The sequence below is a fragment of the Staphylococcus ratti genome (genome assembly GCF_020883535.1).
Lineage (GTDB): Bacteria > Bacillota > Bacilli > Staphylococcales > Staphylococcaceae > Staphylococcus > Staphylococcus ratti.
In genome coordinates this window covers 2,249,188-2,306,858 of the sequence record NZ_CP086654.1, presented here as the reverse complement: position 1 = coordinate 2,306,858, position 57,671 = coordinate 2,249,188, and the positions used below count along the sequence as shown (strand labels likewise).

Below are 57,671 nucleotides of genomic sequence, written 5' to 3'. Positions count from 1 at the left end.
TAAAAGGTGCTCTAAATGCGATAGTCCTTCTCTCACTCGGCTTTTTAATTTTGAATCAATAATGCGTTTTAAAAGAATGAAGTGTCACTTACGTCTTAATATGGGCTACAAAAGGCTATAAAAAGAGGCTAACCACGGCTAGCCTCTTAAATATTAAACTTCAATATATGATGAATATCTGCATAAATTTTTAAAACCAAAGTGTATTATTCTTCGATTGCAAATTCTCCGTCTGCTTCGAATTTAACGTCTTTACCAATCAGTACGCCACCAGTTTCTAATTTTTGGTTGAAGTCAACACCGTATTTTTCACGGTTGATTTTACCTGAAACTGAGAATCCAGTTACTTTACCACCTGACATAGGATTGATACTAACACCATTGAATTCAAAATCGAATGTTTCTTCATGTGTTTGTCCTGCAATTGTTAAATCCCCAGTAACGCTATCTTCGGTTACTTTTTTCGTTTTAAAAACGATTTGTTTGTTTTCTTCAGAATTGAAGAAGTCCGCTGATTTTAAGTGGTTGTCACGATCTTTGTTACCAGTATCAATGGAATCAACGTCAATCGTTACTGTTGCTTCTACAGTTGATAAGTCATTGAAATCACCTGTAACGTCTACATCGTATTTTTCAAAAGTTCCCTTAACCTTTGATACCATTAAGTGTTTGATTGAGAAATCTAAAGTGCTGTGTACGGGGTCAAAAACATATTTTACCATTTCAAATGCCTCCTAAATGATGTGCTTTTTATCTTTGTAGTATAAATTTTATACCTAAATTCGACAAAATACAACTTAAATGCTCAAGAAATTGGAACAAAACTTACTTCTAGATTTTTTGATGTTGCTTCCTAGAGATTGACTTACGATGTTCCAAATCTTTTAAAATCGGATGCAATTGAGGAATAGATTTACTTTTGAATCAAAAATACGCCCTTGTACGAGTATTTTTACCTAAAATCTCCATGTTTATACCTTTTTTAAAAATGTCACGCTTAATAGGAGCTTTCAAATAGAAGTCCAACGTATGCTTAAACAAAAATGTGACCATATTGTGAATTGTAAGAAAATAGTGTACAATATTAGAAAGCGCTTTCAATGTTGTTTGTTTTTAAGGGGATTTAATAAGGGGGGACAAACATGATAACGTTTATTGTTTGTATCGTGTTGTTAATTGTAGGTTATTTTACTTATGGGAAGTATATCGATAAGATGTTTGGGCCGAAATATAATCGACCTACGCCTGCACATGATCAACGTGATAATGTTGATTATGTTCCGATGAAAACATCATCTAATTCTTTAATTCAATTATTGAATATTGCTGGTGTGGGTCCTATTTTTGGTCCAATTATGGGCGCTTTGTATGGACCTGTGGCATTTATTTGGATTGTTGTAGGGTGTATATTTGCAGGCGCTGTGCATGACTATTTAACTGGGATGATTTCGATTCGTAATCGTGGGGCACATTTACCCCAACTTGCCGGGAAATTTTTAGGACAGGCTATGAAACACGTCGTAAATATTTTCACGTTGTTACTTTTATTGCTAACAGGAACAGTATTTGTGACAAGTCCGGCCTTGCTTTTACATAATTTAATGGATGGGCGGATTGCCTTAGGTTTTATTATTTTTGTGATATTTGTGTATTATATTTTATCTACGATATTGCCTATCGATAAAATTATCGGCCGTATTTATCCTATTTTTGGTGCCTTACTTGTCATTAGTGCCTTAGGTGTTGGGATAAGACTGATTCAAACAGGCGCGCCTATTCCAGAATTAACATTACAAAATATGCATCCAGATCAAGCACCAATATTTCCATTGTTGTTTTTTACAATTACTTGCGGTGCATTATCTGGCTTTCATGCGACACAATCACCTATCATTTCGCGTACAACGAATAAAGAAAAGAATGCGCGTGTCATTTTTTATGGCATGATGATTGCAGAAGGGATTATTGCGATGATCTGGGCAGCGGCAGCGATGAGTTTATTTGGAAGTTACGGTGGATTACAAAACGTGCTTGCACAAGGTGAAGCGGCACTTGTGGTAAGTAAAGTATCTACATTGCTATTAGGATCTGTATTTGGAACGGTTGCTATTTTAGGTGTTATTATACTGCCTATTACAAGTGGTGATACCTCATTTAGAAGTGCACGGATGATTATTGCAGATTATATCAATTTAGGACAAAAAGCCATCAGCAAACGTTTTATCGTGGCAGTACCATTGTTTGTTGTCAGTTTCTTACTGACTCAAGTCGATTTTACAGTATTATGGCGTTATTTCTCATGGGCGAATCAAACAACAGCTGCAGTCGCATTATGGGTCGGCACGATGTACTTACTTATTGCTAAGAAAAACTATTGGGTTTCACTCATACCAGCGTTGTTTATCACATGGAATCTTTTCACATACATTTTAAGCCAACCTATTGGTTTTGGAATGGATTTGAACGTAAGCTACATTATAGCGATAGGATGTACGGTATTGTGGTTTGCCTATTTTATATATCAATATCGAAAAAATACAACAGGTGTTTCGTTCCAGTTAGATCATGCGGTGAAATTAAAAAATTAAGTTCATCCACACAATTTAATATGTTGTAAAAACTTTTGGAAAACAAGGTGGTATCTCATAGGTTGGTAACATCTTGTTTTTTTATTTTGAATTCATAATTAAGAAAATGAAATTACTATATTTAAAAAGTGTTTTTATTATCCAATCTACGCTTCAGGTGGTAAAATAAATCAAGTAGAAAAGGAGATGACCACATGATAGTAGAATCTATTCAAGGCAATATCGCAAATCTAACTCAAGAAGAAAAACAAATTCATATTGAAAAGGTATATCTTGAAAATTCAGATCTTGTTAAACGCATACAACGCGTCACATCAGATCATGGGACAGAAATCGGTATTCGTTTAAATCAACCGATTGATTTACAATATGGTGATATTTTATATCGTGATGACAAAAATATGATTATTATCGATGTTAATTCTGAAGATATTATCGCGATACAACCCCGAACACTTAAAGAAATGGGAGATATCGCGCATCAATTAGGGAATCGCCATTTACCCGCTCAATTTACAGAGACGGAAATGCTTGTGCAATATGACTACTTAGTAGAAGATTTATTGAAAGATTTAGCCATTCCATATCAACGTGAAGCTCGAAAAGTGAATAAAGCCTTTAAACATATAGGCCATTCTCATGATTAATCAAGCGCAATTAAAGCTGTTTCAATTTTGTGATTCACAATTTCCGACGGGTGCTTTTAGTCACTCGTTTGGTTTAGAAACATACATTCAACGCAATGATGTGCATGATGCGTCGTCATTTGAAGCGTGGTTAAAGGTATTTTTAACGGAACAACTTACATATACAGATGGCTTAGCTATGCGCATGACGTATGAAGCGATTGAAAATGAAGATATCTCAGCAATGAAACGTATAGACCAATTGTTATTCGTCCAAAACATTCCTAGAGAAACACGCGTAGGGACAAAACAAATGGGAAAACGTATGGCACATCTTGCGCATACACTTTATGAAAATGAGTGGTTAAATTGGTATTTTAATGAGGTGTCCGACTATCAACTGAATGGACATCCTGCTGTAGTGTTTACATTGCTTGGGCATTATCTTAAGAGTTCAATCGAACAAATCATTGATTATTACTTATATCAAAATATATCAAGTTTAACTCAAAATGCAGTACGGGCAATTCCGTTAGGCCAAACAGAAGGCCAACAAATTATCACACGTATGATGTCATTTATTACAAAAACACGTACATCTATTATGAATCAAGATAAGGCGAATTTTGGATTAACTGCGCCTGGCATAGAGTTAAACCAATTAGAACACGAAAATGTGAATGTGAGAATATTCATTTCTTAGGAGGATTATAATGAAACCTATAAAAATTGGTATTGGGGGGCCTGTTGGTGCAGGGAAAACCCAGCTTATTGAGAAGGTAGTTAAACGATTATCTAAGGAAAAAAGTATCGGTGTCATTACTAACGATATTTATACTAAAGAAGATGAAAAGATTTTAGTTGCTACAGGTGTTTTACCTGAAGATCGCATCATTGGTGTTGAGACGGGAGGCTGTCCACACACAGCTATACGTGAAGATGCTTCAATGAATTTTGCGGCAATTGATGAGTTAATGGAACGTCATCATGATATTGAGCTTCTTTTCATCGAATCAGGTGGCGACAACTTAGCTGCAACATTTAGCCCAGAACTGGTTGACTTCTCAATTTATATTATTGACGTTGCCCAAGGGGAAAAAATCCCACGTAAAGGGGGACAAGGGATGATTAAATCGGACTACTTCGTCATTAACAAAACAGACCTTGCGCCTCATGTAGGTGCCTCTTTAGCACAAATGGCTGAAGATACGAAAAAATTTAGAAATCAGCGTCCTTTTGCGTTTACGAACTTAAAAACTGATGAAGGTCTAGATGATGTCATCGAATGGATGCGTAAAGATGTTTTTCTTGAAGGACTAGCATAATGGCCATTTCAGGTTGGACAGGGGAACTTGACCTCACATTTAAACATGATGGAACGCGAACGATAAATGGAAAAACATATTTCCAAGGGGGACTTAAAGTGTTACGCCCGTCGTATTTAAATGCCAGCCCTCATCCAACAATGTTTTTGATTAACTTAGGTGGTGGATTTGTTGATGGTGACCGCTACCGTATGAACATTCATTATGAAAAACAAGCACATGCGGTTTTAACGAATCAAGGGGCGACCATTGTATTTAAAACGATGGAAGATTGCGTCAAGCAATACCAAACGTTTACATTAGACGCTGACAGTTTTATGGAGTATATCGGCGATCCAATCATTGGGTATACTCATGCAAAGTTCTTTCAATCTAACCAATTCAAGCTCGCGCGCACTGCGACGATGTTTTATACTGATATTTTAACACCGGGTTACGATAAAGAAGGGCGCATGTTCAAATATGATTACTTACATTTGTTGAATGAAATATATGTTGAAGACACACTCGTAGTATACGATAACTTACGTTTAGATACGCAGAAAAATGAAGTCGCACATATCGGCTATATGGAGGGTTTCACACATTTAGGGTCATGCTTTTATATTAGTCCGCATGTGAATCAAAAATGTGTTGAAGCGGTGCGAGAAGTTGTTGAAAAACATATTAGCGAAACGTGTCGTATTGGTGTGACGCTATTGCCAACTCATGGTTTAACCGTACGTATATTAGCGCATTCTACGGATGTTATTAATCGCATCATTCACGAGGTCCATCAATTTGTTATGGCTACTTATCATGAAGAAGATGCACAATTTTTAAGAAAATATTAGGAGGCGTTAAAACGCTAGGGTGCTTGCCCTAGCGTTTTAATGTTGGTGATTGTTTGAATGGATATGTACAGGATTTACGAAAGCAATTGAATAAGATTTTTCAAGATGAGTGCGGCAACGATAAGTATGATGACGCTAGAAACTTTGTTTAATATGAGAATTATTTTTCCTGAATGGTCAATGCGACCAACAGTTCTACCAAGAATGGCCAAGATGATAAACCATAGCCATGAGACAAAAATGACTGAAATCGTAAATAAAACTTTTTCAGTACCGGTATATAATGCGGCACTGGTTCCGATAACGCCAATAGTATCCATAATGGCGTGTGGATTTAACAAAGAAACAGACAGCGCAAAACCAATTTGCTTTTTAGCTGACATAGGTGTGTGTTCCTCTATTGATGCTGGTTTTTCACGCCAAAGAGACCAAGACATATAGCCTAAAAAGATGAGACCAATGATGTAAAGTGTAGTTTGTATGATTGGAAATGAGATTAAAATAAGTGAAACGCCTAATACCGCGAGTAAGATAAGCAAAGTATCACATAAGCCAGCTGTAATAACGACCGGAAGTACGTGTGACCACTTTTTATGATTGGCACCCTGGTTAAACACAAACACATTTTGTGCACCTAACGGGAGAATAAGCCCAAATGCGAGTAGCAAGCCGTGTAATATAGATTGAAACATAAATGCACCTACTTTTTTAATTTAAGAAAATAGGAAGAGATTGGCACCTGCTATTCTGTGTCCAGCGTAGCCATGCGTAGGCGCCAATCTCAACTTTCATATAGTGACGTCAATAACGAGTCTATGTTTTGAAATGGTGGCGGGACAACGAAATCAAATAGATTTCTGTCCCGCATTATAGATAGGGCGTTGAATATAAAAAGCCACAGTAGCTGTCTGGATTGAAACTTCGCTTAGCAGCTCTTTTCAATCCTAGTCAGCCTTGTGGGGGCGGGACGACGAAATCAAATAGATTTCTGTCCCGCTCCCTAACTCGCTCGTTTTTTTGTTTTTTGGGAAACTACTATATTGATAAGACACCAAATGATTTGTATCACGACAGGTATGATAAAAAAGGCTGCCCAAACGGTAATGGCAAAGAGTTTTAATTCAGGTGTTTGAACGGCACCTGTACCATCGACGGTTCTAAACCATAAAAAGAGCGCAACACTTATAAATAAGACAAACCAAAAGATGTTAGCAATTGTCCAAACTATCCAAGATGTGCGTAACATAGAAGAACCTCCTTAATTAAAGCGTTTTCAATATATTTGTTAGTATATATTTTAACATAAAAATAAAGAGATTAGGACATCTTTATCATTTATGATATTTTTCTAATTTTTCTCATTCTATACAAAGAACGATGAAGAAATTCAATAACATTCCTTCATCGTTCTTTTGTGAGTATAGATATTTAAAATATTAAGAAAGGGTAGTATTAGGGACAATCGCAAAACTTCTTACTGGAAAGCCGGGTGCTTTATCAGGTTTAGGTGGTATATGATAGATGACGGCACCCCGTTCGGGAAGTTGATCTAAATGGTTTAACAGCTCGATTTGATAAGTGTTTTGACCTAAAATGTACCGTTCTCCGATAATATCTCCATGCTTTCTAATATCAATAGAGGCATCTGTATCAAACGTTTCATGGCCGATCGCTTTAACATGACGTTCTTCAATCAGATATTTTAGTGCATCGAGCCCCCAACCTGGCAAATGTTGTTGGCCGTCGCTATCTTTATTCTCAAACTTTTCCACATTTGGCCAACGTTTAGACCAATCACTTCGAAAAGCGACGAAAGTGTCTGGTTCAATAGGACCGTTAAGGGCTTCCCACTTTTCAATATGGTGGCGTGTAAGAATAAAGTCCGGATCTTTTTCGACGGCTTCAGAAAAATTAAGAACAATAAGAGGTAAAACGAGTTCTTTTAAATTTAATTCATGTAAATAACGTGTATTGTCGACAAAATGAATCGGCGCATCTATATGGGTGCCGTATTGAGTCACAAAACGCCATTCTTGCACGAAAAATCCATCTTGTTTCACATTGAAAGGGGTCTCAACATGTGCACCTTCAAATGCACTAAAGTGAGGAGAATGTGCATTGAAGGTGTGCGTGAGATCAACCCATGTATGAGATTTCAATGTTTGTAATTGGTCCCATAATGGATAGGTCATTGGTATCATCCTCTCTGAATGCTTTTAAGCGACAGGGTTTGATGAATTTTGGCGCAGCTTCTTAGCACTATTTACAAGTACCGTTAATGCAGCTTTTACTTCATCTTCTTTACGTGTTTTAAGGCCACAGTCTGGGTTAACCCAGAAGAGTGAACGGTCGATTTGTTGTAAACCACGGTTAATAGCAGTTGTAATTTCATCTTCTGTTGGAATACGTGGACTATGGATGTCATACACGCCTAAACCAATACCTAAATCATAATGAATATCTTCAAAGTCTTTGATTAAATCACCATGACTACGGGATGTTTCGATTGAAATAACATCGGCATCTAAATCATGAATAGCATGAATGATTTGACCAAACTGAGAATAGCACATATGCGTGTGGATTTGCGTATGATCTTCCACTGAAGAAGTCGCAAGCTTAAAGCTATGAACGGCTTTTTGTAAATAGTCTTCATGGTAGGCTTTACGAAGCGGTAAGCCTTCGCGCAGTGCAGGCTCATCAACTTGAATCACTTTAATCCCTGCTTTTTCAAGAGCTAATACTTCTTCATTAATCGCAAGTGCGATTTGATCTTGTACTTCTGCACGTGGTAAATCAACGCGTTCAAATGACCAGTTTAAAATCGTAACAGGGCCTGTAAGCATACCCTTCACCGGCTTGTCTGTTAAGCTTTGCGCGTAAACTGTTTCATCGACAGTTAATGGTGTCGTCCATTTGACATCTCCATAAATGATAGGAGGTTTAACAGCACGTGAACCGTATGACTGAACCCAACCTAATTTTGTCACTAAGAAACCTTGGAGCTTTTCGCCAAAGAATTCTACCATGTCGTTACGTTCAAATTCTCCATGTACGAATACGTCTAAGCCGATGTCTTCTTGAATTTCAATCCAACGTTTGATTTCTTCTTTTAAGAATGTTTCATAAGCCTCGTCAGAGATGCGGTCGTTTTTCCAGTCGGCACGCTTTTTACGAACTTCTGGCGATTGTGGGAAAGAGCCGATAGTTGTTGTTGGTAAATCTGGTAAATGGAGACGTTCTTGTTGTAGCACTTTACGTGTTGCAAACGCCGATTTACGCTCAGATCTGACGCTATCGAAGTCGTAAGTTAAGTTTTTGAAATCTTGGTTTTGGAATCGTTCATATTGTGCCTGCAATACGTCTAATTTTTCAGTATTGTTATCGTTAATTGCACGTTTCAATGCATCTAATTCTTCTAATTTTTCTGTTGCAAAACTCAAGCCGTCACGAACAGTGTCGTCTAATGACGTTTCATCATCTAATGAAACTGGAACGTGTAGCAATGAAGATGACGGGTTAATATATAAATCGTCAGTGTAATCTGTTAACGTTTCGATAAGGCCTTTTTTCGCTTTTACGTCTGCTGCCCAAACGTTACGGCCGTCAATAATACCTGCGAATAAAGTTTTAGATTTATCAAAGTCTCCGTTTTTAATTTGTTCTAAGTTGTAACCGTTATCATGAACAAAGTCTAATCCGAGCCCTTTAACTGGTAGGCTGCTTAAAAATTTGACATTTGCACGTTCAAAATACGTTTGAATAATTAATTTGTCAGCTACTTCAGCTTCCGCAAAAGCTTCATAAGCTTCGCGTGTAATGTCTTCTAATGCTTCTCCTTCATCTGTAACGAGGACGGGTTCATCTATTTGAATCAATGTTGCGCCCGCTTTGATTAATGACGTTAAGGCTTCAATATAAAGTGGCAACAGTGTACGTACTTTTTCCTCGAAAGATCGATTACCGCCTTTTGATAACTTCACAAAAGTGATTGGGCCTACAAGTACAGGGTGTGCATTGATATTTAAAGATTTAGCGTAATTAAAACGTTCTAAAATGATGTTTCGACCTAATTTAGGTGTGACGTTATCCCACTCTGGCACGATGTAGTGGTAGTTCGTATTGAACCATTTAATTAAAGCACTTGCGACATGTTCTTTATTACCGCGTGCGATATCAAAAAGTAAATCATCATCAACGTCACGCCCTTGAAAGCGCTCAGGGATAATATTGAATAACAATGACGTATCTAGAATGTGATCGTAGAGTGAGAAATCACCAACAGGGACACTGTCTAAGTGATGGTTTTTTTGAAGGATTAAGTTCTCACGATGTAATTTTTGTAAGGCTTCGTCTAATTCAGTTTTTGAAATTTTATTATTCCAATAGCTTTCGATTGCTTTCTTCCATTCACGTTTACGTCCTAGTCTTGGGAATCCTAAGTTTGTTGTTTTAATTGTCATAATATAGCCTCCTGTTTGGTTGATGTAATTGATTTTGAATAAGCAGCAAGTTCTAAAGAATAGTCGACACGTTCGAAAGGGGTAATGAGATAAAGTCCATTAAAATATTCATGAATGGTATCAATTAAAGATTTACATATAGCAATGGATAAATCATAAGTCGCTTCTTTGTCGTTTGCTACAGCTTTAAAACGGTCTAAAATGTCATCGGTCATTTTAATACCAGGCACCTCATTGTGTAAGAAAAGGGCATTGTTGTAGCTTGTAATAGGCATGACGCCAATAAAAATAGGGACATTGAGATGTTGTGTTGCTTGATAAATTTCGATGATTTTTTCTTTGGTGAATACAGGTTGAGTAATGAAATAATGCATACCACTTTCAATTTTTGTTTCGAGTTTGCGTACAGCAGCATCAATATTTCTAACGTGTGGATCAAAGCCACCAGCGATGTTGAAGTTCGTTCTTTTCTTCAGCGCATCTCCATCTGTGTTAATCCCTTCATTAAAGCGAAGTGCAAGTTCGGTTAATCCTTTTGAATTCACGTCGTAAACATTTGTCGCACCTGGCAGGTGACCAACTTTCGAAGGGTCTCCCGTAATGGCGAGTATTTCATTAATGCCTAATAGCGATAACCCGAGAAGATGGGATTGTAAACCGATTAAGTTTCGGTCACGACACGTAATATGCACGAGCGGCTCGATAGAATAGTTTTGTTTGATCAGGCTTGCTGCCGCAACATTGGAAATACGAACAGTGGCTAATGAATTGTCCGCCAATGTGACCGCGTCAACATTTGCTTTATCGAGTGCTTCGATATTTTTAAAAAAGCGTTGCGTGTCTAGATGTTTCGGTGTATCCAGTTCGACAATAATTGTAGGCTGACGTTGTACGCGTTCTTTTAAACTCAATTTCAAATCATGGTGTTCTGTACTTGCGTGTTTTTTATGAATAGGAATGACCTTTTTGTGTGAAACAGGCTTCAGATTTTTAACAGATGATTTGATGTGCTGAATATGTTCAGGTGTAGTCCCGCAACAACCGCCGATAAGTCGAACACCTTCATGTATAAGTTGTTCAGCGACTTTTCCAAAATAACTCGCATTGTTGCTATATTTGAAAGTGTCGTTTTCAATATCGAGTAAACTGGCATTGGGGTAGCACGAAAGATAAGCGTGTTCTGGCAGTTCGATATGACTGAATGTATTTTTCATATGATGAGGGCCATGGTGACAATTCAGGCCTACAACATTTGCGCCTGCTTGAATGACTTGTTCTAATGCTTCGTTAATGACGGTACCATCGATGAGATAATTGGTATTAGAAGCGGTCAATTGAGCAATAATAGGGACGTCATATTTTTGACGTGTCGTTCGAATGACGGTAAGAAGTTCTTCTAAGTCGTAATACGTTTCAAATAATAGGCCATCCACACCCCCTTGAATTAACGTATCCACTTGTATTTCTGTATGATATTGAATGGCAGAAAGTGATAAGTCCCCCTGTTTAACGCCTCTAAACCCTCCGACTGTGCCAAGAATAAATGTATCTTCTCCTGCTGCACGTTGAGCAATAGACACGGCAGCTTCATGAATGGCTTTAACTTTATGTTCTAAGCCGAATGCTTTTAATTTTTCGAAATTTGCGCCATAAGTATTAGTTTGTATAATATCTGCACCCGCTTGAATATAGGAACGATGAATCTGTTCGACTTTTTCGGGATGCGTTAAGTTATAGGCTTCCGGACAAGTATCGAGTCCTTCTGAGTAGAGAATCGTTCCGATTGCGCCGTCAGCCACTAGAACGTTGTGCTTCAGAGTGTTTAATAATCGACTCATCGTATACCTCCTTTAATGCATGATCTAAGTCTGCAATTAATGTTTCTGGATTTTCTAACCCTACACTGAGTCTGAATAAGCCAAAAGTGATGCCACGTGCTTCTCGTATAGGTTGTGGAATTGCTGCGTGTGACATGGAATAAGGGTGAGACAAAATGGTTTCTACACCACCTAAGCTAACGGATACAAGCGGAATTTCGAGTGCATCAACAAATGTCTGTGCTAACGCTTCGTTTTTAAGTTTAAAACCAAATACAGCACCACCATGTTGGGCTTGTTTAAGATGAACAGTGCTATTGCCCGGGTAATATATTTTGCCGATGGCAGGATGTTGTTCTAAGTAGTGTATTAATTGTTGCGCATTAGCGGTGGATTGTTTAAAACGTACATCTAATGTTTTGAGATGTTGTGTTAACGTCCAACAGTCGTATACTGATAATCCTGTACCTGTCCCGTTTTGAATTAAATAAATGGCTTTAGCAAAAGCGTCATCGTTTGTGACTACAGCGCCCGCTATGACGTCACTATGCCCTCCTAAAAACTTGGTTGCGCTATGAATGACAATGTCTGCCCCTAAATCTAATGGATTTTGTGCGATAGGCGTCATAAACGTGTTATCGACAGCAAGCAGTAAGTGATGCCGTTTGGCGATATCAGCAACTGCTCGGATATCTGTAATTTTAAATAAAGGGTTTGAAGGTGTTTCTACATATAACAATTTTGTTTGTGGTGTAATCGCGTTTTCGAAATTTTCTGGATTTTCAGCGTTTACGGTAGTGAAGTGAATATCAAATTTTGTCAATATTTCTTCTGTTAATCTAAAAGTTCCACCATACACATCATCTGGTAGAATGACGTGATCACCTGCTTTTAAGGTGAGAAGTACACTTGTAATGGCACTAATACCAGAATTAAACGCAAATCCATATTTTCCGTTTTCAAGTTCTGCCAGTTTTGTTTCTAATAATTGTCGGTTAGGGTTCCCACTTCTTGCATAGTCGTATTCAGGTTGACCCCCAAGTTCATGTTGATGGTAAGTAGATGAATAATAGAGGGGCAAATTTGCGCTTTGGTACGTTTTACCGCGATTGTTATCATGAATTAATTGTGTTGCTTTGTGATGACTCATAAACTCACTCCTTCTCTTGAATGTTCTAGAGCCTGAATGAGGTCTGCCTCAATATCTTCGTAAGCTTCGATGCCGATGGATAAACGTATTAAATGTTGATCTATCCCACGTGCATCTTTTTCTGCGTCCGGCATATCGACATGTGTTTGCGTATAAGGAAATGTAATAAAAGTTTCTGTTCCACCTAAGCTTTCTGCAAAGCGAGAGACTTCAATGTGTTCTAAAAGTAACGCAACGCTGTAATGCGATTCTAAACGTAAACTTAACATTCCAGTACGGCCGCTATATAACACTTCTTGAATACCATCTAAATTTTTACATCGTGCTGCAAGACGTTGGGCATTTTCTTGTGACCGCGCAATGCGCAGATGTAACGTTTTCAATCCGCGTTGCAGTAAATAGCTGTCGAATGGTGATAAAGTTGCGCCTATCATATTATGAAGTAAGGACAACTGATTAACTAAATCCGGATCTTTTACTGTAACGACACCAGCTAACACGTCGTTGTGACCGCCAATGTATTTTGTTGCAGAATGTAAGACGATGTCTGCACCCTCTTTTAAAGGTGTTGATAAATAAGGCGTTAAAAACGTGTTATCAACAATCGTTAGGAGTCCATGTTTTCGAGCTAGTACGTAATAAGGTTCAAGGTCAATTTCTATCATAAGCGGATTTGAAATCGGCTCGATAAATAGTGCTTTTGTATGGTCTGTGATGGCTTGATTTACTTCTGTGAAGTTATCAAAGTTAACATATTTGAAATGAACGCCATATTGTTCTTTATAAAATTGAAAAAGTCTAAATGTGCCACCATATAAATCATATGAAACTAATATTTCATCATTCGGTTTAAACAAACTACAAATGAGTTGAATACTTGCCATGCCACTGGCTGTCGCAAAAGAAGCTTTACCGCCTTCGAGTTTGGCAAAAGCCGTTTCAAAAGTATCGCGCGTCGGGTTTTTCGTTCGGGAATAATCAAAACCAGTGGATTGACCGAGACCTTGATGTTGATAAGCGGTAGATAAATAAATCGGATTTGCGACTGCGCCAGTCGTATCTTCAGTAAGTGCGATTTGTGCAAGTTCTGTATCTTTCATGAATAATCCCTCCTATATGAGTTGAATAGGTAAAAGTGTAATGCGTACAGAGTAGTGAAGAACACAAACGCTTCAAGTAAAATAGCGATGTGTCACGGGCCAATAAAAAAAGCTTTCATCCTTTACACCCGAATTTTGATTCGGAAATAAAGGACGAAAGCTTCGTTCGTGGTACCACCTTAATTTGCTACTTTATCGCTAAAGTAGCCTCTTCCAGTACGCCATGATTGCTCAAAAAGGTACTGAGAAATAGGAAAGCATTCCAGTACGCCATTAAACAACATGTTAATACTGTATCGCTATAACGGGCGAACCCGGTGATACCTCATATCGGCACCAACACTCCAAGGCCATTTTCAAACTTTCTTTCAATATCTTCTCTCAGCTAATGAAGACTCTCTGTAAAAGCAGTGTAAGTTCTACTTTCCTTTTTATCGTGTTTCAAAATATGTTGTTGTAATTTGATAGTCATACTTTAGCATGTCTTAAAAAAGGATGTCAACACATTTTTCTGAAAATTATGATTAAACTTACTATTTGATGTCTATATGTTAGTTGTGAAAGTCTTGTATATCAAGGCATCAACCATTAAAATAAAAAACGTAAAAATTTTTGAAAAGAGGGATGTGGATGGCAGATTTACACGATCGTCATTTGGAAAATATCGTACAATTGAATCTTTCTGACATACGCCCTAATCCATATCAACCACGGAAGCATTTTAATCAAGAAAAATTAGAAGAATTAGCCCAATCTATAGCCCAACATGGCGTTTTACAGCCAATTGTTGTGACTTCTTCTGTCCAAGGGTATTATATTGTAGCTGGGGAACGCCGTTATCGTGCTTCTCAATATGTAGGGCTAAAAACGATACCAGCCATAATTAAAGAGATGGATGACGCACATATGCGTGAATTGGCAATTATTGAAAACCTACAACGGGAAGATTTGAATCCATTGGAAGAAGCGGAAAGTTATCATCAACTTATGGATGCTTTATCTTTAACACAACAACAAGTTGCCGAACGTTTAGGGAAATCACGTCCCTATATTGCGAATATGTTGCGCTTATTACAATTGCCTGTTAAAATCAGAAGCTTGATTCAAAAAGGGCAACTTTCTGGAGGCCATGGGCGAACGTTATTGGCATTAAAAAATGCAACGTTGATGGAGCAGTATGCCCAAAAAGTGCTAGACGAAGCGTGGAGTGTGCGTACTTTAGAAGCTAAAATTGCCGAACAACAACCTCAATTGAAAAATAAGACGTCCGAGCGTCTTAATTCTTCTAAAAAAAGAAAGCCTGCACGTATTAAGCAACATGAACAGCAACTTGCGACACAATATGGAACAAAAGTTGATGTTTCTACAACAGGCGCAACAGGCAAAATCACACTTGAATTTTATTCTGAACAAGATTATCGTCGGCTCATACAACTATTGAGAAAAGAAAAATAATATTATTTTGGAGGAAAGAAACTTAAAATGAAACAACTTGAGAGTATACTAAGAAATATGATTCAACCGTTGTTCGAACCGGAAACGTATTCGAACCTCTTAACAAAACTAATTGTTGTTTTCATCTATGTACTTGCTGCATTTATTGTGACGCGAATTTTAAATAAAGTCATTGCTCAATTTTTTAAAGTGAATAGCAAATCTAAAAAAACACCGCGTGCTAAACGTTCAAAAACGTTAATTACGCTTGTACAAAATGTTGCAGGCTATATCGTTTGGTTTATTACAGGTACAACAATCTTAAGCAAATTTGGTATTAGCGTCGAAAGTATTTTAGCGGGGGCTGGTGTTGTCGGATTGGCCATTGGTTTTGGTGCTCAAACACTCGTTAAAGACATTATTACAGGATTCTTTATTATTTTTGAAAATCAGTTTGATGTAGGAGATTATGTGAGCATAAAAAACAATAGCTCTCCAATTGCAGAAGGTACGGTTAAATCTATTGGCTTACGTTCAACACGCATTATGTCGATTACAGGTGAATTATCTACAATACCGAATGGGACGATGAGCGAAGTCACTAACTTTTCTGTGACGAACGGCGTAGCTTTAGTGGATATTCCTATCGCAACGAATGAAAATATTGAACTTGTTGAGCAAAAATTAGCAGTATTTTTAAAATCCATTCCAAAAAAATATGATATTTTCGTCGAGGTGCCACAAGTGCTCGGTGTAGATGCGCTTGAAAGTTATCAAGTCACATTGCGTATTTCAGCAGAAACGTCACCAGGACAAAATTTCATGGGCGCGCGTATTTTACGTCGTGAAATTAGAGGCTTTTTACAAGCAGAAAATATAGAAACACCTGTGCCCAATTTAGCTCAAATGTACAAAAACATGTCGCAACCGAAAAAATAGCATGTAATTTGAAAATAAGAAAATAGGGTGAGGAGTAGATCGATGTCTTCAAATTATGAAATAAATGATATAGTAGAAATGAAGAAACAACATGCATGTGGTGCCAATCGGTTTAAAATCATTCGTATGGGCGCGGACATTAGAATTAAGTGTACAACCTGTCAACGGAGTATTATGTTGCCACGTCAAACGTTTAATAAAAAGTTAAAAAAAATACTCGAAAAAGCGAGTCAAGAAGAGAAGGAGTAATGAATTATGGCTTTAACAGCTGGGATTGTCGGCTTGCCAAACGTAGGTAAGTCCACACTTTTTAACGCAATTACAAAAGCAGGAGCACTTGCAGCAAACTATCCATTTGCAACAATTGATCCGAATGTCGGCATTGTAGAAGTGCCAGACACACGTTTAACGGAATTAGAACGTATTGTAAACCCTAAAAAAACACTTCCGACTACATTTGAATTTACAGATATTGCTGGGATTGTAAAAGGTGCTTCTAAAGGTGAAGGACTTGGAAATAAATTCTTATCTCATATCCGCGAAGTAGACGCGATTTGTCAGGTTGTTCGTGCATTTGATGATGAAAATGTTACGCATGTCGCAGGACGCGTGAATCCAATTGATGACATTGAAGTGATTAATATGGAATTGGTATTAGCAGATTTAGAATCTGTTGAAAAACGCTTACCTCGTTTAGAAAAATTAGCAAAACAAAAAGATAAAAATGCCTTAAATGAAGTACGTATTTTAACTCAAATTAAAGAAGTGCTTGAAAATGGTCAACCTGTACGTAGCATCGAATTTAATGAAGAAGATCAAAAGTACGTAAATCAAGCACAATTATTAACTGCTAAAAAAATGTTATATATTGCGAATGTCGGCGAAGACGAAATTAATGATACAGATAATGAAAAAGTCAAAACGATTCGTGAATATGCGGATCAAGAAGGTTCTGAAGTCATTGTCATTAGCGCAAAAATAGAAGAAGAAATCGCTACGTTAGATGAAGAAGACAAAGCGATGTTCTTAGAAGATTTAGGTATTGAAGAACCAGGTCTACACATTTTAATTCGTAAAGCTTATGAATTATTAGGATTAGCGACGTATTTCACTGCTGGCGTTCAAGAAGTACGAGCTTGGACTTTTAAAGAAGGCATGACAGCGCCACAATGTGCGGGTATCATTCATACAGACTTTGAGCGCGGTTTTATTCGTGCCGAAGTAACAAGTTATGAAGATTACGTAACTTATAATGGTGAACAAGGTGCTAAAGAAGCTGGTAAAATGCGCTTAGAAGGTAAAGAATATATTATGAAAGATGGCGACGTTGTTCATTTCAGATTTAACGTCTAAAACACAACATCCATTTTGCATGATTACTATGCGAGATGGATGTTTTTGTATAAATAGATCGTTTCAAGTTGAATGACAATGCATAAATAGCATTGCTGTCTAACACGTGAGAGCGCATTTCATGCACCATTTATATTCTCTCAATTTTCAATTGTAAAAAGTAATGGACTGTGGTAAAATACTGGAATGTGAGTAATGAAAATTATTCCTTGCTTAACGAAATGATTCGTTAAGCCGCATAGACCACAAGGAGGTGTAAATATACAATGAGAAAATATGAAGTAATGTACATCGTGCGTCCAAACATTGAAGAGGATGCAAGAAAAGCAGTTGTTGAACGTTTCAACGGAATTTTAGCTTCTGAAGGCTCTGAGGTATTAGAAACTAAGGACTGGGGTAAACGCCGCTTAGCTTACGAAATCGAAGACTTCAAAGATGGTTACTACTACATCGTACGTATCCAATCTGAAAACAATGTAGCTACTGACGAATTCCAACGTTTAGCAAAAATCAATGATGATATCATTCGTTACATTGTTGTTCGTGAAGACGAAGACAAGTAATAGAATAGAAATGAGGCGTGAATATGCTTAATAGAGTTGTATTAGTAGGTCGATTAACTAAAGATCCAGAATACAGAACGACACCCTCAGGCGTAAGCGTAGCGACGTTCACATTAGCGATTAATCGCACGTTTACAAACAGCCAAGGGGAACGTGAAGCAGACTTTATTAACTGTGTTGTTTTTAGAAAGCAAGCAGAAAACGTGAGCAATTTCTTGTTCAAAGGAAGTCTGGCTGGCGTTGATGGTCGCTTACAATCACGCAGTTACGAAAACCAAGAAGGCCGACGTGTGTTCGTCACAGAGGTAGTGTGTGACAGTGTTCAATTCCTTGAACCGAAATCACAAAACCAACGTCATGCCAACAATCCAAGCAATGACTTCCAAAGTTATAGTCAAGGATTTGGTGGACAACAACAAGGCCAAAATTCATCATATCAAAATAACAACAATCACACACAAAATAACGATAACCCATTTGCGAATGCGAATGGTCCAATCGATATTAGTGATGATGATTTACCATTTTAAATTAATGAACGTATTATAAAAATGTTTAAGTAAGGGAGGCACAAATCATGGCAGGTGGACCAAGAAGAGGTGGTCGTCGTCGTAAAAAAGTTTGTTACTTCACAGCAAACGGTATTACACACATCGACTACAAAGACACTGAATTATTAAAACGTTTCATCTCAGAACGCGGTAAAATTTTACCACGTCGTGTGACTGGAACTTCAGCTAAATATCAACGTCAATTAACGACTGCAATTAAACGTGCACGTCATATGGCGTTATTACCATTCGTTAAAGACGAAGTGTAAAATAAAGTAATTGATTAAGTCCCGCACCTATAAGGTTGACGGGACTTTTTTGTGTTTAAAAAATTTGTTTTTTGGTGAGACAACGAAATCAAATAGATTTCTGTCTCGCATCATAGGTAGAGCGTTGAATATAAAGAGCACAGTAGCTGTCTGAATTGAAGATGCGCTTTGCAAGCTTCCTTCAATCCTAGACAGCCTTGTGGGGGCGAGACGACGAAATCAAATAGATTTCTGTCTCGCATCATAGATAGAGCGTTGAATATAAAAAGCCACAGTAGCTGTCTGAATTGAAACTTCGCTTAAGGCGCGTTTCAATCCTAGTCAGCCTTGTGGGGGCGAGACGACGAAATCAAATAGATTTCTGTCTCGCTCCCTATTTTTCTCGCCAAAATTTTGTTGAATCTTTTTTGTCTGCGATGTTTTTATCGATCATTTTATGGATTAAATCAAAGTTGACTTCGTCTGTCCATTTGATTTTCATAAACATTGTTGTCGTTTGGTAACCTGCTTTTTCGATCTCCTTTTCAAAATAGTCACGTGTATATTTTTCAGGAGCGATCGCAAAATGGGGCTTCGCTTTGCTGAAACCTAGTATAAATGTGCCGTTTTCTTTCAACAATAGCATAGGTTGATTCCATTTAATTTCTAAAGTAAGTTCTGGGTAGTCTGCAAGTAATTGCTCAATGACATTTTTAAATTTTTCACGGTGTTCCGCTTTTTCAATTGTATCTAAAAAATCCTCAAACGTTTCCATCCTTACACCTCATTTTCAATAGTTAAGCACTAAAGCTACTTAATATTATTTAATTTACTATAACATATCACTATTCAAAAAAAGTCGCAAAACGTTCACATCTATGATATTTTTATATCGAAAATTGCCATCATTTTTCGATATCAATCGGGAAGTATGTTAGTGCGATGATAGAGAGACGTTTACACTATACTCGAAAAATGCCGATTTATGGTGAAGGGGATGGTTGAACAATCACTGAATGAAATAGGGGGAGCACGGTGAAGGGATACTTACATTTATTTTGGATCGCTTTTAGGTTAGGATGTACCTCTTTTGGAGGTCCTACCGCACATTTAGGTTATTTTTATGATGAATATGTGAAACGCCGACAATGGCTCAGTGACTCACAATATACGCAACTTGTCGCATTATGTCAGTTTTTGCCTGGACCTGCGAGTAGTCAAGTAGGTTTCGGAGTAGGTGTGGCAAAGGCAGGTTTATTAGGAGGCGTCATATCTTTTGTTGGATTTACACTGCCGTCTGTCTTAATTTTAATGTTATGTGCTGCAGTTTTACATACTACGAGTATGGAGATGCGTTGGATAAATGGTCTGAAAATAGTTGCGGTAGCGATTGTTTTTAATGCCATTTTAGGGATGGCGCAAAAATTACTGCCAGATGTCAAAACAAAATTACTAGCATTATTCACTCTTACAGTGACAGTACTTGTTGGACATCCACTAGCTCAAGTGGCAGTACTCGCTTTAGTAGGTCTTGTAGGGTTGTTTTTATTTAAAGAGGTTCAAGTTGAAACAACTAAAGTGCGCTTATTTCGTATTCGCAAATTTATAGGTGTATGGTCGCTCACACTCTTTTTTATGCTTTTAATTGTATTGCCGATTTTAAGTGGACTGACACAATCGCCTTGGCTCGCAATGGTTAATCAATTTTACCGTTCAGGAGCACTTGTATTTGGCGGGGGACACGTTGTGTTGCCTTTATTAAATGAAGCATTTGTTAGCACAGAGATGATTACAGCGGATGACTTTATTACAGGTTATGCACTTGCACAAGCTGTGCCTGGACCGCTATTCACATTCGCTGCTTATATAGGTACCGTGATGTTAGGATGGCTAGGAGGTATAGTGGCAACGCTAGCGATATTTTTACCCGCCTTTTTGCTACTCATAGGTGTTTTGCCATTTTGGGAACGCGTCCAAAACAATCAAAATATGCGTAAAGTTTTAAAAGGGGTAAGCGCAGGTGTTGTCGGTATTTTGATAGCGGCATTTTATGACCCAATTTTGACATCATCGGTACATACGTCTATTGATTTTGTTTTTGCGTCCATATTGTTCGTACTGTTAGCTTATTGTAAAGTGTCATCTTGGGCGATTGTGCTTTTAGGAGTTGTAGGAGGTATAGTACTGTATTAAAAAGGTATCGAACTGCTCTTTTTTAATCGTTTTTTAATTTTCCCTTAAGTTAATTTCAATCTCTGCTTATTAAAGTAACCCTATACAATTTTTCGGGTGTGTTTTGATAAGAGGAGTGATAAAGGATGAAATATACAATTATTCCATCAGGTTTCAAAGAAAGTTTGAGTGCAGAAGAAGTAGGTTACGCTATTGAAAAAGGGATTCGTAATGTAGAACCGAAACATGACATTCAAGTAATCCCAATGGTTGACGGGGGAGAAGGCTTTGTTGAAACAATGATCAAAGTTAAAAAAGGTTATAAAATAGAAACACGTGTAACGGGTCCTGTAGGGGAAACAATACATTCATTTTTTGGAATTTTCAAAGAAAAAGGGCGAACGATAGCTGTAATTGAAATGGCTGCGATTGCAGGGCTTAGACATGTGCCTATGGATCTACGTAATCCACTTTATACTACAACATATGGAGTGGGTGAGACGATGATAAAAGCATTAGATTACGGTGTAGATCGTATTTTAATAGGGTGTGGGGATTCTGGAACTTCTGATGGTGGCATTGGTATGGCACAAGCCATCGGAGTAAAGCTTTTTGATCAAAATGGTCAGCTTATTCACATTCAAGGAGGAGCTGACATTCATAAAATTACAGAAATGGATTTGTCGGGTGTTGACTCACGATTGTTTCGTACACAAATAGATGTTGCTGTAAATTGGACGAATCTATTATGTGGAGATAGAGGTGTAGCACGTATTTTTGGACCACAAAAAGGAGCAAGTCCCAAAGAGGTAGAAGATTTATCACGTAATTTAGAACATTTAGCGATGTTGATAGAACGCCAAACAGGCAAAGATTTACGTATGGTAGAGGGATCAGGTGCATCTGGTGGGCTTGGCGCGGGACTGATTGCTTTTGCACAAGCTACGTTACACCCACGTTTTGATATTATTATGGACTATATTGATGTTAATGAGGCTATTGCACAAAGTGACATTGTTATTACGGCGGAAGGATGTATTGACGATCAAACACCAAATGGCAAAATTCCTTCAGAAGTTGCGCGAATTGCGAAACTATATGATAAACCTGTGATCGCATTTGCGGGAACAATTGGAAAGAACGCAAAAATTAATTATCAAAGCGGTATTGATGCATTTTCTAGTATTATTCCATGTCCATCTTCGCTTGAGAATGCGATTGAGGATGCTGAAAAGTGGTTAGAAGGCAGTGCAGAAAGTGCCATACGTTATATTTCAATTGGTATGTCGGTCGTTCAAACAATGCAAAATGATTTAGAAGCCGAAGCGTATGACGAAAAGAAAGTAGACATAAATGATGCGAGTTAATCTTTCTTTAACACAACTTGTGGCATGGTTAAGTTTTGTCACAGTGTCTTTATATATATTTATTGGGATGGAATTGAGCTACCTCGGTAAAGTAAGTCTTATGTGTTTTATACTTGCGCTTGGTTTATTTGTATTTTCGAAAATACCTGCCGGACTGGCAGGTATGCTCTGTCTTGTCATTGCTGTACTTTTAGGGATCCCGGAAGACATGCTTTTTAATGCGTTTAATCAACATATTGTGTGGCTAATGATAGGTGCTTTCATTATTAGTGCCGTCATTGAAACGAGTGGCTTACTTGATCGACTCGTAGGATGGATGGCAAAACACTGCGATTCAATGTTTCGTGCAGTAATATTCATTATTATTACTGTACTATTCATGACTTTCACTATTCCTTCTACATCCAGTCGTGCAGCAGCATTTATCCCTATTTTTAAAGCACTAAAAATACAGTTTTCGAAATACACATCATTTTTAGGATTGCTTATTCCGATTATGATATTAATGTTAACAAATGCTACGTTGATTGGAGCAGGGAGCCATCTCATCGGAATTGGTATTTTAGAAAGCCAAACAGATTCACATATAACATACATGGATTTTTTACTATGGGGGTTACCTTTCGCGCTAATTGTCAGTGTCATCACAGTTACTATAATGTATTGGCGTATTAAACCAGAAGATTCATTAAGTTTGACAACATATGAAAATAACCAATTGATGCGAAGGTCTAAACAACCTTTTACTCAAAAAGAAAAAACGGCTTTAATCCTTATTGGGGTAACTATTTTGTTATGGCTTACAGAATCATTGCATGGCTTTGATATCGCTTTTATTACGATTGCGATGAGTTTTGTGATGTTATTACCACAGTTTAATTTAATAGGATGGAGTAGTGCACTTAAAAAAGTGTCGTGGAGTTTAATCTTTTTTGTTGCGAGTGCGACGGTTTTAGGTAAATTGCTCGTAAAATATAAAGTCATTGCTTACTTTCAAAAGCATATGATAGAAGTCTTACATGATATCCCTACGACGAATGAAGGGGTTTTAATCTTTCTCATTAGTGTTATAAGTGTGCTTTCTCACCTATTAATCACAAGTCACACGACTAGAGCAGTTGTGCTCATACCAGTGTTTTTATTGTTAAGCCAGCTATTCAACCTTAATGATGTTGCAGTAGTCTTTATAGCATTAATTGGAATAAATTATTGTGTGACGTTACCTGTAAGTTCAAAGGCGTTACTTATCTTTTATGAATTGAAAGAGCGACCGTTTACGACAAAACAACTCGCACAATTAAGCATTTGGTTGATGCCAGTTTATGTGGGTATTATGGTTACTTTTTATTTTATTTATTGGCAGTTTACAGGTTTACATTTAAGGTAGGGGGATGAAATGGAACGTATTTTAATTGTTGAAGATGATGAAAAAATTGCACGTGTATTGCAATTAGAGTTGGAATTTGCAGACTATGATGTGGCAATTGCTTATACAGGAAAAGAGGCATTACAAAAATTTGGTGAACAGGATTTTGATTTAATACTTTTAGATGTGATGTTACCTGAACTGAATGGCTTAGAAGTTTTACGTCGTATTCGAATAAAAGATAAAGCAATTAAAGTGATTATGTTGACAGCTAGAGATGCGGTTACAGATAAAGTGAGCGGTTTAGATTCAGGCGCAAATGATTACGTGACAAAACCGTTTGAAATTGAAGAGTTGCTTGCGCGCATACGTGTGCATTTAAAAGCGATACAACCTCAAGTGGTACCTGTAGCACATCCGTTAATATATCGAAACATTCGTGTAGATACCAATACACGAGAGGTTTACCGAGATGGCACATTGATTAATTTGACGCCGAAAGAATATGAACTTCTTGTTTACTTATTAAAGAATAAAAACCAAGCATTAGAACGAGAACAAATTATTTCTAAAGTGTGGGAGTATGATTATCAAGGAGATACAAACGTGGTCGATGTGTACATAAGACATCTGCGTAAAAAATTGGATAAAAGCAAACCTTCATTAATTTCGAGTGTACGTGGTTATGGCTACATGATAAAGGATTGATGTTATGCGATTAGGAACACGAATACAGTTGTATATTACATTGATGACCGTCGTTATTGTGATATGTGTGAATATGCTTGTTTATTTTTTGTTTAAGCATTATGCTCTAGAGTCAGAATTAAATCAATTAGAAAATCGTAGTATCAATATCATGGAAGAAATCAAAGCTTCTGAAAATCAAACGAATGCTGAAATTATGAATCATGGTTATATTTTGTCAGATGGTTACATTAGTGTCGTTAACCAAGATGATATTGCAATTGTAAAATTTGCGACAGATGTATCGTATAACAATATGGAGCAAGATTATCAACCTAATCAATATAAGAAGACAATTGAATATAAGGGGCATTATTTTGCGATGGTTTCACTTCCAATCGTTTGGAAGGATGGAGAAGTGACGAATTTACAGTTGTTTGAAAATGTCGATTTTAAATATGAATCTTTTCAAATACTGAAATGGATTTTAATGGGGTCAACGCTTTTTGTTTTACTGCTCATTTTTTATATTAACAATATCATTGCACGTGTAATTACGGAACCCATTTTGAATTTAATTCAACGGATTAAAGAGACAAAAGATACGAAAGCCTATCAACCAGTTGAAATACAAAAGAATGATTCTTATGAGCTTAAAGTATTATCTAGAGCTTTTAATGACATGATGTACAAACTAAGAGCGCACGATGAAAAGCAACAAGCTTTTATAATGAATGCTTCACATGAATTAAAAACACCTATCACAGTAATTAGTTCCTATAGTCAAATGTTGAAGCGTTTTGGGAAAAAAGATGAAAAAACGTTAGATGAAAGTATTCATGCGATACATGATGAGGCTCAAAAAATGAAATATTTAACAGAGCAACTGCTTTACTTCGCACAACTGACGGAGAGTAAGACGGAGCGGCATCTAGAATATGTTAATGTAGCTTGTATTGTATATGAAATGGTTGAAAGAATGTCGAAAGTATACCCTCAAACATTAAACGTACATAACCATATGCAACAAGGGGAGATATGGTTAGATGTACCCTCTTTCAAACAATTGTTACATATTTTTATGGATAATGCGCATAAGTACGGAAAAACACGGATTGATATGACGTTGACTGAAACGCACACACATGTATTTCTTTCGATAACCGACGATGGCATCGGTATCCCAGAAGAAGAGATTCCACATATCTTCACCCGTTTTTATCGTGTGGATAAAGCACGTTCGCGAAAAACAGGAGGTTCGGGATTAGGACTGTCTATTGCCCGGGAAATCACAACACAACTCAACATAAAAATAAAAGTAGAAAGCCAAGTTAATAAAGGAACGACATTTACTTTAATTATTCCAAAAGGAGGTCCAAATGAAACCATTCATTAAGATAGTACTCATTGTCATCAGTTTACTATTAACGCTTTTTTTAGGAGTTGTAATTTATGTAAATGCGAATCAAACGCTCATGAGTGAGGAGAAAGCCAAACAGTTAGTAGAAAAGCGTTACGACGGTAAAGTGAAAAATATTCAATTACGCAAGAATGAGACGGAATTTGATGTACACTTTATCAGTGAGTATTCAGAGTATCGTATTATTATCGACCGAAAAAATGAATCTGTGAAACAAATGACGAAGACAAAATCGATACACAAACCAAAGACGAAAGAGCAAAAGGACAAAGAAAAGCGAAAAGTTAGCGGAGTTAAAATTGGTGAAAGTGAAGCTAAAGCTATTGCGAAAAAACATGTTGGTGGAACATTTGTGGCGATGAAACGTCACCAATCGAAGCAAACAGAGTACTATGCTGTAACACAACATGTGAATGCGCTAGAAGGTGCCAATGTGATGATTAATCGTGTAACAGGAAAAGTGACTTCCGTGTCTTGGTTTACTAGAGAAGCGGCTATAGAAAATGGTGGACAAGGTCAAACTGCTACAACAACGCCTTCAAATACACCATCGGTTGTGGAACCATCAAATGCGCTTGCTCCACCACAAAATACATTACAAACGCCTTATACACACGCAGATGATGATAATTGGGACGACGACGATAGTGATGATGAAGATGATTAGCTGTTAATTAAAGCATAACGTATATTAAAACTTTAGCGTTTTAATCTGCCTTGTAATGTAAACTTATTTATAATTATGTTTACAATTGTGCTATACTGTCCTATAGATTAGGAGGTTTTTACATGAATTTAGCAAGGCGCATTTTACAAGGTACACCCTTAACTCAAAAAGAAGCATATGACTTATTTATTGACGAAACTGTAGATACGATGGAAATCGTTCATGAAGCGTATCAACTTAGAAAACATTATTATGGTCATAAAGTGAAATTGAATATGATATTAAATGCTAAAAGTGGTATTTGTCCGGAAGATTGCGGCTATTGTGGTCAATCGCGTGAAATGAAAGAAAAACAACGCTATGCTTTAATTCCAGAGAACCAAATTACGGAAGGGGCAAAAGTTGCGGCAGAAAATGAAATCGGTACATATTGTATCGTGATGAGCGGTAGAGGGCCTAGTGACAAAGAAGTGAATCACATTACGGCATCTGTTGAACGTATTAAGGCAGAGCATCCACAACTCAAAATATGTGCGTGCTTAGGGCTTACTAATGAAAAGCAAGCAGCACAACTTAAAGCAGCAGGTGTAGATCGTTATAATCACAACTTAAATACGAGTGAAAACTACCACGAAGAAGTCGTAACGACGCATACATACCAAGATCGTGTAGACACCATCGAAACGATGAAAGCAAACAATATTTCACCATGTTCGGGTGTGATTTGTGGTATGGGTGAATCTAATCAAGATATCGTTGATATGGCTTTTGCGTTAAGAGAGATTGACGCTGATAGTATACCGGTAAACTTTTTACACCCTATTAAAGGGACTAAATTTGGTGGGATGGATCAACTTACACCGATGCGTTGCTTACGCATTTTAGCACTGTTCAGATTGATTAACCCTACAAAAGAAATCCGTATTGCAGGTGGCCGCGAAGTCAATTTACGTTCATTGCAGTCTACGGCTTTAATGGTGGCTAATTCCATTTTCGTTGGAGATTACCTTATTACTGGAGGCCAACCAAACCAATTGGATTACGACATGATTAAAGATATGGGTTATGAAATTGACTACAATCATGAAGTTGCGCAACCGGTAAAATCCATATAATGAGAAAACAGTGCTCTGTTAAATGGGATTAGAGCGCAAAACTAAAAAGATTAAGCAGCATAAAGTTGCTTAATTTTTTTTTGTATTAATGACAAAAAGATTCGTGATGATACGACTGCGTAAATTATCCCAATTTTTAGCCAAAGAGACGCGTTGCATTATATTTATTTTTTCAAGTGGGCCGTTGGTCAAGTTACTGAAATGAATAGAAAAGAAAATATTTTTAAAAGATGATCTAGATACAATAGATGGATAGCGTTCGTAGTGACAGTTTAGTATTTTAGAAGGAGGTTCAGTTGTATTACTGACTTTACTTTCCAATAATAAATTTAATCCTCAAAAGTATAAACTTTTTTGTTTTGGTTAAAATTTCACTATAAATCATGTAGAATGTTTGAGGAGGTGTTTAAATGCATATTATAACAAAATTTTTGGTTCTGTTGCAAAGTAAAAAATATAGCTAACCGTAATATATCATGTCAAGGATGATTGTATTCATCTAAATTTTTCATTTATTTACCTCTTTTTCTTTTATATATATAAAATACTAATGGTGTGAATGCCGATAATAAACAAAATATGGATGTAATCATTATAATTGTATATGCCATTTTCTTTCTCCTTCATTTTATCCTTATAAATTCATTTTACACTAACATTTTTTATAAGAAAATACTTATTTTATATTTAAGTAATAGGGTTCTGTTGCAAAGTAAAAAATATAGCTAACCACTAATATATCATGTCAATGTTCGCTTAACTTGCTAGCATGATGCTAATTTCGTGGCATGGGGAAATCCGTAGATCTTAAGAGATCTGCGGTTCTTTTTATATAGAGCGTAAATACATTCAATACCTTTTAAAGTATTTTTTGCCGTATTGATACTTTGATATCTTGTCTTTCTTACTTTAATATGACAGTGATCTTGCTCAATGGGGTTATTCAGATATTTCGATGTACAATGACAGTCAGGTTTAAGTTTAAAAACTTTAATTACTTTAGCCATTGCTACCTTCGTTGAAGGTGCCTAATCTGTAACTATCTTTTGAGGTTTACCAAATTGTTTAATGAGACGTTTGATAAACGCATATGCTGAATGATTATCTCGTTGCTTACGCAACCAAATATCTAATGTATGTCCCTCTGTATCAATGGCACGATATAAATAGCTCCATTTTCCTTTTATTTTGATGTACGTCTCATCAATACGCCATTTGTAATAAGCTTTTTTATGCTTTTTCTTCCAAATTTGATATAAAATTGGGGCATATTCTTGAACCCAGCGGTAGACCGTTGAATGATGAACGTTTACGCCACGTTCCCTTAATATTTCAGATATATCACGATAACTCAATGCATATCTTAGATAGTAGCCAAAGGCTACAGTGATAACATCCTTGTTAAATTGTTTATATCTGAAATAGTTCATACAGAAGACTCCTTTTTGTTAAAATTGTACTATAAATTCAACTTTGCAACAGAACCAAAACAGACCTGTAAAGCGATAACTATTGTGATAAAGTTTGTTAAAAAAGGAGTGATTTAAGTCATGAAAATGAATCAGTGGATAATAAGTTTAGTGGTTGGGATTTTGATGTTTTTAGTTGTTTTTATACTGGGCAGACAACATTTTTACGAGCCTTATTTTGTGGATTAATAGGTTTTGTTTGTAATATTTTAATTGGTTGGAATACTAAACGTTATAACAAAAGTTAGAACACGCATTTATACCGAGAAAATTTATTGATGTTGAGAGGAACCCTTAACTAAACTTGTAGACGAATGTCGGTATAGCGTGAGCTATTAAACCGACCATTCGACAAGTTTTGGGTTTGTTAAGGGTTCAGAGGCTCAACGTCAATAAAGCAATTGGAATAAAGCTATTATATTGATACAGCTTAAAAAGAGTGCCTGTTTTGAATAAATGGATCTTAAGTAGAAAAGGCTGGAATACTGTTAAAACAGTATTCTAGCCTTTTCTTTAGGTTTGTATAATTAGATTTGCTATTAAGAATAATAAAAGAACAATTACAGCATTTAAAATCATTCCTATAATAACTTTTATTATAATATTATCGATATTTTTAGATTCTACTAATTTAAACGTCAAGAAAGATCCTATTAACACTCCTACAAATACTACAAATATACTTATTAAAATGGGATTCAAAATATCACCTCTTTATTTATTGCCAACCTATTCCAGTTACTGAAGCGCCTTTTCCTTTTATATAAACTCCACCTTTTACACCTGATGTAGCTAAAAAGCTAACCAGACCTACAGTAGCTCCTGCAGTAACTGTTGATCCAAGTTGACCTAATCCAGGTATTGCATTTATTAATATAGTTATTGCACCCCCTACAGCGCCTGCTCCAGTAGCAGCAACTGCTTGGGCAACTGTTTTACTTACTTTAATTGTATAATTTCCATTATTATCAATAGTAACTTTATTAACACCTTTATGTATTTTTCTTTCTTGTAATTGTTGCGTAATCTTATTTGCTACTTCTGTTTGTCCATTTGCTTTTAAAGATTGAGCATAGTCATAATCAGAAATGCTATAAGTAATACTACCATTTGGGTTTTGTTTTTTAGAATATGCATTACTTTTTATGAAATCATTTTTCTGAATTTCTACGCTGTTACTTTGTGTAGCAGCACTAGCATGAGAGGATGAAGATGTTAAGGGAGAAGCTATTGATGTTAAAATTACAGCGCTAGAAAAAAACAATATAAAAATTTTTGATTTTCTTTTCAACTTTATTCCTCCTAGAATTAACATCTTATCATTTCATAACATATCATAAATAAAAATAAATTCAAAAGATTGCAATTTCTGTAAACAAAAAAGAAGTAAACTACGTATTTATACTGAGAAAATTTATTGATATTGAGAAAAAACTTAAAAATTGAGTTGATCTGACTTGGAAAAAGTTGCTTTTTGAGGGTTTTTGAAACGAGTTTCTTTTGGTCAAGTTACTGAATTCGAAAGTATTTCCTATCATTCCAATGTACTTCCATAATGTATATATGTTAAGAAGGGGTACGCATCAAGAAGGACGCCTTGTTTTTTTATAGTTACGTCTAGGGAAGGATAACCCCGCCTTGTAGCCGTGTTAAAATAATGTTAACGGTAAAAGGAAGTGAAGACATGTATAAGAAATTATTAATTAGCGGTCTTGCGGTAACATTATTAACAACAGGCGCAATTCAAAATGCAGACGCTGCCAATGATCATAAACCTAAGGAAAATATCTTTATTCAAGGTGCAGATTTAAATCGAAGTCAACTTGAAGAAACGAAGGAGATTCTTGGGGTAGGACAAAATGTGACGACGTATAAAGTCGATCATAGCGATGTCATCCGCTATACAGGAACGGAATATGATTTTATTCATTCAAGTGCGTACATTCAACCGAAGAGATTTGGACGCGGAGTGGATGTAGATATTGAAACGCCTGAAAATATTACGCGTATTACACGTGCGCAATACATTAATGCGGCGATTACAGCAGGTATTCAAGATGCGACGATCAAAATTGCCGCGATTGACCAAGTGTCTGGAGAGGGTGCATTGACAGGTATTTATAAAGCTTATGAAGCTCAAGGCCATACGCTCAACCAAAAAGACATTCAAAATGCACATCAAGAAATGAACGATTTGGCACAAATTAGCGAAACGAATGCTGAGAAAGAAGGATACTCGGATGAGGCGTTAAATCAAGCGATTGCAGAAATGAAGTCGCAAATTGCAGAAGCTAAACAAAATCAACAACAAATTAATCATACAACCGTAAATAATATTGTAAATCAAACAATAAATGAAAATAATTTGAACCAGATTTTAAGTGACAATGAGATTGCGATGATTCAAAACATAATGATGAAAGTGGCGCAATCAGACGTCATTAATCAAGATCCAAAGGCATATCAAAAACAAGCCAACGCTCTTAAAAAAGACATTCAGAAGCATGCGAGTGATAAGTTAGATGAACTTAAAAAGTTAAATACAGAAGAATCACGTAATTTCCTACAACGCATTTGGGATGCGATTGTGAACTTCTTTAAGCAAATTTATCATTGGTTAATGTCCTTCTTATAAGAAAAAACGTCAATGTCCACTACTGCTGTGAACTTACACAGTTAGAAGTGACATTGACGTTTTTATTTACAAAAGTTTTGAACGACAGGTCGTTTGCTTAACGCAGGATATAAGATGACGACGACAATAAGTGTAAATAATATGCCAGGTAAAGCATGAGCTACGAGTAAGATAGGCGGTAAGTGTAAAATACCAGCTAATATAAGACGAGAGCTCAATGTGCCAGCACAACTCGCGATACTTAAGCTTCTTACAGAAACACCACAAAAGTAGACGATAGTGATAGCCACCACTCTAAACATAATAGAAATAAAGAGGTTAAGGGGATTAAAAACGCCCATAACAAATAAAATAGCACTTGAAATGAGTCCGCCAATAAAATAACGTTTAATACCGAAAAAAGCTAAAATTAGGATGGACACAGGTGCGGACAGCTGAAATTCTAGTCCTGGTAAGATAGCTGGGATTTTGAATAATGCAAAAATCGTTAATAATGCTGCAATTGCACTAATTTGAGTGATAGATTTCGTTGTCATTGCTCGTAATCCTCTACATTTCTAAAGATATAATATAATTTTATATTATAATAACTCGGACGTTTCAGGTCAAATGACGTAAAAAATAACAAAGGATAAAACCGTAGAATTCTATATAGGGGAACATTTCAAGGGATAGAAATCAGCGCTTTTATAGGGAAACATCATTTCAAACTTAAAAAGACTTACGCTGAACTTGCGTAAGTCTTTTTAGTAATATTAATGACGAATAAGGTAGTCAAATGCAGATAATGCTGCGCTTGCACCTGATCCCATAGAAATGATGATTTGTTTATAACGTTGATCTGTACAGTCACCTGCTGCAAAAATACCAGGAACGTTCGTTTGGTTGAGTCGGTCGACTTCAATTTCACCCATACGGTTACGTTGAACAGCATCGCCGACCCATTCTGTATTAGGAGAAAGACCGATTTGAACAAACACACCATCAAGTTCCACGTGTTTAGATTCATTTGTCGTACGGTCAGTGTACGTAATACCATTTACACGATCTGTACCTGTAATTTCTGATGTTGCGGCATTCGTAATTACAGTAGTATTCGGTAGGGACTGTAGGCGTTCTTGTAGTACAGAATCTGCACGCATTGCTTCACCAAATTCGAAGAGCGTGACGTGTTTACAGATACCTGCAAGGTCGATAGCAGCTTCGACACCAGAGTTACCACCGCCGACAACAGCGACGTCTTTACCTTCAAATAGCGGACCATCACAGTGAGGACAATATGCGACCCCTTTATTCGCAAATTCACTTTCACCAGGAACGCCTAATTGACGCCAACGTGCACCAGTTGCGATAATTAATGATTTTGTTTTTAATGTTGCCCCATTATCTAAAGTAACTTCTGTTCCTTCATCCGTTTTTGTGATTTGATCTGCACGGACACCTTTCATGACGTCTACTTTATAATCAGTGATGTGTTGTTCTAAGTTTGTTGAAAGTTCAGGTCCAGTTGTTTTCTTAACACCGATTAAGTTTTCGATGTCAGCAGTATCGTTTACTTGACCGCCAATACGGTCTGCGACGATACCAGTTTTTAAACCTTTACGTGCTGAATAAATTGCAGCACTTGCGCTTGCTGGTCCTCCACCAACAACAAGAACATCAAATGTTTCTTTACCTTCAAATTCAGATGCGTCAGGACCTTCGCCCAATTCATTTAAGATATCTGAGACAGTCATACGTCCGTTACCAAACGTTTCGCCATTTAAGAAAATAGCTGGTACAGCCATAATGTCTTCAGCTTCTTTTTTGAATACAGCACCGTCAATCATTGTGTGTGTAATGTTAGGATTTAATACAGACATTAAGTTTAATGCTTGTACAACATCCGGACATTTTTGACATGTAAGACTAACGAATGTTTCAAAATGAAGTGGTCTATCGATAGATTTGATTTGATCAATTACAGATTGTGATTCTTTCGGCGCACGTCCACTGACTTGTAATAGTGCAAGGACAAAAGAGTTGAACTCGTGACCAAGTGGAATACCAGCGAAAGTAATGCCAGTATCTTCATTTGGACGATTAACACTAAAGCTCGGTGTGCGCTTTAAGTTTGCATTTTCAACTGTAATGCGAGGTGACATTTCAGAGATTTCTTGAACTAAGTTGCTTAACTTCTCAGAGTGTTCATCAGTGCCAGCACTTAGTTTGAACACGACGTCACCTTCCATCAAATCAAGTAGTTGCGTAAGTTGTTGTTTTAACTCTTGATTTAACATATACAATTGGCCTCCTAAAATTTATGAATGGGTTAAGAGCGGGACAACAATCTCATTCATAAAAAGATTGCTGTCCCGCCCAGGCAATAATGAGGCGTTTGACAACCTTTATAAAAAGAGTAGAGAAAAAGGAATCAAACGCTTAATTGTATGCCTAAAACAAATTTATTTATCAGTTTAGAATGAGTTAACAAAATTTTCGGAATTAAATTTTCATACTGCGCGTAAAATCATCAAAAGATGACAGACGCGCAGTTAATTTCTAACTAGTTCCTTAGATTTTACCTACTAAGTCTAAACCTGGTGTAAGTGTATCGTTACCTTCTTCCCATTTTGCAGGACAAACTTCACCTGGGTTTTGACGTACGTATTGAGCAGCTTTGATTTTGTGTACTAATGTACTTGCGTCACGGCCAATACCGTCAGCATTGATTTCAGCAGCTTGTACGACACCGTCTGGGTCAACGATGAATGTACCACGTTGTGCAAGACCTGTAGTTTCATCTAATACGTCAAAGTTACGTGTGATTGCTTGTGATGGGTCACCAATCATTACATATTGTAATGTGCTAATCGCATCTGAATGATCGTGCCAAGCTTTGTGTACGAAATGAGTATCTGTTGATACAGAATATACATTAACACCAAGTTCTTGTAATTTCGCGTATTGGTTTTGAACGTCTTGTAATTCTGTTGGACATACGAATGAGAAGTCAGCTGGGTAGAAAACAACTACGCTCCAGTTACCTTTTAAGTCTTCGTGTGTTACTCCTACGAATTCATCAGTTTTTGCATTGTAAGCTTGTGCTGAAAATTCTTCAATTTGTTTACCGATTAAAGACATAATGAAATTCCTCCTAGAAATATGATAATAATTATTATTGATTAGAATACGTGCATTTCTTTAGCATGATTCCTTATTAATAATAATTCTAATCTTGAGTCTTATTATACACGAATTATAGAGCACGTCAAACGATAATGCTCATTTTTAGTTTAAATACAATTTAAAGAATGTTTAAATTAGCTTGTAAAATGAGAAAGCATACACAGATTATTACAATGTTTTTCAAAATCTCAATATCAATTACGTATAAATTTTCTCAATTAGGTGAGTTTTAATGGCAGCTTCCTAACTGAGTTTCCTAATGAAATGTGAGTAGCTATTGCCCAATATTTCTAACCAAACGGCTTTTATGCGTGGTGTAAAAGATTTTGATAAAATGTAGAAAAAGGCAATAAGGGGTGGCATTTATGTCAGATTATGTATACGATTTAGCGAAAAAACATCATTCTGTGAGAAAATTTAAACCAAACGCGATTCATCGAGAAGTTGTCAAAAAATTAATTGAAGCAGGTCAGATGGCTTCCACGTCCAGTTATTTACAAACTACAACGGTTATTGGCGTGGAAGACGTTGAAAAGAAAGAAGCTTTGAAAGAAGTCTCTGGTCAACCTTACGTTCTTGAAAATGGTTACTTGCTTGTATTTGTCATCGACTATCACCGTCATCAAATGGCTAGTAACAAACAAGATGTTAATTTAGAAAGCAGCTTTGAATCGGCAGAAGGGTTATTAGTTGGCACAGTAGATGCTTCGTTGATGGCACAAAATATTGCGCTAACGGCGGAGGACATGGGTTATGGCATTGTTTATTTAGGTTCATTACGTAATGATGTCATGCGTGTACGTGAAATTTTAGAGCTGCCAGAATATACTTTTCCTTTATTTGGTATGGCGATTGGAGAGCCTGCAGAGGATGAAGCAGGTACACCGAAACCGCGTTTACCGTTAGACCATGTATTTCACATTGATGGCTATTCGCATGATGAACAACAGTTAGAAGCGCAAATTGAAACTTACGATGAAACCGTGTCTAACTATTATAAAGCACGTACAAATGGAGAACGTACTGAAACGTGGTCAGAACAAACTTCTCAATTTATGAACAGTAAACAGCGTGTAGAAATGTTAGAATGGCTCCAAATTTCAGGATTTAATAAAAAATAGGATGTTAATTTTCCCGAAACGGCTTCAAAATTCGAAAGATTGAATTTTGAAGCCGTTTTATATTAAAGAAGGCGCGTCTTCAGCAGCAACGATACTTTTTTTAATTGGCTCTTTGGCATTTTAACCAATTACTTAGTGAAGATTAGATTTTTCAAATAATATGCTATAAAATTAAAATTGATTTATGTATAAATGAAAGACTCTGTTAATCAGATGAATATAGGAGTTGTAAATAAAATGAAAAGTAAACGTGCTTTTGAGAAATCAATATTATCTTCAGAATGGAAAGATATTACCATTCAAAGTGAAGCGCTTAAACGATATGAAATACCGGTTTCGGGATGTGACCTTATTGTTTACCATAGACCGGGAAGAGACAAAACGAAAAAACAGCATATCATTTTTTATCATGGTGCCTGCGGATGTAGTCAAATGTGGGAAAATCAGTACCATGCTTTCGAAAATTTTGATTTGTATTTCGTAAATGTTAGAGGGCAAGGTGAATCTTCTATGAAGCAAGGTGTACCGACTTATGAAGATGCTATAGAAGATGTACACAGAATGATGTCGTTTTTTAATATGGAAAAAGCGACTTTGGTAGGTCATTCATGGGGCGGAAATCCGCTTCAAGAATTTGTTTATCGTTATCCAGATAAGGTGAATGCGCTCGTACTCATAGGTAGTTGGGGACAACATAGAATCATGTCTGATAAGGAGAAAAAACAAATCAAGTATTCAAAAATAATTTATCGACTAATACCGTGGAAACTTGTAAGTCAACTTAACCCTAAAATGTGTTCGGATAACTTTAGAACCCAGTGCTATATTAAAAAAGCGCTCCTTGAATCGCACCGCTCGGTATTTTTAAATCTTGGTTTGAGCGCATATAAAGATGTGAGGGCAATTAAGCAATATAAAAATAATCCACCTATGTTATTGGTAAGAGGATCAGAAGATTTTCCTAAAGAATTAAACAGTATCTATACTTATTTAGAAGAAATTAACCCCAATGCACGTCAAGCTATTATAAAAAATACGAAACACCAACCTATGAATGATACACCGCAAGAATTGAACGATATTTTAAACTCATTTTTTGAAAAAGTATACTTAAAAATGTAGCGTTGAGTAGATACTCTAAATATATATCAAATAGCTATATATAATTGGGATAGCTCTTCCAAGGTGACAAAAAAGCCTCAAAATTCATTTTCTCGAATTTTGAGGCTTTCTTATACCCAGAGTATCAGTTTCTATTTTTGAATCAATTAGACATGGTCAGAAGCTAGTTCATCGTATTGATTAGATTTAAAAGTATCTTCATCTAATTGTTTTGTGATTTTAGCAGTACCTGTTCCGGCTAAAATGGAGTCATTCACATTAAGTGCTGTACGCCCCATGTCGATTAACGGTTCGACAGAGATTAAGACCCCTGCGAGACCTACCGGTAAGTTCAAAGCTGATAAAACAAGGATTGAAGCAAATGTCGCACCACCGCCAACACCCGCTACACCAAAAGAACTTAGCACAACGACGACAATTAACGTTAAAATGAATTGCCAATTGATTTCAACACCTGCCACTGGCGCTGCCATCATTGCTAACATGGCTGGGTAGATGCCGGCACAACCATTTTGACCAATAGATAAGCCGAATGAGCCAGAGAAATTCGCAATAGCAGGTGGCACACCTAAACGTTGTGTTTGCGTTTGAATGTTTAAAGGCAACGCGCCTGCGCTTGAACGAGATGTAAAAGCAAACAAAATAACTTCAGCCGTTTTCTTCATATATTGTAAAGGATTGATACCTAAAACGACTAAAATAAGCATATGAATGATATACATCGTCAGCAATGCAGCATAGGACGCAATAACGAATTTACCTAGCGTCCAAATGGCTGAAAAATCACTAGTCGCAATGGTTGTAATCATTATCGCTAAAATGCCGTACGGTGTTAAACGAAGTACGAAAGTGACGATGGCCATTACAAGGGCATAAACGGCATCAATACCTCGTTTGAGTAGACTTCCTTTTTCAGGTTCTTTACGTAAAACGCGTAAAAAGGCAAAGCCGATAAATGCGGCAAAAATGACTACTGCAATTGTAGAAGTTGCACGCGCCCCTGTGAAATCTAAAAATGGGTTTGCAGGTAATAATTCTAATATTTGAGCAGGTAATGTCGTAGCAGTCATTTCTTTAGCTTGGCTTGTGATTTCTGAACCACGAGCTTGCTCTGCTTGACCTAAATCGATTGAAGAGGCATCTAAACCAAACAGCATTGCATAAATGACGCCGACCATAGCGGCAATTGCAACAGTACCAATTAAAAACATAAAAATGAGTCCGCCCATTTTTGCGAACTTTTCTCCGATATCAATTTTGGTAAATGCTACTACAATTGAAACAAATACGAGAGGAATAACGATCATTTTTAAAAGTGACAAATACCCTTGTCCTACGATACCGATCCATTCTGTTGTTTGTGTTGTGATTTTGCTATTTGCTCCGTATGCAAGGTGCAAAATTAAGCCGAGTATAACACCTAAACCTAATGCCAAAAAGACACGTTTAGGAAATTTGATATGTTTTTTAGCCATCCAACCTAAGCCGACTAATACGAATATAAAAATGGCTAAATTGAGAATAATAAAAAATGTAGTCATTATCTATACGCTTCCTTTTAATTCCGATTTATAAAATAAGGATAATAGGTTATAGGTGTAAAAGCAAGTGTTATTTTACTATTGGTAGAAATATTCAAGTTTGTGCAATGCAGTTGCATCGCTTTGAATTGCTTTAGCCATTAAGTCTCCGACAATCGGAGACAAAAGTATACCATTACGATAATGACCTGTTGCGACATAGAGAGAATCAGAAATTTTCCCCATAATCGGATGTTCATTTGTGGTGATTGGTCGAATGCCTGTCCATGTTTTCACTGTACGATGATGACGTAATTTGGGTAACATCTCTTGGCTTGCGTCGTCTAACCACTTTAAATTGTTTTTATTATTCGTTGTTGACCAATTATCCCATTCTGAAGTAGCACCAATAAGGTAACGATTTGGTTTTTTAGGGACAATATAGCACCCATTTGTATTAAATAGTGTTGCTTGTGTTAAAGGAAAGGAAGTTTCGATGAGTTTCACATCGCCTTTAACGGCATGTGTATGGATGAAAATCCCTAAGTTATTTAATAATTTGCCACTCCACGCGCCTGCAGCAATGACTAAAATATCTGCATACATCGTCCCTTTAGATGTAGATACCTCATAACCTTCTGATTTCTGTGCAATGTGCAGTACTTCGGTATGAGGGGAGAAATGAATGTTGTTTTGTGTACTTACCGAACGGGTGAGTGCTTGAGTATATAAATTTGCATTGATTTGTGCATCGTCTTGAATTTTAAATGCGGCAGTTGATTCTAGTGAAAGGTGAGGGAACATACTGTACAATTCTGCATTTGAAAACCAATGGATACGATGATCATCTCGTTTTAAAAATGAATATTGCTGTTGAATTTTGGCTATGTCCTGCTTGTTTGTAGCGATTTTGATGAGACCATGGGATTGAAATTCAATATCTATGTCTGTTTCATTATAAAGTTGACGTGCTAGATCTGGCATCATCGCACGACTTTGCATCGCTAGGCGATAAAGTGGGGTGTCTTCGAAAAATTCATTTTGTGCGCCTAGCATACCTCCAGCAGCATAGGATGCATTCATTCGTGGAGTAGAGCGATCTATAATTGAAATGTGATAAGGACCCTTTGAAAGTTGTCGAGCAATGGATAAACCGATTACACCGCCGCCAATAATTATCACTTTTTGCATACAAAAAACCTCCTACACCATGTGCAAGAGGCTACGCTATATAGAAAAATACAAAGATATATCAATAGTTTAGATTATAAAATGCATTTTGCTTCCCTTCGTTGGTACTAACCACTTCAGGTTCAAAGAGTTAAGATGACGTCTTTCTCAGCTCAATTAAGAGCACCCCTAGCACATGTATTAAATTGGAATGTTATTAAACGATTTTAACCGCCAAATAGACGTTGCCAAAATCCTTTTTGTTCGTTGTTGTTTTTAATTGTTGTAACAAGCTCTTTTTGCTCTTTCGCTTGAGACTCGATACTTTCTTGTGTTTTGGATAACTGTTCAGTTTGTTGTTTTTGACTTTCAGTAATGGCGTTTAATGATTTTGTATTTGTTTCAAGTTGGCTGTTAAGCTGATTATGTAATGATTTTAATTCTTCTTGTTGTTTGTGTACTTGAGAAATCATTTGACCTAATAGTTGACGCTCTTCACGCATTTTGTCGATTTCAGCCTTAAGTTCTTGCATAACTTGTGGAAATTGTTGGTCACTTGGTAAGTTATGATTGTCCTCTTTAACGATAACTTGTAAAAAGTCTTTTTCTTGTTCAAGTTCTTCAAATGCAAGTTCGTAACTGTTTGTACGTCCAACACGTTCTGCAATTTCTTGGAATAACTCGATGTCTTCTTCTTGGAAATCCGTTGCTTCACGCCCACGGTACTCTGTTTTTTTCAATTGGTAGCCACGTTCTTCTAAGTGCTGTACAATTTTACGCACTTGCTTTTCACTTAGCCCTGATTTCAGTGCAAACTCTTTTGTTAGCATATGAATGAATCCTTTCTATATCAGTCTATTTAGACATACGGTAGTCTGAGTTCACTGACCCGTCAGTCTCACTTACACCTTATTGTAACGGCTTTGAAATACGATTTCAAGGGCTTATGCGTTCATATCTCTACTTAAGTCCATTTTTATGAGTAACGGGTAAATGACTTTACGCGGAATGCGATTGGCAAAAACGTACTTTAAGATATAGCATGATTTTACACTTGTGCCATAAATATCTTTAGTGAGAGGAATATTTGCTTTTATATATAAATCAAGTGGAACGGGCTTTCCTTTACGGTTCAGGGATGGTTGAACATAAGCAATTTGAGTTTGTTTTTCATAACCGTTTTCGGTTAAAAAATGGCGACGAAAAGCGATATCTTTCGTTACTTCATTATTGGCATCAGGTGCTTCAAGTGTGGATTCAAACATAAAAAAGTTAACATTTCGTCCGTGAAGTTGATTCGATAATTGATTAACCCCTTTTTCAATTTCAACTAACGTAGCTTTTAAATAAGCCTCACAATGTTCACCGGGTTCAGCAATGAGATATATGATGAAACCAGTGTTTGTTGTTGCCTCATAATGTGCTGTTGAGAAGCTCACCACGCGATTGTTTTCAATACCGACTAAAAAGACATAATCGTTTTGTGTTTTTTCAGTTTTTAAGGATTGGATAAAAACCGATTCATCTTCAGTTACAAGGGGGTCTAATTTATCCATATAAAAATCGAGTGCAGGTTCGAACCATTTATCTTTTGCAGATTTAATTTGTATAAATTCCATTACGCTCACCTCTTTTGATTGATAACAGTATAGCATAGATGTCATTGAACAATCGCTCAGACATTCAACTAATAGGGGAGAAGTCTTTTCGACGTGTGACAATGTGACGTTATCATAACGTTGTTTTGAACCACGCTTGATGTCCATTTCAAAAATATAGAGGCTAGGACAAGGCACGATTGTGGGCATACTCTCACGTAGTTTAGAGTATTTGTGCAATGTCCCAACCCCTACATAGGTCATTTATATTTTAAATGTTTAACGAACAACTTACTTTCACTCGATGTCTCCCTTATGTTCAGAAGGTTTGTGCGTGTCAGTAGACTCATCAATGTAAGCAGCATTGTTATGCGCTACCTCTCCATGACGTAAAGTATCTTTTTGAACAATGACTAAAATCTTATGGTTATTTAAGTCTTGTTTTAAATCTTCTGCTTGTGTCTCTTCGAAATTAAAGCGACTTAATGCTGCAGCTTCAGCATCTTCACCAATAAACATACGCATAAATTTGTCGCTAACTGTGCCATTGGTAGATTTGTGTTGGATTTCGCAATCGTTAAATCGATCTGTTTTTAGCTTTTCTTTACTAATGACTGTAATTTCAGATTCTTGATAACCGTTTCTTAAATAAGTATCAACTGCTTTGACCGCATCTTCTTCTGTGCGAGCTACTTTAAATTCTGCCATAATAGACGCCTCCGTTCATAGTATTCATTTCAATATTACCCTAGTTACAGCTCAAATAATCGTTGGCTAAAGTATAAGTCAAAGATTGTCTCAAGCGCATACTTAAACCTTATTATTTTAAGACTCTATTTTCTTTTATTATGCCCATAGAGAGCGTATTTCTGCAATAAATTTACATAAATTTCTGAAAACAATTGATTTGACACGACGGTATTGCTTATTAAGCTCAAATTTGCTATTATCATTAAATAATTTATCACACTCATATAATCTGAAGGATATGGCTTTAGAAGTTTCTACCACGTTGCCTTAAACAATGTGACTATGAGTAATTGAAAATCAATGTAATGCGAACTAACATCTCTAGGGCGCGCAACGTGTGAGACTTAATGGTATTTTACACTACAACAAGAATTGATGTCATTAAAGGTAGGCGTATTAAAAACGCAACGCACCTTACTTTAATCCGTCTATCAAAATATATGAAAATATGAACGTCTCGCGCTACAACTGTATTTCTCTTACTCTTCCTAAAACTATATTCTGAAGTTTTGGGCTTTTTTATTATCTTGGACCAAAAACGAGGAGGAACCAAAGTGGAAAGGTTAAAAAATAAAGTTATTGAAGATGGCGTTGTCATTGATGAAAAAATCTTAAAAGTAGACAGCTTTTTAAATCATCAAATTGATGCTGAACTCATGCATGACATTGGAAAAGTGTTCCACGACCAATTTGCCAAAGAACAAGTAACTAAGATTCTAACGATAGAAGCGTCTGGTATTGCACCAGCTATCATGGCGGCTTTACATTTTGATGTACCATGTTTATTTGCGAAAAAAGCAAAACCAAGTACATTGAATAAAGGTTTTTATCAAACAGATGTACATTCATTTACGAAAAACAAAACGAGTACAGTCATCATCTCAGAAGAATTTTTATCTCCTGACGATCGCGTACTTATCATCGATGACTTTTTAGCTAATGGAGAAGCAGCGTTAGGACTTCATCGCCTCGTAGAACAAGCTAATGCAACCACAGTAGGAATTGGTATATTAGTAGAAAAAAGCTTTCAACAAGGTCGTTCACGCTTAGAAGAAGCAGGTTTGAACGTGTCATCACTTTGCCAAATTGCCTCTTTAAAAGGTAATAAAATTTTATTAGTTGGAGATCAAAACGCATGAAACGATTTTTATTAAGTTTACAACACCTCCTTGCCATGTACGCTGGAGCGATTCTCGTTCCAATTATTGTAGGAACAAGTTTAAAATTCACCCCTGAACAAATTGCGTTTCTTGTTACCGTGGATATTTTTATGTGTGGGGTTGCGACATTTTTACAAGTCTATCGTGGCATCGGTATTGGACTGCCGGTAGTCTTGGGTTGTACATTTACCGCAGTAGCTCCAATGATTATGATAGGGCAGTCTAAAGGCGTAGATGTTTTATATGGTTCATTATTTGTATCTGGACTGCTTGTCATTATTATTGCACCATTTTTTGCGTATCTTGTGCGTCTTTTTCCACCTGTAGTAACAGGAAGCGTCGTAACGATTATTGGTATTACATTGATGCCAGTAGCGATGAACTATATCGCAGGAGGTCAAGGTGCAAAAGATTACGGTTCACCTAAACACATTTTACTTGGATTTGCGACGCTCATTATTATTTTAGTCGTACAAAGATTTGCGACAGGTTTTATTCGATCGATTGCGATTTTATTAGGACTTATTAGTGGTACGGTTATCGCAAGTTTCTTAGGACTAGTTGATATTTCTCAAGTAGGACAAGCACATTGGTTTGAGCTTCCACGACCATTCCGTTTTGATGGTTTTGCATTTGATTTTGGCGCAATTGTTGTCTTTTTCATTGTTGCACTTATCAGTTTAATCGAATCTACGGGTGTTTATCACGCATTAAGCCAAATTACTGGACGTAAACTTGAACGTAAAGATTTTAGAAAAGGGTATATGGCTGAAGGTATTGCGATTACGTTAGGTGCAATTTTTAACGCTTTTCCATATACGGCTTATTCACAAAACGTTGGATTAGTGTCTCTATCAGGCGCTAAGAAAAACGATGTTATTTACGGCATGGTTATTATGCTTATTATTTGTGGTTGTATTCCTAAAATTGGTGCGCTTGCTAACATCATACCGCTTTCTGTTTTAGGTGGTGCGATGCTTGCGATGTTTGGTATGGTTATGGCTTATGGTGTGCGCATTTTAGGAGATATTAATTTTAAAAATCAAAATAACTTATTAATTATCGCGATTTCAGTAGGTTTAGGTGCTGGTATCACAGCCGTACCTGAAGCTTTCAAAGCACTTGGTGATCAATTTACATGGTTAACACAAAATGGAATTGTTTTAGGGACAATTTCAGCTATTATATTGAATTTATTTTTTAATGGTCTAAACTATCAACAAAATGAAGAAAATGTGAAATAATATAACTATCAATTTGAATGGAGGCTGTACGAAAAATGTGGGAAAACAAGTTTGTTAAAGAAGCACTAACTTTTGATGATGTATTACTTATTCCAGCAGAATCAAATGTCTTACCGAAAGAAGTAGATTTAAGCGTAAAACTTTCAGATCGTATTCAGTTAAATATCCCAGTAGTATCAGCGGGAATGGATACAGTAACAGAATCAAAAATGGCCATTGCGATGGCGCGCCAAGGTGGATTAGGTGTTATTCATAAAAATATGAGTATCGAACGTCAAGCGGACGAAGTACAAAAAGTAAAACGCTCTGAAAATGGCGTTATTACAGATCCATTTTATTTAACACCGGAAGAAAGTGTGTATGAAGCAGAAGCTTTAATGGGCAAATACCGCATTTCTGGTGTACCTATTGTAGATAATAGAGAATCACGCAAACTTGTCGGTATTTTAACAAATCGTGATTTAAGATTTATTGAAGACTTCTCAATTAAAATTTCAGATGTAATGACTAAAGAAGATTTAGTCACTGCACCTGTAGGTACAACACTTGAAGAAGCTGAAAAGATTTTACAAGACCACAAAATTGAAAAACTTCCATTAGTAGAAGATGGCATTTTACAAGGCCTCATTACAATTAAAGATATTGAAAAAGTGAACGAGTATCCATACGCTGCTAAAGACAGCCACGGTCGTTTAATCGTAGCTGCTGCAATTGGTATCGCAAAAGATACAGGCATTCGTGCAGAAAAACTTGTTGAAGCAGGCGTAGATGCGCTAGTTATTGATACAGCACACGGCCATTCACAAGGTGTAATCAACCAAGTGAAAGAAATTAAAGCGCAATATCCTGAAGTAACAGTAATCGCTGGGAACGTGGCAACTGCAGTCGCAACAAAAGCGTTATTTGAAGCGGGCGCAGACGTGGTAAAAGTAGGTATCGGACCAGGTTCGATTTGTACAACACGTGTTGTTGCAGGTGTAGGTGTACCTCAAATTACTGCAATTTACGACTGTGCTACAGAAGCGAAAAACCATGGCAAAACAATTATTGCTGACGGTGGTATTAAATTCTCAGGAGATATTGTTAAAGCACTTGCGGCTGGTGGCCATGCTGTAATGCTCGGAAGCTTACTTGCAGGTACAGAAGAAAGCCCAGGCTTAGTGGAAATGTTCCAAGGACGTCAATACAAAGTGTACCGCGGTATGGGTTCTTTAGGTGCAATGGAGAGTGGTTCAAACGACCGTTACTTCCAAGAAGACAAAGCGCCTAAGAAATACGTGCCAGAAGGTGTTGAAGGCCGTATTGACTATAAAGGTCCATTACAAGACACAATTTATCAATTAATCGGTGGTGTGAAGAGCGGTATGGGTTATACTGGCTCAAAAGACTTAGCAACGTTACGTGAAGAAGCACAATTTACAAAAATGAGTGCAGCCGGCCTAGCAGAAAGCCACCCACATGATGTTCAAATTACTAAAGAATCACCAAACTACTCATTCTAAGGGATAAAGGAGTACACACATTATGGAAATGGCAAAAGAACAAGAGTTAATTCTTGTCTTAGACTTTGGTAGTCAGTATAACCAACTGATTACACGTCGTATTCGTGAAATGGGCGTGTATAGTGAATTACATGACCATGAAATTTCAATTGAAGAAATTAAAAAAATGAATCCAAAAGGTATCATTTTATCAGGTGGACCGAACTCTGTTTATGCAGAAGATGCGTTCACAATTGATACAGAAATTTATAACTTAGGTATTCCTGTATTAGGTATTTGTTACGGTATGCAATTAACAACAAAATTATTAGGTGGTAAAGTTGAGCGCGCAAACGAACGTGAATACGGAAAAGCGACAATCAACGCAAAATCTGACGAATTATTCTTTGGTTTACCTGAAGAACAAACGGTTTGGATGAGCCACTCTGATAAAGTTATTGAAATTCCTGAAGGCTTCGAAGTTATCGCAGATAGCCCAAGTACACAATATGCGGCAATTGAAGACAAATCACGTCGCATTTACGGTGTACAATTCCACCCAGAAGTTCGCCATACAGAGTACGGTAATGATTTATTACGTAACTTTGTGCGCCGTGTATGTAACTGTACAGGTGAATGGACAATGGAAAACTTCATCGAAATCGAAGTTGAAAAAATCCGTGAAAAAGTAGGCGATCGTCGCGTATTATGTGCAATGAGCGGTGGCGTAGACTCTTCAGTAGTTGCGGTATTATTGCATAAAGCGATTGGCGACCAACTAACATGTATCTTCGTTGACCACGGTCTTTTACGTAAAGGCGAAGGCGACATGGTAATGGAACAATTCGGTGAAGGATTTAACATGAACATCATTCGCGTCAATGCGCAAGAACGTTTCATGTCTAAACTTGCAGGTGTTTCTGATCCTGAACAAAAACGTAAAATCATTGGTAACGAATTTGTTTATGTTTTTGATGATGAAGCGTCTAAATTGAAAGGTGTCGACTTCTTAGCACAAGGCACACTTTATACAGATGTGATTGAATCAGGTACAAAAACTGCACAAACAATCAAATCTCACCATAACGTAGGCGGTTTACCAGAAGATATGGAATTCGAATTGATTGAACCAATCAACACGTTATTCAAAGATGAAGTACGCGCACTAGGTATCGAACTAGGAATTCCAGAACACCTCGTTTGGAGACAACCTTTCCCAGGACCAGGATTAGGTATCCGTGTCCTAGGAGAAATTACCGAAGAAAAACTCGAAATCGTACGAGAATCAGACGCGATTTTACGCCAAGTGATTCGTGAAGAAGGCTTAGAACGTGACATTTGGCAATACTTCACAGTCTTACCAGACATTCGTTCAGTAGGCGTGATGGGCGACTATCGTACGTATGACTATACAGTAGGTGTACGTGCCGTGACATCTATCGATGGTATGACAAGTGATTTCGCACGTATCGATTGGGAAGTATTACAAAAAATCTCAACACGTATCGTAAACGAAGTAGATCACGTGAACCGTGTTGTGTATGATATTACATCAAAACCACCAAGCACAATCGAGTGGGAATAATGTTATGAAACAATAAACCCTTTAACCGCAATGGTTAGAGGGTTGTTTTTGTGTTAATGGATGGCATGCTTGTTTATCAATAGGGGGCAATCATAATAAAAAATTCTATATAAATCTGCGTATTTTTATGTTCCAAAATGTGTTTCTTTTAAATGTCGATTACAATATTTATATAACTCATCTGCTCTTTCTTTTGCTGTAACTTTTCCAAATACATTTTGACTTCTTTTTCGATAGTATCGACCATCGACTAATATGGCTATTTTCATCAATATTTTCCCCTTATAATGAAAATTCATACAAAAAACCCATGATTTCGCTCATCCCCTTATGGTGGGGTGTCTTACTCTCATGGGTTGAGTTAACTTATTTATGGATAAATACTAGCACCTTTAATGATAAGAGTCAACAATTCATCTTCACACCGTTTCTAATTATTCATAAAGTAATAAATCATTAAAGCTATTATAAATCCCCAAACAGCAAAGCCAATTATTTTTTCTTTTTTATTTGTTTTACGTATTGTCATAGTTTTCTTCATTTCATACCCTCCCAATAACTAACCGCTTCTAATTTACTCATCATGTCCTTAGTTGTTTTGATATCTCCATGACCTAATCTATCTTGTACTTCTTGAATAGATAAGCGAGCTTAAACAATAGAGAACAATGTGTATGTCTAAAGCCGTGAATTTTAACTATCTTGAAATTACTCTTCTCACAAATTAAATCTAATGTTTTATTGCAATGCTCTGCTTATAACGGTTTATTATCATTTACAGTGGTGAAAACGTGTTGATATTTATCAGACGTAGTATGTCTGTGTTTAAGTGATTTTACTCGTTGATATGCGCACCACGATTTCAATACACACGCAATTTTATCATCGATACTTGTTATTTTATGAGATGATTTAGTTTTCGGAGATATATTACCAATTTATAGTTTGTACCTCTTGCACAAGTTTTGTCAAAGGATATAGTTTGTTAAAGTCAATGAATTGCAACGCCTCACAAGCTTGAAAATTTATAAAAGTATCTAACGAACTCCAAAATCGTTCGACGTCGAAGACTTTAAGGGTTGAAGCTCTTTATCAAATAGCAATTCTTCCCGTATCAAGGCGATCCTAATAACCGAAAAAGTAACAGTTGTGGTTCAGTTTTTGTATGCCACGCGATACATATATTATAACAACACATAGTTGTTACAGTAGCTATACTATCTATTGCTAGTTATTGAGAGCGTGTTCGCTATTAAGTTCTGGCTAGTTGTATGTGCTTTTATTTTATAAAATGATTTTAAGGATTTAAAAAGACAATAGTATAAGGTAATACTATAAATTTATAGATAGAAAAGAGGAGAAATATGGTGGGAAATCTATCACTGTGTGGGGTTTGACACTTGGTGCTGGTATAGTGACAACCGCGTTAATTACTCTTGCCCTAGGTAGTAATCCTGTTGGATGGACTACTGTAGGTATTTTAGCTTCTGCTTATATTGGTTCAAATCTTGCAGATTGGGCTTACCAAACAAATAAATTTGGATTAAAAGATAAAATAGATTGGGTAGGTCACAAAATTGATGATGGGATGGAAGCTGTAGGAAAATCTACAGAAGCTGCTATAGACAGTGTTAAAAATACAGTTGGAGATGCTGCAAAAAGTATCGGCAAACATATTAATCCAATGAAATGGGCGTGGTAAACATTGCTTTGTGAATCTAAACACATTAATAAAAATCCTAAATATCGTATTATTAAATATAATAATGAATATTTAATGGTCGAATTAGTAAGTACTTGGATTGCTTACTTTTTTCCCATGATTAATTGGTTTATTCCTAAAAAGTACGCAAAAATTAGCGAAAATGAATTTGAAAGTTTAAAAATTGTCAAACAGGCTAATAATAATATTTTTTGGTCTATTACAGGGGTTGCAGTGTTATTAGCAACCGTAACAAGAAAATATATATATTTGCTCGATGTTCATTTAGAAAAAGAAATAGCAATAGTAATATGCTGTATAATACTTCTAGGCGTTTTAATATGTTTTTTCAAACTGAACAAAAAATTGAAGTTAAATATTTTTGATGAAAATAAAGATGATAACGAAAAAATCATATTAATACCTACATTTAAAAATATTTGTTTATCCTTATTTTCTTATATATTTTTTGGTGGATTTTCAACAATGGCTTTGAGTATGTTAGTAACTTCACCTACCCAAAATATAATAGGATTCCTTGCTTTAATTGTTATGACTGCAAGTTTCTTTTTATTAAACATGTCTTCGATTCTAGATAAAAACATCCATGTTATATTAAAAACAAATGAGGTGAAAAAATGATTACAATAGGCAGTATTGTATATTTAAAAGGTGGTTCACAAAAAATGATGATTTTAAAACGTGGATCTATCTTAGAGCAAGAAAATCAAAAAATAATGTTTGATTATGTCGCATGTAAATATCCTTTTTAGCTTTCAGTGACATTCCACCCAAAATAAGCATATTCAGTTTCAAGGGATATTTAAAAGGTAAAAGTGCATTAATGATATTTGATAAACATGCGAATTTGAAAATCGTCACCTTTGTGTAGCAGGGTAGTATGTGAGCACAGTTGGTTTAAATAAAGGAACAATTAGAAAATATATACAGAACCAAGAAAAGCGTGATGAGTCAATTGATAAGTTGATTGGGAGATCATGATCCTTTTAAGTTAGGGGTTATTAAAATTTTAAAAATTATAAGGCTTGAAGCCCTACCTATAAGAATAAAAGGAAAACACATAGAGGATAATAAAAATTATTGGGTGAGCGAGTAACAAGGAGAGATCTTTCACTAAAGATGGAAATTCATAAAAGGAATGATTGATAAATATGAATAGTAATATTAATGTTACGAAAATAAGTGATTTGAATTTCTTTGAAATGGATAGTGCGTTTCATTTAGATTTAAGTGAAAGAGAGCATCCTTTTTTAGAAGATCGTGATAGCTTTAATAAAATCTATTTTACTAAAGTACACAACAATGCAATTCAAATTTTAGAAGACTTATTCTCGATTAGTGATACTATTGACATCGTTTTTGTTAATTATTTGTATGGAGATACATACAGAAAAACTAGATTGAAAGAAAAGTTTAGTTATTTCACTAAAGATGAACTGCCACGTTTCAAAAAATATACTAACGGTGATGGGGTTCAGTGCTATGAATTAGCGTATAAAAATAAGAGTTTGAAGGATATAAATTATAAAAAGTTAGTAAGAGCTATTTGTAATCAAGATTTTAAAGGTTTATCACCTAGCATTAACCAAGGCGTTGATTATATAGAGGTGTATCTAATCAATAAAACAAAAAACATTTTATACCATCTATATGATGATAGAGGTTTATGGCTATATTTTGTAAATAAAGAGTTATATTTACGTTATTTTCAAAAGTATAGCGACCTAGCATTTGATATAAGTGATGAATCAGATTAAGGTTTTTAGTGTATCCTTCTTTCTAAGTTAGCTACTTCATAAAGTGGATGTATAAATTTTCAATGTAAGCATGTGGTTAATAGAATAGCAGTATTAAATAGGGGGACAGCTAAGAGAAATACTAGAAAGTTAAGACGATTTTTTCTGGATAGCCCCATACTAATAAACTACCTTAAAGCAATAATATTTAGTTTATAATTAGCATTTCTAACATTTAGTTCGTTCCTTTAATATAGACATGACATTGCTTTTTAAAGGTGTTGAAATCACTGACGTTTTTCAAAGCCATACATTAAACATAAACAAAATACAATGAATACTGCGGGTACAAAGATAGACACTATCAAAATTGGGATAGATATAATTAAGTAGTTGTAATCGTATCTATATTTACCAAATTTCATAATATACCTCCTATTTTCCTCATAAACGGTCGCTTTTAAGTTTTGGTTACTGTTGATTCAAGTGTCAATACTTTAGAAAATATCAATTTAAACTATAAGTGTATTATAACCTATATATTCTTTTTATTGAGTATAAAGATGGAAACTTTTTAATGATTAGAATGTATACGTATTTGCTATTGCATTATTTTTGAAATGATTTAATATGTAAGCAGAAATGTAAAAACACAATTGGGTTGGTAGTCCCAATGTAGATGCTATCTATCAGTAACCTTCCTCCTCAGGTCGTCCATCATTTCTGTAAAAATAAGAGGAGGGGTAGTATGAAACTATCTATATATCACGACGGTCAGTTTTTTATTGGTATAGTAGAGTTTAAAGAGTCTAAGCAGTCTAAATTTATAAAGCACACTTTTGGAAAAGAACCTGGTTATGATGAAATATTATGGTTTGTTGATAAACAGTTGCTGGCAAGTTTAGACGGAACGAAAACGACTGTCGCTATGAAAAAAGATAAAAAAAGAATCAATCCTAAACGTCTTCAAAGGCTTGTCTCTAGAGAACAAAAACAATTTAAACATTTGTCTAAAGCACATGCTGCCATCAAAGAAGAACAGGAATTAAACAAGAAACAACGTAAAGTTAAAAGTAAGGTTGAACGAGATGCGCTTAAAGAGAAGAAAAGAAGGATGAAAAGGCAAAAATTCAAAGAGAAACATAAAGGACATTAGATTTTCTAACCCCTGAGATTAAAAAATTCTACTAAAGTACACATAATGACTAAACTAAAACGATATGAAAGACCAGTGCTACCTACATAGCATTGGTCTATTTTTATAAAGAATGGTAATGAGTACGTTAAATAATTAGAATGCGTTTTAACATTAATTGATGAACGGTTGCATTGACTCGAGGGGGAAGATATTGGTATTGTACATTGTCATTAAACGAGTCCTCCTCTTTAAGTAACCGCATTTTTATTGTAAAATGTCTATAAATTATATTTGAGGAGGTGTCTAAATGTTTCTTATAGCTTATTGTTGCAGATATTTACAAATCATACGCAACAAATTTTCGATTTTAATTCCAAAATTGGCGGAGTCTGTCTTTTTTGAAGTTAATAATCGATCTATAAGGAACTGACACTGTATATTTCTTCCTTATAGATAATATGGAGGAAGAAAAATTGAATATATTAAATGCTTCGAATGTTTCTAAAAGCTATTTAGAAGACATATTATTCGATAATATTAAGTTATCTCTTAACAATAGACAAACTATAGGATTAGTAGGGCGTAACGGGGAAGGAAAAACAACTTTATTGAAGTTACTAGCTGGGCTAGAAACACCTTCTAAAGGTGTTATTAGTTGGAAGAAAAATGTGAAGATAGGTTATTTAAGCCAAGTCCCTGATTATGAAAAAAGCGAAAACGTATATCAATGTTTAAAATCTGTATTTCAAGAGTTAAACATGATATCAAAGCATCTTGAATCTATAGAAGAAAAAATGACCGAAGAAATAGAAAATATGGATGGTTTAATGTCTCGTTATGGAGAATTGCAAGTATATTATGAGGAAAATGGCGGTTACGAAATAGATGCTAAAATACGTAAGGTTGCTCATGGTTTAAATATTGCTCATTTGCTTGAATCCGAATGGGGAGATTTATCAGGAGGAGAACGTACAAAAGTTGGAATTGCACAAATTTTAATTAAGCCTACAGATTTGCTACTTTTAGATGAACCGACAAACCATCTTGATTTTAAATCCATAGAATGGTTGAGCAACTATATAGAAAATTATGAAGGCGCTGTTGTAATTGTTTCACATGATCGTTATTTTTTAGATGAAACAGTAAACCAAATTATAGACATAGATCAAAAGACACTACATTTTTATAATGGAAATTATTCACATTTTGTTGACGAAAGAGAAAAGAGATTATTGGTAGAATTTGAATCTTATAAAACACAGCAAAAGAAAATTAAAAAAATGAAGGAGTCTATTAAACAATTAAGAACATGGGCTAGCCAAGCTAATCCTCCAAACGCAGCAATGTATCGTAGGGCTAAAAGTATGGAAAAAGCTTTGAATCGTATTCAACGCTTAGAAAAACCGAATGTAGATGCTCCTAAAATGAAGCTAGAACTTGAAGAAGGCAAACGAGTCTCTAATAAGGTTATTGAAATAGAAGGTGTGTCTAAAAGGTACAACCAATTATTATTTAAAAATGTCAATATGTTGGTAAGAAGAGGCGAGCATGTAGCTGTCATAGGAGACAATGGGATTGGAAAATCAACATTGTTAAAAATGATTTTAGGGTTTGTTTCTGTAGATGAAGGTATAATTAAAACTGCAGATAATTTAAAAATTGGTTATCTTTCACAACATGAATTTGAAAATGGCAACAATGACACTTTATTAAATGTATTTCGGGAAAGAGTGGAAGTATCAGAAGGAGAGGCACGTCATATTTTAGCTAATTTTATGTTTTATGGAAAGGATGTATTCAAAAAAGTGGATGATTTGAGTGGAGGAGAAAAAATCAGGTTAAGATGGGCACAAATTGTAAATTCTGATTATAATTTGCTCGTTTTAGATGAGCCGACAAATCATTTAGATATTGATGCGAAAGAAACGATAGAAGAAGCTTTGTTAGATTATGAAGGGACTATAATTACAGTTTCACATGATAGATATTTTCTTAATAAGTTATTTAATACAACGTACTTATTAAAAGATAAAACCTTAGTGAAATTCGAAGGTAACTATAATTATGTTAAAGCAAAAACTAAACTATAATTAATACACATCAAGTAATGTATTTTATTTACCGATAATACAAAACAAAAGCCACCTGTGTTTGCGGTCTGAAGGGGTTGGGACATAATTCCCAACCCCTAGCTAAAGAGACAATGGCATTTCGGCTTGAACATGAAATGATAAAGTCAACGCCTTTAGATGCTAGCCGGTAGAGCGGGCTTATAGCCCTAGATCAGACCACCTGTTTTATGGGTGGTCATGATTTGGTTTACATAATAAAAGATTATAGGTAGTTGTCTTGTATACTTTTTACAACTATCTTAAATGTTCTTTATATTCTTGATAATCATAAGGATTTTTAATTTTTTTATCATTAATATAAACAGTGGGTGCTTCTTGTATTCTTTTTTTCTTAGATTCTTTTTGATCTTCTTTAGCGTTTTTCCATGATTGGCTATTTTTTGTTCTATATTCTTTTTTGATTTTTAAAGCTTTCTCATCAGTAATATCAAGTTTGTCAATTTGTTTATCAATTAGGCTTTCTGTAAGCCATGTGTTTTCATGATTAGGTTGATTATCAAAAATCATTTTTTGGAATTCTAAAAATTGATTGGGGGCAATATCTTTAACAGCATGACCTGCCCTAGATCCTTTTATTGAATCTTCACCTAAAAAAGCCATATTTACATATGTATATTTAACTTTACCTGAATCTATATATTCCTTCTTTAGTTTTGGCATAATATCAGTCTCTAATTTTTTACAATAAGGACATTTATAATCACCATATATAACGATTTCTTCTTTTTTGTTATGTACTTGTGTGTTAGTATTATTACAGGAAGAAAGATAACGGTTAAAATAATAATTACTATATTGCTTAAATTTCTAAATATATATTTCATTTGATTTCTCCTACTAGCGTATATTCTTTAGTGAATGTATTAAAATAATATAATTTGGAGGGGTATCCGTGCTTAAATTTTTCTTCATTTTAATAGTAATAGCTCCTATCTACTTATTATGTAAATATTTGTATGTATGTCTTTCTAAAAAATTAAAAGAAAGTACTACAACAAGAAACAACTATATCGTCAGAAATATTTTACTTTCTTCTAATCATGAAAGTATTGATATTTTTGATATTATAGTTGTTCTTGTTATAGCTTATTCTATTTTTTATAAGTAACCATTGCTTTTACACCAAGACTTAATATGTTTATTTTTTCCAGCAAATTTTTTACATGCACTCTTTACTCCGTGTGTATACATATCTTTAGCAAAAGCTGCAGCTATGGCACCAAAACCTATAGTTCCTAACCAACCTAATAACTCCCATATTCCCATGGCTACAATTGGAATTGCCGGTGCGAAATATGGTGTGACATCTTTTTGGTTTTTATCTTGAGGAGATCCATATTGTTTATTTAGTCCAGATAATACTTTTTTATCTATAGACTGTAAAGTGTTATCTATATTTTTAATTTCTGAATCAGAATATATTTTAGATGCCGATTCTTTATCAATTTCGTATGTTCCATCTTCATTTATTTTTAGACTATTTTGGGAAAATTGTTTTGCTTTTTTTACTTCTTTATCAGTAGGGGCTTCTATTTCTTTAGCTTTAGTTGGTGCAGATGTTAAAAAAGTAAACACTAAAACAAAACTGAGCATAACCACAGTAAATTTAAATAATTTTTTAATCTTCATTTTCAAGTCCTCCAATTTATTTTTAATTCGCTTACATACTAATACAGTAACAATCAATTTTTAATCCTTTATTAAAAAACGATTTAAAAAATGTAAAATATAGACTTGAAATATAATTTATATTTTTTAGTAACTTTTTTGCTATTGTGTTTAATTCACATAATTTAATCTTTTTCATTCTCATTTTAAGCCATTTTTAAAACTTTATCGCCACCATCATAGCGCACAGCTAATTTTTTATTATCCCATTTGATTTTATATTTACCTCAGCATAAGTTGTCCCTAGACGTTGTAATTCGAACTTATTACCATCTTTAGTATAAATTAAAGTTTTATTTATAATAGTATATTGGTTGCACGCGTACTGTCGCAAGAGCGATATTGAAAGATGCGCCTATTATTATTTTGGATGAAGCAACTGCGAGTATCGATCCAGAAAACGAACATCTCATACAAAATGCCATTGATGAATTGAGTAAAGGAAAAACAGTAATTACTATCGCGACAAAATAGGAACAATAAAAATGCCAACGAAATTATCGTATTAAACGAAGGTAAAATCATCCAAAAAGGCAATCATCAAACATTAGTAAGTGAGCCAGGTATGTACCAAAACTTTATTCAAATTAAGACAAAGTAGAAGGTTGGAGGCTATAGTTTGGGAGATATTACATGATTGAATATGAATGGCTACATTTAAAAAAAGAGAATAGAAAGCACAATAAAGTCCAAGATATTTTACATCCAGATTTTAAAGAAATTGGTAAATCTGGAAAAGTATATAATAAACATGATATTAGCCATTCCAAGCTAGATACAGATAAATATGAAATCAAGGATTTTGAAGCGCAAACCTTAGCAAAAGGTTGTATATTATGTACGTATACTTTATTTAATGTATCAAGAAACACAATAACAAAGCGTAGTTCTATCTGGAAATATTATGAAGGGGATTGGAAGTTACTGTTTCATCAAGGTACAGAAATAAGATAGATGAAATGACAATTTTTAATATGGCATTGAAAATTAGGTGCTAAGTAATGATGTTTAGTCATCTGAATGGGTCTCGTGCTCATCTATGGGGGTTATACCTCATCAAGAGAGGAGCTAAGATACCGAAGTTTTATCACTTTCTCTCCGCGCCGGTTATTTTTGTGTTTTAATTGTTCTGATTTGGGTATTTATTAGAATGAATACATCTTATTAGGAGGACATAACTATGAATAACGAAGGTAATCAAGAACAAGCAAAAGGTAACTTAAAAGAAACAGCAGGCAATTTCTTAGGCGATAAAGATTTAGAAAAAGAAGGTCAACAAGATAAAGCTTCAGGTAAAGTGAAAGAAATGGCTGATAACGCTAAAGAAAAAGTAAATGACTTTGTAGATAAAATGAAAAAATAAAAACGAGATTAGAATGATGAAATCAAATCGATTTCTCCATTTCTATTACGAAAACGAACGCGCGCATGGTAAAGCGATTTACGATGTTGCCCGTTCGTTTTTAT

General features: G+C 35.6%; 56 protein-coding genes, 4 pseudogenes, 2 riboswitches and 1 other annotated feature (1 of these 63 running past the window's edge). Of the genes and pseudogenes, 37 read left to right on the top strand and 23 right to left on the bottom strand.

What is annotated here, in order from left to right; translation table 11 throughout:
* Positions 1 to 206: 206 nt before the first annotated feature.
* On the bottom strand, positions 207 to 722 hold the full coding sequence (locus LN051_RS11300; RefSeq protein WP_229292593.1) for a YceI family protein: 516 nt from the start codon (positions 720 to 722) through the stop codon (positions 207 to 209).
* A 420-nt stretch (positions 723 to 1,142) separates the two neighbouring features.
* On the opposite strand from LN051_RS11300, the gene LN051_RS11295 reads away from it, so the two are divergent.
* From LN051_RS11295 to LN051_RS11275, 5 genes are all read left to right on the top strand, one after another.
* Positions 1,143 to 2,588, top strand: coding sequence for a carbon starvation CstA family protein (locus LN051_RS11295; RefSeq protein ID WP_229292592.1), 1,446 nt, complete (start codon positions 1,143 to 1,145; stop codon positions 2,586 to 2,588).
* Between the two features lie 194 nt (positions 2,589 to 2,782).
* The gene (gene ureE / locus LN051_RS11290; protein WP_229292591.1) at positions 2,783 to 3,235 is read left to right on the top strand and encodes an urease accessory protein UreE; all 453 of its coding nucleotides are present in this window, start codon (positions 2,783 to 2,785) and stop codon (positions 3,233 to 3,235) included.
* Positions 3,228 to 3,917, top strand: a complete 690-nt coding sequence (locus LN051_RS11285) for an urease accessory protein UreF (protein WP_229292590.1) — start codon at positions 3,228 to 3,230, stop codon at positions 3,915 to 3,917. The genes ureE and LN051_RS11285 overlap by 8 nt, the downstream gene beginning before the upstream one ends.
* Positions 3,918 to 3,924: 7 nt before the next feature.
* Positions 3,925 to 4,539, top strand: a complete 615-nt coding sequence (ureG, locus tag LN051_RS11280) for an urease accessory protein UreG (protein WP_229293685.1) — start codon at positions 3,925 to 3,927, stop codon at positions 4,537 to 4,539.
* Positions 4,539 to 5,372 (top strand): urease accessory protein UreD, encoded by an 834-nt coding sequence (locus LN051_RS11275; protein WP_229292589.1) that lies wholly within the window; start codon positions 4,539 to 4,541, stop codon positions 5,370 to 5,372. The genes ureG and LN051_RS11275 overlap by 1 nt, the downstream gene beginning before the upstream one ends.
* Before the next feature lie 74 nt (positions 5,373 to 5,446).
* Here the strand turns inward: LN051_RS11275 and LN051_RS11270 are convergent, their stop codons facing one another.
* From LN051_RS11270 to LN051_RS11240, 7 genes are all read right to left on the bottom strand, one after another.
* On the bottom strand, positions 5,447 to 6,064 hold the full coding sequence (locus tag LN051_RS11270) for a LysE/ArgO family amino acid transporter (protein ID WP_229292588.1): 618 nt from the start codon (positions 6,062 to 6,064) through the stop codon (positions 5,447 to 5,449).
* A gap of 308 nt (positions 6,065 to 6,372) precedes the next feature.
* A complete protein-coding gene (locus LN051_RS11265) occupies positions 6,373 to 6,618 on the bottom strand; it encodes a DUF3923 family protein (RefSeq protein WP_229292587.1) in 246 nt (81 codons plus the stop codon).
* A 190-nt stretch (positions 6,619 to 6,808) separates the two neighbouring features.
* Positions 6,809 to 7,564: a cyclase family protein gene (locus tag LN051_RS11260; protein WP_229292586.1), complete on the bottom strand. Its 756-nt coding sequence runs from the start codon at positions 7,562 to 7,564 to the stop codon at positions 6,809 to 6,811.
* A 24-nt stretch (positions 7,565 to 7,588) separates the two neighbouring features.
* Positions 7,589 to 9,838, bottom strand: a complete 2,250-nt coding sequence (gene metE, locus LN051_RS11255; RefSeq protein WP_229293684.1) for a 5-methyltetrahydropteroyltriglutamate--homocysteine S-methyltransferase — start codon at positions 9,836 to 9,838, stop codon at positions 7,589 to 7,591.
* Positions 9,832 to 11,673, bottom strand: a complete 1,842-nt coding sequence (locus LN051_RS11250) for a bifunctional homocysteine S-methyltransferase/methylenetetrahydrofolate reductase (protein WP_229292585.1) — start codon at positions 11,671 to 11,673, stop codon at positions 9,832 to 9,834. Before LN051_RS11250 ends, metE begins: the two co-directional genes overlap by 7 nt.
* The gene (gene metC, locus LN051_RS11245) at positions 11,627 to 12,802 is read right to left on the bottom strand and encodes a cystathionine beta-lyase MetC (protein WP_229292584.1); all 1,176 of its coding nucleotides are present in this window, start codon (positions 12,800 to 12,802) and stop codon (positions 11,627 to 11,629) included. Before metC ends, LN051_RS11250 begins: the two co-directional genes overlap by 47 nt.
* The gene (locus LN051_RS11240) at positions 12,799 to 13,902 is read right to left on the bottom strand and encodes a PLP-dependent transferase (RefSeq protein WP_229292583.1); all 1,104 of its coding nucleotides are present in this window, start codon (positions 13,900 to 13,902) and stop codon (positions 12,799 to 12,801) included. Before LN051_RS11240 ends, metC begins: the two co-directional genes overlap by 4 nt.
* Positions 13,903 to 14,048: 146 nt before the next feature.
* Positions 14,049 to 14,346: a binding site (T-box leader), on the bottom strand.
* 186 nt (positions 14,347 to 14,532) lie between these two features.
* Between LN051_RS11240 and LN051_RS11235 the strand changes: the two genes are divergently transcribed.
* From LN051_RS11235 to rpsR, 7 genes are all read left to right on the top strand, one after another.
* Complete coding sequence (locus LN051_RS11235; protein WP_229292582.1) at positions 14,533 to 15,357, top strand: ParB/RepB/Spo0J family partition protein; 825 nt, start codon at positions 14,533 to 14,535, stop codon at positions 15,355 to 15,357.
* A 27-nt stretch (positions 15,358 to 15,384) separates the two neighbouring features.
* Complete coding sequence (locus tag LN051_RS11230) at positions 15,385 to 16,275, top strand: mechanosensitive ion channel family protein (protein ID WP_229292581.1); 891 nt, start codon at positions 15,385 to 15,387, stop codon at positions 16,273 to 16,275.
* A 42-nt stretch (positions 16,276 to 16,317) separates the two neighbouring features.
* Positions 16,318 to 16,524, top strand: a complete 207-nt coding sequence (locus LN051_RS11225) for a DUF951 domain-containing protein (protein WP_229292580.1) — start codon at positions 16,318 to 16,320, stop codon at positions 16,522 to 16,524.
* Between the two features lie 6 nt (positions 16,525 to 16,530).
* On the top strand, positions 16,531 to 17,628 hold the full coding sequence (gene ychF / locus LN051_RS11220) for a redox-regulated ATPase YchF (protein ID WP_229292579.1): 1,098 nt from the start codon (positions 16,531 to 16,533) through the stop codon (positions 17,626 to 17,628).
* Between the two features lie 266 nt (positions 17,629 to 17,894).
* Complete coding sequence (gene rpsF / locus LN051_RS11215) at positions 17,895 to 18,191, top strand: 30S ribosomal protein S6 (protein ID WP_037565086.1); 297 nt, start codon at positions 17,895 to 17,897, stop codon at positions 18,189 to 18,191.
* A gap of 23 nt (positions 18,192 to 18,214) precedes the next feature.
* On the top strand, positions 18,215 to 18,721 hold the full coding sequence (ssb, locus tag LN051_RS11210; protein ID WP_229292578.1) for a single-stranded DNA-binding protein: 507 nt from the start codon (positions 18,215 to 18,217) through the stop codon (positions 18,719 to 18,721).
* 47 nt (positions 18,722 to 18,768) lie between these two features.
* Positions 18,769 to 19,011 carry a 30S ribosomal protein S18 gene (gene rpsR, locus LN051_RS11205; protein WP_103345229.1) on the top strand — a complete coding sequence of 81 codons (243 nt, stop codon included), beginning with the start codon at positions 18,769 to 18,771 and terminating at the stop codon, positions 19,009 to 19,011.
* A gap of 373 nt (positions 19,012 to 19,384) precedes the next feature.
* On the opposite strand, the gene LN051_RS11200 is transcribed toward rpsR, so the two are convergent.
* On the bottom strand, positions 19,385 to 19,765 hold the full coding sequence (locus LN051_RS11200) for an iron chaperone (protein WP_229292577.1): 381 nt from the start codon (positions 19,763 to 19,765) through the stop codon (positions 19,385 to 19,387).
* Positions 19,766 to 20,025: 260 nt separating this feature from the next.
* Between LN051_RS11200 and chrA the strand changes: the two genes are divergently transcribed.
* The 7 genes from chrA (at position 20,026) to bioB (ending at position 27,784) form a co-directional block, all read left to right on the top strand.
* Positions 20,026 to 21,183 carry a chromate efflux transporter gene (gene chrA, locus LN051_RS11195; RefSeq protein ID WP_229292576.1) on the top strand — a complete coding sequence of 386 codons (1,158 nt, stop codon included), beginning with the start codon at positions 20,026 to 20,028 and terminating at the stop codon, positions 21,181 to 21,183.
* Positions 21,184 to 21,308: 125 nt separating this feature from the next.
* Positions 21,309 to 22,529, top strand: a complete 1,221-nt coding sequence (locus LN051_RS11190; RefSeq protein WP_229292575.1) for a glycerate kinase family protein — start codon at positions 21,309 to 21,311, stop codon at positions 22,527 to 22,529.
* Positions 22,516 to 23,916, top strand: a complete 1,401-nt coding sequence (locus LN051_RS11185; RefSeq protein WP_229292574.1) for an SLC13 family permease — start codon at positions 22,516 to 22,518, stop codon at positions 23,914 to 23,916. Before LN051_RS11190 ends, LN051_RS11185 begins: the two co-directional genes overlap by 14 nt.
* Positions 23,917 to 23,925: 9 nt before the next feature.
* Complete coding sequence (locus LN051_RS11180) at positions 23,926 to 24,603, top strand: response regulator transcription factor (protein ID WP_229292573.1); 678 nt, start codon at positions 23,926 to 23,928, stop codon at positions 24,601 to 24,603.
* A 4-nt stretch (positions 24,604 to 24,607) separates the two neighbouring features.
* The gene (locus LN051_RS11175) at positions 24,608 to 25,978 is read left to right on the top strand and encodes a HAMP domain-containing sensor histidine kinase (RefSeq protein WP_229292572.1); all 1,371 of its coding nucleotides are present in this window, start codon (positions 24,608 to 24,610) and stop codon (positions 25,976 to 25,978) included.
* Positions 25,962 to 26,669 (top strand): PepSY domain-containing protein, encoded by a 708-nt coding sequence (locus LN051_RS11170; RefSeq protein ID WP_229292571.1) that lies wholly within the window; start codon positions 25,962 to 25,964, stop codon positions 26,667 to 26,669. Before LN051_RS11175 ends, LN051_RS11170 begins: the two co-directional genes overlap by 17 nt.
* A gap of 122 nt (positions 26,670 to 26,791) precedes the next feature.
* Positions 26,792 to 27,784 carry a biotin synthase BioB gene (bioB, locus tag LN051_RS11165; RefSeq protein WP_229292570.1) on the top strand — a complete coding sequence of 331 codons (993 nt, stop codon included), beginning with the start codon at positions 26,792 to 26,794 and terminating at the stop codon, positions 27,782 to 27,784.
* Positions 27,785 to 28,540: 756 nt separating this feature from the next.
* On the opposite strand, the pseudogene LN051_RS11160 reads toward bioB, so the two are convergent.
* Together LN051_RS11160 and LN051_RS11155 are read right to left on the bottom strand one after the other, a co-directional pair.
* A pseudogene (locus tag LN051_RS11160) lies at positions 28,541 to 29,214 on the bottom strand (IS6 family transposase).
* 757 nt (positions 29,215 to 29,971) lie between these two features.
* Positions 29,972 to 30,544, bottom strand: a complete 573-nt coding sequence (locus LN051_RS11155) for a hypothetical protein (RefSeq protein ID WP_229292569.1) — start codon at positions 30,542 to 30,544, stop codon at positions 29,972 to 29,974.
* A 393-nt stretch (positions 30,545 to 30,937) separates the two neighbouring features.
* On the opposite strand from LN051_RS11155, the gene LN051_RS11150 reads away from it, so the two are divergent.
* Complete coding sequence (locus LN051_RS11150; protein WP_229292568.1) at positions 30,938 to 31,888, top strand: DUF1002 domain-containing protein; 951 nt, start codon at positions 30,938 to 30,940, stop codon at positions 31,886 to 31,888.
* A 62-nt stretch (positions 31,889 to 31,950) separates the two neighbouring features.
* On the opposite strand, the gene LN051_RS11145 is transcribed toward LN051_RS11150, so the two are convergent.
* From LN051_RS11145 to ahpC, 3 genes are all read right to left on the bottom strand, one after another.
* A complete protein-coding gene (locus LN051_RS11145) occupies positions 31,951 to 32,424 on the bottom strand; it encodes a QueT transporter family protein (RefSeq protein WP_229292567.1) in 474 nt (157 codons plus the stop codon).
* 219 nt (positions 32,425 to 32,643) lie between these two features.
* Entirely contained in the window at positions 32,644 to 34,167 is a 1,524-nt protein-coding gene (gene ahpF, locus LN051_RS11140) for an alkyl hydroperoxide reductase subunit F (RefSeq protein WP_229292566.1), read from the bottom strand.
* Positions 34,168 to 34,441: 274 nt separating this feature from the next.
* Positions 34,442 to 35,011 carry an alkyl hydroperoxide reductase subunit C gene (gene ahpC, locus LN051_RS11135; RefSeq protein WP_229292565.1) on the bottom strand — a complete coding sequence of 190 codons (570 nt, stop codon included), beginning with the start codon at positions 35,009 to 35,011 and terminating at the stop codon, positions 34,442 to 34,444.
* A gap of 410 nt (positions 35,012 to 35,421) precedes the next feature.
* Here ahpC and LN051_RS11130 point away from each other — a divergent pair, with 410 nt between their 5' ends.
* Both LN051_RS11130 and LN051_RS11125 read left to right on the top strand, forming a co-directional pair.
* The gene (locus LN051_RS11130; RefSeq protein WP_229292564.1) at positions 35,422 to 36,177 is read left to right on the top strand and encodes an NADPH-dependent oxidoreductase; all 756 of its coding nucleotides are present in this window, start codon (positions 35,422 to 35,424) and stop codon (positions 36,175 to 36,177) included.
* A 237-nt stretch (positions 36,178 to 36,414) separates the two neighbouring features.
* Positions 36,415 to 37,299: an alpha/beta fold hydrolase gene (locus LN051_RS11125; protein WP_229292563.1), complete on the top strand. Its 885-nt coding sequence runs from the start codon at positions 36,415 to 36,417 to the stop codon at positions 37,297 to 37,299.
* A 146-nt stretch (positions 37,300 to 37,445) separates the two neighbouring features.
* Here the strand turns inward: LN051_RS11125 and LN051_RS11120 are convergent, their stop codons facing one another.
* The 5 genes from LN051_RS11120 to LN051_RS11100 form a co-directional block, all read right to left on the bottom strand.
* Complete coding sequence (locus LN051_RS11120; protein WP_229292562.1) at positions 37,446 to 38,840, bottom strand: L-cystine transporter; 1,395 nt, start codon at positions 38,838 to 38,840, stop codon at positions 37,446 to 37,448.
* A 78-nt stretch (positions 38,841 to 38,918) separates the two neighbouring features.
* The gene (gene thiO, locus LN051_RS11115; RefSeq protein WP_229292561.1) at positions 38,919 to 40,010 is read right to left on the bottom strand and encodes a glycine oxidase ThiO; all 1,092 of its coding nucleotides are present in this window, start codon (positions 40,008 to 40,010) and stop codon (positions 38,919 to 38,921) included.
* Positions 40,011 to 40,086: 76 nt separating this feature from the next.
* Positions 40,087 to 40,190, bottom strand: a riboswitch (TPP riboswitch).
* Between the two features lie 26 nt (positions 40,191 to 40,216).
* Positions 40,217 to 40,819 (bottom strand): DNA-binding protein, encoded by a 603-nt coding sequence (locus LN051_RS11110; protein ID WP_229292560.1) that lies wholly within the window; start codon positions 40,817 to 40,819, stop codon positions 40,217 to 40,219.
* A 114-nt stretch (positions 40,820 to 40,933) separates the two neighbouring features.
* Positions 40,934 to 41,608, bottom strand: a complete 675-nt coding sequence (locus LN051_RS11105; protein WP_229292559.1) for a hypothetical protein — start codon at positions 41,606 to 41,608, stop codon at positions 40,934 to 40,936.
* A 276-nt stretch (positions 41,609 to 41,884) separates the two neighbouring features.
* On the bottom strand, positions 41,885 to 42,295 hold the full coding sequence (locus LN051_RS11100) for a general stress protein (protein WP_229292558.1): 411 nt from the start codon (positions 42,293 to 42,295) through the stop codon (positions 41,885 to 41,887).
* A gap of 242 nt (positions 42,296 to 42,537) precedes the next feature.
* Positions 42,538 to 42,640, top strand: a riboswitch (purine riboswitch).
* Between the two features lie 251 nt (positions 42,641 to 42,891).
* Between LN051_RS11100 and xpt the strand changes: the two genes are divergently transcribed.
* Genes xpt through guaA form a run of 4 tightly spaced genes read left to right on the top strand, consistent with a single transcriptional unit; the run spans position 42,892 to position 47,807 of the window.
* Complete coding sequence (gene xpt, locus LN051_RS11095) at positions 42,892 to 43,476, top strand: xanthine phosphoribosyltransferase (RefSeq protein ID WP_229292557.1); 585 nt, start codon at positions 42,892 to 42,894, stop codon at positions 43,474 to 43,476.
* The gene (pbuX, locus tag LN051_RS11090) at positions 43,473 to 44,741 is read left to right on the top strand and encodes a xanthine permease PbuX (protein ID WP_229292556.1); all 1,269 of its coding nucleotides are present in this window, start codon (positions 43,473 to 43,475) and stop codon (positions 44,739 to 44,741) included. Before xpt ends, pbuX begins: the two co-directional genes overlap by 4 nt.
* Before the next feature lie 35 nt (positions 44,742 to 44,776).
* Complete coding sequence (guaB, locus tag LN051_RS11085) at positions 44,777 to 46,243, top strand: IMP dehydrogenase (RefSeq protein WP_229292555.1); 1,467 nt, start codon at positions 44,777 to 44,779, stop codon at positions 46,241 to 46,243.
* Between the two features lie 22 nt (positions 46,244 to 46,265).
* Positions 46,266 to 47,807, top strand: a complete 1,542-nt coding sequence (gene guaA / locus LN051_RS11080; RefSeq protein WP_229292554.1) for a glutamine-hydrolyzing GMP synthase — start codon at positions 46,266 to 46,268, stop codon at positions 47,805 to 47,807.
* Between the two features lie 125 nt (positions 47,808 to 47,932).
* Here the strand turns inward: guaA and LN051_RS11075 are convergent, their stop codons facing one another.
* Both LN051_RS11075 and LN051_RS11540 read right to left on the bottom strand, forming a co-directional pair.
* Complete coding sequence (locus LN051_RS11075) at positions 47,933 to 48,076, bottom strand: hypothetical protein (protein WP_229292553.1); 144 nt, start codon at positions 48,074 to 48,076, stop codon at positions 47,933 to 47,935.
* Between the two features lie 161 nt (positions 48,077 to 48,237).
* Positions 48,238 to 48,348, bottom strand: coding sequence for a hypothetical protein (locus tag LN051_RS11540; protein WP_420853979.1), 111 nt, complete (start codon positions 48,346 to 48,348; stop codon positions 48,238 to 48,240).
* 843 nt (positions 48,349 to 49,191) lie between these two features.
* On the opposite strand from LN051_RS11540, the gene LN051_RS11070 reads away from it, so the two are divergent.
* The 7 genes and pseudogenes from LN051_RS11070 (at position 49,192) to abc-f (ending at position 54,494) form a co-directional block, all read left to right on the top strand.
* Complete coding sequence (locus LN051_RS11070; protein ID WP_229292552.1) at positions 49,192 to 49,509, top strand: hypothetical protein; 318 nt, start codon at positions 49,192 to 49,194, stop codon at positions 49,507 to 49,509.
* Between the two features lie 3 nt (positions 49,510 to 49,512).
* Positions 49,513 to 50,151, top strand: coding sequence for a DUF443 domain-containing protein (locus LN051_RS11065; RefSeq protein ID WP_229292551.1), 639 nt, complete (start codon positions 49,513 to 49,515; stop codon positions 50,149 to 50,151).
* Positions 50,148 to 50,276 (top strand): annotated as a pseudogene (locus LN051_RS11060) (DUF4176 domain-containing protein); the annotation flags it as partial. The gene LN051_RS11065 and the pseudogene LN051_RS11060, both read left to right, overlap by 4 nt.
* A 17-nt stretch (positions 50,277 to 50,293) precedes the next feature.
* A pseudogene (locus LN051_RS11055) lies at positions 50,294 to 50,511 on the top strand (transposase); the annotation flags it as partial.
* Between the two features lie 170 nt (positions 50,512 to 50,681).
* Entirely contained in the window at positions 50,682 to 51,287 is a 606-nt protein-coding gene (locus LN051_RS11050) for a DUF3885 domain-containing protein (protein WP_229292550.1), read from the top strand.
* A gap of 727 nt (positions 51,288 to 52,014) precedes the next feature.
* Positions 52,015 to 52,422 carry a YjdF family protein gene (locus LN051_RS11045; RefSeq protein WP_229292549.1) on the top strand — a complete coding sequence of 136 codons (408 nt, stop codon included), beginning with the start codon at positions 52,015 to 52,017 and terminating at the stop codon, positions 52,420 to 52,422.
* 455 nt (positions 52,423 to 52,877) lie between these two features.
* Positions 52,878 to 54,494 carry a ribosomal protection-like ABC-F family protein gene (abc-f, locus tag LN051_RS11040; RefSeq protein ID WP_229293683.1) on the top strand — a complete coding sequence of 539 codons (1,617 nt, stop codon included), beginning with the start codon at positions 52,878 to 52,880 and terminating at the stop codon, positions 54,492 to 54,494.
* 276 nt (positions 54,495 to 54,770) lie between these two features.
* Here abc-f and LN051_RS11035 read toward each other — a convergent pair whose 3' ends face one another.
* Both LN051_RS11035 and LN051_RS11030 read right to left on the bottom strand, forming a co-directional pair.
* The gene (locus LN051_RS11035; protein WP_420854011.1) at positions 54,771 to 55,247 is read right to left on the bottom strand and encodes a DsbA family protein; all 477 of its coding nucleotides are present in this window, start codon (positions 55,245 to 55,247) and stop codon (positions 54,771 to 54,773) included.
* A gap of 387 nt (positions 55,248 to 55,634) precedes the next feature.
* Positions 55,635 to 56,165, bottom strand: coding sequence for a hypothetical protein (locus LN051_RS11030; RefSeq protein ID WP_229292548.1), 531 nt, complete (start codon positions 56,163 to 56,165; stop codon positions 55,635 to 55,637).
* A gap of 363 nt (positions 56,166 to 56,528) precedes the next feature.
* Here LN051_RS11030 and LN051_RS11025 point away from each other — a divergent pair.
* From LN051_RS11025 to LN051_RS11010, 4 genes and pseudogenes are all read left to right on the top strand, one after another.
* Positions 56,529 to 56,822 (top strand): annotated as a pseudogene (locus LN051_RS11025) (ABC transporter ATP-binding protein); the annotation flags it as partial.
* A gap of 15 nt (positions 56,823 to 56,837) precedes the next feature.
* Entirely contained in the window at positions 56,838 to 57,158 is a 321-nt protein-coding gene (locus LN051_RS11020; RefSeq protein WP_229292547.1) for a nuclear transport factor 2 family protein, read from the top strand.
* 226 nt (positions 57,159 to 57,384) lie between these two features.
* Positions 57,385 to 57,567, top strand: a complete 183-nt coding sequence (locus LN051_RS11015) for a CsbD family protein (RefSeq protein ID WP_229292546.1) — start codon at positions 57,385 to 57,387, stop codon at positions 57,565 to 57,567.
* 13 nt (positions 57,568 to 57,580) lie between these two features.
* Positions 57,581 to 57,671: the 5' portion of a hypothetical protein gene (locus LN051_RS11010; protein ID WP_229292545.1), read on the top strand. 80 nt of this gene lie beyond the right edge of the window; the window shows 91 of its 171 coding nt (coding positions 1–91); it begins with the start codon at positions 57,581 to 57,583; its stop codon lies beyond the right edge, outside the window.

Excerpts from the sequence above, each read along its gene's own strand:
- LN051_RS11300 (WP_229292593.1), bottom strand. The coding sequence starts at position 722 with ATGGTAAAATATGTTTTTGACCCCGTACACAGCACTTTAGATTTCTCA.
- LN051_RS11295 (WP_229292592.1), top strand. The coding sequence starts at position 1,143 with ATGATAACGTTTATTGTTTGTATCGTGTTGTTAATTGTAGGTTATTTT.
- ureE (WP_229292591.1), top strand. The coding sequence starts at position 2,783 with ATGATAGTAGAATCTATTCAAGGCAATATCGCAAATCTAACTCAAGAA.
- LN051_RS11285 (WP_229292590.1), top strand. The coding sequence starts at position 3,228 with ATGATTAATCAAGCGCAATTAAAGCTGTTTCAATTTTGTGATTCACAA.
- LN051_RS11275 (WP_229292589.1), top strand. The coding sequence starts at position 4,539 with ATGGCCATTTCAGGTTGGACAGGGGAACTTGACCTCACATTTAAACAT.
- LN051_RS11270 (WP_229292588.1), bottom strand. The coding sequence starts at position 6,064 with ATGTTTCAATCTATATTACACGGCTTGCTACTCGCATTTGGGCTTATT.
- LN051_RS11265 (WP_229292587.1), bottom strand. The coding sequence starts at position 6,618 with ATGTTACGCACATCTTGGATAGTTTGGACAATTGCTAACATCTTTTGG.
- LN051_RS11260 (WP_229292586.1), bottom strand. The coding sequence starts at position 7,564 with ATGACCTATCCATTATGGGACCAATTACAAACATTGAAATCTCATACA.
- LN051_RS11250 (WP_229292585.1), bottom strand. The coding sequence starts at position 11,673 with ATGAGTCGATTATTAAACACTCTGAAGCACAACGTTCTAGTGGCTGAC.
- metC (WP_229292584.1), bottom strand. The coding sequence starts at position 12,802 with ATGAGTCATCACAAAGCAACACAATTAATTCATGATAACAATCGCGGT.
- LN051_RS11240 (WP_229292583.1), bottom strand. The coding sequence starts at position 13,902 with ATGAAAGATACAGAACTTGCACAAATCGCACTTACTGAAGATACGACT.
- LN051_RS11235 (WP_229292582.1), top strand. The coding sequence starts at position 14,533 with ATGGCAGATTTACACGATCGTCATTTGGAAAATATCGTACAATTGAAT.
- LN051_RS11230 (WP_229292581.1), top strand. The coding sequence starts at position 15,385 with ATGAAACAACTTGAGAGTATACTAAGAAATATGATTCAACCGTTGTTC.
- LN051_RS11225 (WP_229292580.1), top strand. The coding sequence starts at position 16,318 with ATGTCTTCAAATTATGAAATAAATGATATAGTAGAAATGAAGAAACAA.
- ychF (WP_229292579.1), top strand. The coding sequence starts at position 16,531 with ATGGCTTTAACAGCTGGGATTGTCGGCTTGCCAAACGTAGGTAAGTCC.
- rpsF (WP_037565086.1), top strand. The coding sequence starts at position 17,895 with ATGAGAAAATATGAAGTAATGTACATCGTGCGTCCAAACATTGAAGAG.
- ssb (WP_229292578.1), top strand. The coding sequence starts at position 18,215 with ATGCTTAATAGAGTTGTATTAGTAGGTCGATTAACTAAAGATCCAGAA.
- rpsR (WP_103345229.1), top strand. The coding sequence starts at position 18,769 with ATGGCAGGTGGACCAAGAAGAGGTGGTCGTCGTCGTAAAAAAGTTTGT.
- LN051_RS11200 (WP_229292577.1), bottom strand. The coding sequence starts at position 19,765 with ATGGAAACGTTTGAGGATTTTTTAGATACAATTGAAAAAGCGGAACAC.
- LN051_RS11190 (WP_229292575.1), top strand. The coding sequence starts at position 21,309 with ATGAAATATACAATTATTCCATCAGGTTTCAAAGAAAGTTTGAGTGCA.
- LN051_RS11185 (WP_229292574.1), top strand. The coding sequence starts at position 22,516 with ATGATGCGAGTTAATCTTTCTTTAACACAACTTGTGGCATGGTTAAGT.
- LN051_RS11180 (WP_229292573.1), top strand. The coding sequence starts at position 23,926 with ATGGAACGTATTTTAATTGTTGAAGATGATGAAAAAATTGCACGTGTA.
- LN051_RS11175 (WP_229292572.1), top strand. The coding sequence starts at position 24,608 with ATGCGATTAGGAACACGAATACAGTTGTATATTACATTGATGACCGTC.
- LN051_RS11170 (WP_229292571.1), top strand. The coding sequence starts at position 25,962 with ATGAAACCATTCATTAAGATAGTACTCATTGTCATCAGTTTACTATTA.
- bioB (WP_229292570.1), top strand. The coding sequence starts at position 26,792 with ATGAATTTAGCAAGGCGCATTTTACAAGGTACACCCTTAACTCAAAAA.
- LN051_RS11150 (WP_229292568.1), top strand. The coding sequence starts at position 30,938 with ATGTATAAGAAATTATTAATTAGCGGTCTTGCGGTAACATTATTAACA.
- LN051_RS11145 (WP_229292567.1), bottom strand. The coding sequence starts at position 32,424 with ATGACAACGAAATCTATCACTCAAATTAGTGCAATTGCAGCATTATTA.
- ahpF (WP_229292566.1), bottom strand. The coding sequence starts at position 34,167 with ATGTTAAATCAAGAGTTAAAACAACAACTTACGCAACTACTTGATTTG.
- ahpC (WP_229292565.1), bottom strand. The coding sequence starts at position 35,011 with ATGTCTTTAATCGGTAAACAAATTGAAGAATTTTCAGCACAAGCTTAC.
- LN051_RS11130 (WP_229292564.1), top strand. The coding sequence starts at position 35,422 with ATGTCAGATTATGTATACGATTTAGCGAAAAAACATCATTCTGTGAGA.
- LN051_RS11125 (WP_229292563.1), top strand. The coding sequence starts at position 36,415 with ATGAAAAGTAAACGTGCTTTTGAGAAATCAATATTATCTTCAGAATGG.
- LN051_RS11120 (WP_229292562.1), bottom strand. The coding sequence starts at position 38,840 with ATGACTACATTTTTTATTATTCTCAATTTAGCCATTTTTATATTCGTA.
- thiO (WP_229292561.1), bottom strand. The coding sequence starts at position 40,010 with ATGCAAAAAGTGATAATTATTGGCGGCGGTGTAATCGGTTTATCCATT.
- LN051_RS11110 (WP_229292560.1), bottom strand. The coding sequence starts at position 40,819 with ATGCTAACAAAAGAGTTTGCACTGAAATCAGGGCTAAGTGAAAAGCAA.
- LN051_RS11105 (WP_229292559.1), bottom strand. The coding sequence starts at position 41,608 with ATGGAATTTATACAAATTAAATCTGCAAAAGATAAATGGTTCGAACCT.
- LN051_RS11100 (WP_229292558.1), bottom strand. The coding sequence starts at position 42,295 with ATGGCAGAATTTAAAGTAGCTCGCACAGAAGAAGATGCGGTCAAAGCA.
- pbuX (WP_229292556.1), top strand. The coding sequence starts at position 43,473 with ATGAAACGATTTTTATTAAGTTTACAACACCTCCTTGCCATGTACGCT.
- guaB (WP_229292555.1), top strand. The coding sequence starts at position 44,777 with ATGTGGGAAAACAAGTTTGTTAAAGAAGCACTAACTTTTGATGATGTA.
- guaA (WP_229292554.1), top strand. The coding sequence starts at position 46,266 with ATGGAAATGGCAAAAGAACAAGAGTTAATTCTTGTCTTAGACTTTGGT.
- LN051_RS11075 (WP_229292553.1), bottom strand. The coding sequence starts at position 48,076 with ATGAAAATAGCCATATTAGTCGATGGTCGATACTATCGAAAAAGAAGT.
- LN051_RS11540 (WP_420853979.1), bottom strand. The coding sequence starts at position 48,348 with ATGAAGAAAACTATGACAATACGTAAAACAAATAAAAAAGAAAAAATA.
- LN051_RS11050 (WP_229292550.1), top strand. The coding sequence starts at position 50,682 with ATGAATAGTAATATTAATGTTACGAAAATAAGTGATTTGAATTTCTTT.
- LN051_RS11045 (WP_229292549.1), top strand. The coding sequence starts at position 52,015 with ATGAAACTATCTATATATCACGACGGTCAGTTTTTTATTGGTATAGTA.
- LN051_RS11030 (WP_229292548.1), bottom strand. The coding sequence starts at position 56,165 with ATGAAGATTAAAAAATTATTTAAATTTACTGTGGTTATGCTCAGTTTT.
- LN051_RS11020 (WP_229292547.1), top strand. The coding sequence starts at position 56,838 with ATGATTGAATATGAATGGCTACATTTAAAAAAAGAGAATAGAAAGCAC.
- LN051_RS11015 (WP_229292546.1), top strand. The coding sequence starts at position 57,385 with ATGAATAACGAAGGTAATCAAGAACAAGCAAAAGGTAACTTAAAAGAA.